This is a genomic window from Streptomyces sp. NPDC008150, from assembly GCF_042956945.1.
GTDB lineage: Bacteria > Actinomycetota > Actinomycetes > Streptomycetales > Streptomycetaceae > Streptomyces.
This window is the reverse complement of the sequence record NZ_JBIBHJ010000014.1, coordinates 226320-283485: the sequence shown is the minus strand read 5'-3', so window position 1 is coordinate 283485 and position 57166 is coordinate 226320. Positions and strand designations below refer to the sequence as shown.

The 57166-nt window shown below is 73.3% G+C and carries 48 protein-coding genes (1 of these 48 running past the window's edge); 30 read left to right on the top strand and 18 right to left on the bottom strand.

What is annotated here, in order from left to right:
* Positions 1-234: 234 nt before the first annotated feature.
* Positions 235-897 carry a hypothetical protein gene (locus ACFZA0_RS30130; protein ID WP_391022752.1) on the top strand — a complete coding sequence of 221 codons (663 nt, stop codon included), beginning with the start codon at positions 235-237 and terminating at the stop codon, positions 895-897.
* Positions 898-1000: 103 nt separating this feature from the next.
* Here ACFZA0_RS30130 and ACFZA0_RS30125 read toward each other — a convergent pair whose 3' ends face one another.
* Genes ACFZA0_RS30125 through ACFZA0_RS30115 form a run of 3 tightly spaced genes read right to left on the bottom strand, consistent with a single transcriptional unit; the run spans position 1001 to position 4111 of the window.
* Positions 1001-2134, bottom strand: coding sequence for a P-loop NTPase (locus ACFZA0_RS30125; protein ID WP_391022751.1), 1134 nt, complete (start codon positions 2132-2134; stop codon positions 1001-1003).
* A gap of 44 nt (positions 2135-2178) precedes the next feature.
* Complete coding sequence (locus ACFZA0_RS30120) at positions 2179-2841, bottom strand: DUF1003 domain-containing protein (protein WP_391022750.1); 663 nt, start codon at positions 2839-2841, stop codon at positions 2179-2181.
* Positions 2831-4111, bottom strand: coding sequence for a magnesium transporter MgtE N-terminal domain-containing protein (locus ACFZA0_RS30115; protein WP_391022749.1), 1281 nt, complete (start codon positions 4109-4111; stop codon positions 2831-2833). Before ACFZA0_RS30115 ends, ACFZA0_RS30120 begins: the two co-directional genes overlap by 11 nt.
* A gap of 272 nt (positions 4112-4383) precedes the next feature.
* Here ACFZA0_RS30115 and ACFZA0_RS30110 point away from each other — a divergent pair, with 272 nt between their 5' ends.
* On the top strand, positions 4384-5133 hold the full coding sequence (locus ACFZA0_RS30110; protein ID WP_391022748.1) for a hypothetical protein: 750 nt from the start codon (positions 4384-4386) through the stop codon (positions 5131-5133).
* A gap of 12 nt (positions 5134-5145) precedes the next feature.
* On the opposite strand, the gene ACFZA0_RS30105 is transcribed toward ACFZA0_RS30110, so the two are convergent.
* The gene (locus ACFZA0_RS30105; RefSeq protein WP_391022746.1) at positions 5146-5673 is read right to left on the bottom strand and encodes a hypothetical protein; all 528 of its coding nucleotides are present in this window, start codon (positions 5671-5673) and stop codon (positions 5146-5148) included.
* Between the two features lie 43 nt (positions 5674-5716).
* Positions 5717-6832 carry a CorA family divalent cation transporter gene (locus ACFZA0_RS30100; RefSeq protein WP_391022744.1) on the bottom strand — a complete coding sequence of 372 codons (1116 nt, stop codon included), beginning with the start codon at positions 6830-6832 and terminating at the stop codon, positions 5717-5719.
* 542 nt (positions 6833-7374) lie between these two features.
* On the opposite strand from ACFZA0_RS30100, the gene ACFZA0_RS30095 reads away from it, so the two are divergent.
* Positions 7375-7980 (top strand): suppressor of fused domain protein, encoded by a 606-nt coding sequence (locus ACFZA0_RS30095; RefSeq protein ID WP_391022743.1) that lies wholly within the window; start codon positions 7375-7377, stop codon positions 7978-7980.
* Positions 7981-8068: 88 nt separating this feature from the next.
* Here ACFZA0_RS30095 and ACFZA0_RS30090 read toward each other — a convergent pair whose 3' ends face one another.
* Positions 8069-9325 carry an MFS transporter gene (locus ACFZA0_RS30090; RefSeq protein WP_391022741.1) on the bottom strand — a complete coding sequence of 419 codons (1257 nt, stop codon included), beginning with the start codon at positions 9323-9325 and terminating at the stop codon, positions 8069-8071.
* 157 nt (positions 9326-9482) lie between these two features.
* On the opposite strand from ACFZA0_RS30090, the gene ACFZA0_RS30085 reads away from it, so the two are divergent.
* From ACFZA0_RS30085 to ACFZA0_RS30075, 3 genes are all read left to right on the top strand, one after another.
* Positions 9483-10124 carry a DUF6758 family protein gene (locus tag ACFZA0_RS30085; protein ID WP_391022739.1) on the top strand — a complete coding sequence of 214 codons (642 nt, stop codon included), beginning with the start codon at positions 9483-9485 and terminating at the stop codon, positions 10122-10124.
* 125 nt (positions 10125-10249) lie between these two features.
* Complete coding sequence (locus tag ACFZA0_RS30080) at positions 10250-11113, top strand: PHP domain-containing protein (protein ID WP_391022737.1); 864 nt, start codon at positions 10250-10252, stop codon at positions 11111-11113.
* A gap of 51 nt (positions 11114-11164) precedes the next feature.
* The gene (locus ACFZA0_RS30075; RefSeq protein ID WP_391022736.1) at positions 11165-11770 is read left to right on the top strand and encodes a MarC family protein; all 606 of its coding nucleotides are present in this window, start codon (positions 11165-11167) and stop codon (positions 11768-11770) included.
* Between the two features lie 117 nt (positions 11771-11887).
* Here the strand turns inward: ACFZA0_RS30075 and ACFZA0_RS30070 are convergent, their stop codons facing one another.
* Positions 11888-12040: a hypothetical protein gene (locus ACFZA0_RS30070; RefSeq protein ID WP_356941744.1), complete on the bottom strand. Its 153-nt coding sequence runs from the start codon at positions 12038-12040 to the stop codon at positions 11888-11890.
* A 222-nt stretch (positions 12041-12262) separates the two neighbouring features.
* On the opposite strand from ACFZA0_RS30070, the gene ACFZA0_RS30065 reads away from it, so the two are divergent.
* Positions 12263-13156, top strand: a complete 894-nt coding sequence (locus ACFZA0_RS30065; protein WP_391022734.1) for an NYN domain-containing protein — start codon at positions 12263-12265, stop codon at positions 13154-13156.
* A gap of 9 nt (positions 13157-13165) precedes the next feature.
* On the opposite strand, the gene ACFZA0_RS30060 is transcribed toward ACFZA0_RS30065, so the two are convergent.
* Both ACFZA0_RS30060 and ACFZA0_RS30055 read right to left on the bottom strand, forming a co-directional pair.
* The gene (locus tag ACFZA0_RS30060; RefSeq protein WP_391022732.1) at positions 13166-14083 is read right to left on the bottom strand and encodes an alpha/beta fold hydrolase; all 918 of its coding nucleotides are present in this window, start codon (positions 14081-14083) and stop codon (positions 13166-13168) included.
* A gap of 133 nt (positions 14084-14216) precedes the next feature.
* Entirely contained in the window at positions 14217-16577 is a 2361-nt protein-coding gene (locus tag ACFZA0_RS30055) for a DEAD/DEAH box helicase (protein WP_391022730.1), read from the bottom strand.
* 472 nt (positions 16578-17049) lie between these two features.
* Between ACFZA0_RS30055 and ACFZA0_RS30050 the strand changes: the two genes are divergently transcribed.
* Complete coding sequence (locus ACFZA0_RS30050; RefSeq protein WP_391022728.1) at positions 17050-17787, top strand: ferritin-like fold-containing protein; 738 nt, start codon at positions 17050-17052, stop codon at positions 17785-17787.
* A 102-nt stretch (positions 17788-17889) separates the two neighbouring features.
* Here ACFZA0_RS30050 and ACFZA0_RS30045 read toward each other — a convergent pair whose 3' ends face one another.
* The 4 genes from ACFZA0_RS30045 to ACFZA0_RS30030 all read right to left on the bottom strand — a co-directional run bounded on the left by ACFZA0_RS30045 (position 17890) and on the right by ACFZA0_RS30030 (position 19933).
* Positions 17890-18159, bottom strand: coding sequence for a hypothetical protein (locus ACFZA0_RS30045; protein ID WP_391022726.1), 270 nt, complete (start codon positions 18157-18159; stop codon positions 17890-17892).
* A 281-nt stretch (positions 18160-18440) separates the two neighbouring features.
* On the bottom strand, positions 18441-18668 hold the full coding sequence (locus tag ACFZA0_RS30040) for a DUF3107 family protein (RefSeq protein WP_391022801.1): 228 nt from the start codon (positions 18666-18668) through the stop codon (positions 18441-18443).
* Positions 18669-18801: 133 nt separating this feature from the next.
* On the bottom strand, positions 18802-19446 hold the full coding sequence (locus ACFZA0_RS30035; protein WP_391022724.1) for a TetR family transcriptional regulator: 645 nt from the start codon (positions 19444-19446) through the stop codon (positions 18802-18804).
* A 274-nt stretch (positions 19447-19720) separates the two neighbouring features.
* Entirely contained in the window at positions 19721-19933 is a 213-nt protein-coding gene (locus ACFZA0_RS30030; RefSeq protein WP_391022722.1) for a hypothetical protein, read from the bottom strand.
* Positions 19934-20233: 300 nt separating this feature from the next.
* Between ACFZA0_RS30030 and ACFZA0_RS30025 the strand changes: the two genes are divergently transcribed.
* The 12 genes from ACFZA0_RS30025 to moeZ all read left to right on the top strand — a co-directional run bounded on the left by ACFZA0_RS30025 (position 20234) and on the right by moeZ (position 35268).
* Positions 20234-21265 carry an alpha/beta fold hydrolase gene (locus ACFZA0_RS30025; protein WP_391022720.1) on the top strand — a complete coding sequence of 344 codons (1032 nt, stop codon included), beginning with the start codon at positions 20234-20236 and terminating at the stop codon, positions 21263-21265.
* A gap of 571 nt (positions 21266-21836) precedes the next feature.
* A complete protein-coding gene (locus tag ACFZA0_RS30020) occupies positions 21837-22787 on the top strand; it encodes a DUF3152 domain-containing protein (protein ID WP_391022718.1) in 951 nt (316 codons plus the stop codon).
* 57 nt (positions 22788-22844) lie between these two features.
* Positions 22845-22937 carry an Ms4533A family Cys-rich leader peptide gene (locus ACFZA0_RS30015; RefSeq protein ID WP_391022716.1) on the top strand — a complete coding sequence of 31 codons (93 nt, stop codon included), beginning with the start codon at positions 22845-22847 and terminating at the stop codon, positions 22935-22937.
* A gap of 171 nt (positions 22938-23108) precedes the next feature.
* Complete coding sequence (locus ACFZA0_RS30010) at positions 23109-24830, top strand: ABC transporter substrate-binding protein (protein ID WP_391022715.1); 1722 nt, start codon at positions 23109-23111, stop codon at positions 24828-24830.
* Positions 24831-24832: 2 nt separating this feature from the next.
* Entirely contained in the window at positions 24833-25984 is a 1152-nt protein-coding gene (locus ACFZA0_RS30005) for an ABC transporter permease subunit (RefSeq protein ID WP_391022713.1), read from the top strand.
* Between the two features lie 50 nt (positions 25985-26034).
* Positions 26035-27042: an ABC transporter permease subunit gene (locus ACFZA0_RS30000; protein WP_391022799.1), complete on the top strand. Its 1008-nt coding sequence runs from the start codon at positions 26035-26037 to the stop codon at positions 27040-27042.
* Positions 27039-28682 (top strand): dipeptide ABC transporter ATP-binding protein, encoded by a 1644-nt coding sequence (locus ACFZA0_RS29995; protein WP_391022712.1) that lies wholly within the window; start codon positions 27039-27041, stop codon positions 28680-28682. Before ACFZA0_RS30000 ends, ACFZA0_RS29995 begins: the two co-directional genes overlap by 4 nt.
* Positions 28683-28880: 198 nt before the next feature.
* Positions 28881-30767, top strand: coding sequence for a DUF3492 domain-containing protein (locus ACFZA0_RS29990; protein WP_391022711.1), 1887 nt, complete (start codon positions 28881-28883; stop codon positions 30765-30767).
* On the top strand, positions 30764-32002 hold the full coding sequence (locus ACFZA0_RS29985; RefSeq protein ID WP_391022710.1) for a hypothetical protein: 1239 nt from the start codon (positions 30764-30766) through the stop codon (positions 32000-32002). Before ACFZA0_RS29990 ends, ACFZA0_RS29985 begins: the two co-directional genes overlap by 4 nt.
* 246 nt (positions 32003-32248) lie before the next feature.
* Complete coding sequence (locus ACFZA0_RS29980; RefSeq protein WP_391022709.1) at positions 32249-33223, top strand: NAD-dependent epimerase/dehydratase family protein; 975 nt, start codon at positions 32249-32251, stop codon at positions 33221-33223.
* Positions 33211-34026 (top strand): phage tail protein, encoded by an 816-nt coding sequence (locus ACFZA0_RS29975; protein WP_391022706.1) that lies wholly within the window; start codon positions 33211-33213, stop codon positions 34024-34026. Before ACFZA0_RS29980 ends, ACFZA0_RS29975 begins: the two co-directional genes overlap by 13 nt.
* Before the next feature lie 63 nt (positions 34027-34089).
* A complete protein-coding gene (gene moeZ / locus ACFZA0_RS29970; protein WP_391022705.1) occupies positions 34090-35268 on the top strand; it encodes an adenylyltransferase/sulfurtransferase MoeZ in 1179 nt (392 codons plus the stop codon).
* A 71-nt stretch (positions 35269-35339) separates the two neighbouring features.
* Here moeZ and ACFZA0_RS29965 read toward each other — a convergent pair whose 3' ends face one another.
* The 3 genes from ACFZA0_RS29965 to ACFZA0_RS29955 form a co-directional block, all read right to left on the bottom strand.
* On the bottom strand, positions 35340-36878 hold the full coding sequence (locus ACFZA0_RS29965) for an alpha/beta fold hydrolase (protein ID WP_391022703.1): 1539 nt from the start codon (positions 36876-36878) through the stop codon (positions 35340-35342).
* 132 nt (positions 36879-37010) lie between these two features.
* A complete protein-coding gene (locus ACFZA0_RS29960; protein ID WP_391022701.1) occupies positions 37011-38555 on the bottom strand; it encodes an alpha/beta fold hydrolase in 1545 nt (514 codons plus the stop codon).
* 109 nt (positions 38556-38664) lie between these two features.
* Positions 38665-41439 carry a lysylphosphatidylglycerol synthase domain-containing protein gene (locus ACFZA0_RS29955; protein WP_391022699.1) on the bottom strand — a complete coding sequence of 925 codons (2775 nt, stop codon included), beginning with the start codon at positions 41437-41439 and terminating at the stop codon, positions 38665-38667.
* 186 nt (positions 41440-41625) lie between these two features.
* Here ACFZA0_RS29955 and ACFZA0_RS29950 point away from each other — a divergent pair, with 186 nt between their 5' ends.
* The 5 genes from ACFZA0_RS29950 (at position 41626) to nudC (ending at position 51934) form a co-directional block, all read left to right on the top strand.
* A complete protein-coding gene (locus ACFZA0_RS29950) occupies positions 41626-42012 on the top strand; it encodes an MGMT family protein (protein WP_391022697.1) in 387 nt (128 codons plus the stop codon).
* 284 nt (positions 42013-42296) lie between these two features.
* Entirely contained in the window at positions 42297-45707 is a 3411-nt protein-coding gene (locus ACFZA0_RS29945) for a UvrD-helicase domain-containing protein (RefSeq protein WP_391022696.1), read from the top strand.
* 169 nt (positions 45708-45876) lie between these two features.
* Entirely contained in the window at positions 45877-49407 is a 3531-nt protein-coding gene (locus ACFZA0_RS29940; RefSeq protein ID WP_391022694.1) for a UvrD-helicase domain-containing protein, read from the top strand.
* 10 nt (positions 49408-49417) lie between these two features.
* Positions 49418-50821, top strand: coding sequence for a dipeptidase (locus ACFZA0_RS29935; protein ID WP_391022692.1), 1404 nt, complete (start codon positions 49418-49420; stop codon positions 50819-50821).
* Between the two features lie 168 nt (positions 50822-50989).
* The gene (gene nudC, locus ACFZA0_RS29930; RefSeq protein WP_391022690.1) at positions 50990-51934 is read left to right on the top strand and encodes an NAD(+) diphosphatase; all 945 of its coding nucleotides are present in this window, start codon (positions 50990-50992) and stop codon (positions 51932-51934) included.
* Positions 51935-52054: 120 nt separating this feature from the next.
* Here the strand turns inward: nudC and ACFZA0_RS29925 are convergent, their stop codons facing one another.
* Positions 52055-52297, bottom strand: coding sequence for a mycoredoxin (locus ACFZA0_RS29925; protein ID WP_037760267.1), 243 nt, complete (start codon positions 52295-52297; stop codon positions 52055-52057).
* Positions 52298-52601: 304 nt separating this feature from the next.
* Here ACFZA0_RS29925 and ACFZA0_RS29920 point away from each other — a divergent pair, with 304 nt between their 5' ends.
* The 5 genes from ACFZA0_RS29920 (at position 52602) to ACFZA0_RS29900 (ending at position 56490) form a co-directional block, all read left to right on the top strand.
* Positions 52602-54803, top strand: a complete 2202-nt coding sequence (locus ACFZA0_RS29920) for a UvrD-helicase domain-containing protein (protein WP_391022688.1) — start codon at positions 52602-52604, stop codon at positions 54801-54803.
* Positions 54804-54965: 162 nt separating this feature from the next.
* Positions 54966-55289 (top strand): hypothetical protein, encoded by a 324-nt coding sequence (locus tag ACFZA0_RS29915; protein WP_391022797.1) that lies wholly within the window; start codon positions 54966-54968, stop codon positions 55287-55289.
* 173 nt (positions 55290-55462) lie between these two features.
* Positions 55463-55831 carry a WhiB family transcriptional regulator gene (locus ACFZA0_RS29910; RefSeq protein ID WP_391022687.1) on the top strand — a complete coding sequence of 123 codons (369 nt, stop codon included), beginning with the start codon at positions 55463-55465 and terminating at the stop codon, positions 55829-55831.
* Positions 55828-56148 (top strand): hypothetical protein, encoded by a 321-nt coding sequence (locus ACFZA0_RS29905; RefSeq protein ID WP_391022685.1) that lies wholly within the window; start codon positions 55828-55830, stop codon positions 56146-56148. The genes ACFZA0_RS29910 and ACFZA0_RS29905 overlap by 4 nt, the downstream gene beginning before the upstream one ends.
* A 129-nt stretch (positions 56149-56277) precedes the next feature.
* Positions 56278-56490 carry a hypothetical protein gene (locus ACFZA0_RS29900; RefSeq protein ID WP_391022683.1) on the top strand — a complete coding sequence of 71 codons (213 nt, stop codon included), beginning with the start codon at positions 56278-56280 and terminating at the stop codon, positions 56488-56490.
* Positions 56491-56509: 19 nt separating this feature from the next.
* Here the strand turns inward: ACFZA0_RS29900 and ACFZA0_RS29895 are convergent, their stop codons facing one another.
* Positions 56510-57166 carry the 3' end of an AarF/UbiB family protein gene (locus tag ACFZA0_RS29895; protein ID WP_391022681.1) on the bottom strand. Its footprint extends 846 nt past the window's final position, so only the last 657 of its 1503 coding nucleotides appear in the window; the start codon falls outside the window, past its right edge — the gene reads right to left on this strand; the stop codon is at positions 56510-56512.

Below are 57166 nucleotides of genomic sequence, written 5' to 3'. Positions count from 1 at the left end.
CCTCCGACGCGAGGGGCGGCGTTCGTCGTACCGCCGTACGTGACGCGTCTCATACTCCGCCCGGCGGTGCGCAACCCCCTGATAGGGGAGGTCCTGACGCCCCACGCGCGAGCGGTTTCCCGGCTGCTCACAGCGGTGTGGCTATGCTGCCGAGTTGTTGTGCGGACCGGACGAGTGCGCCCGAAGGGGGGCGGGCCGCCCCGGTCCGACGAGAACGAGGGAGGCGTCGGGCACATGGAGACGACAAGCGGGGCGGTCGCACAGGCGCCGGCAGCGGACGGAAAGCAGCAGGTTCCGTCCGCACGGCGCACGGTGGACGGCTTCCTGCTGGCGCCCTTCCCGTGGTACGGCCTGGACGAGGCGTTCACGGGACCGCGCTGGCTGATGCAGGTCGGTTCGGCGGCCGACGGGGCCGTCGAGCACGGTTCGATCGGGCACGGCGACGAGCCCTCCGTACTGAACGCGAACGAGGGTACGCAGGACAAGGAGCGCTTCGCGGTGGTCATCACCGTCGCCGCCCACCCGGGGCGGCGCAGCGCGGACGGCACCGGCCATCTGGAGGCCACCTCGGTCTCCTCCGCCGCGTGGCTCGCCGGGGTCGGGCTGCTGTCCTTCACCTGGCCGGGGCAGATCGACCACTCGCTGCGGGACGACTGGCTCGACCAGCAGACGGAGACGGCCTGGGCGCTCGCGGACGACCTGGAGGGCCCCGAGTGGTCCTCGCTGTCGCTGCCCGTGGACGGGGTGCCGACCCCGTTCCACTACCGAGAGTCCGAGTTCGGCTGGGTACTGGCCGGCTCCACCCAGCAGGGCGTCCACGTCGGGGCGTACGGCCGGGGCATGAGCGCCTACGGGCTGGGTTTCGCCGTGATCAAGGACATCGCCTCGTACGCCTGACCCCGCCGCGGCCAGGGGCCGGGCGGGCAAGCAAGGAGGTACGACGACGCCGGGGCGCCCTCCACGACCGGGAGGGCGCCCCGGCGCCGTCGGTGGGACCGGCCTAGAACTTGTTGCGCGGGGTGATCCCCAGCGACAGGCCCGACAGGCCGCGCTGCCGGCCGCCCAGCTTGCCCGCGATCGAGCGCAGGGCCGCGCCCGCCGGGGACTCCGGGTCGGTCAGGACCACCGGGCGGCCCTCGTCGCCGCCCTCGCGCAGCCGGACGTCGATCGGGATGGAGCCGAGCACCGGGACCGTGGCGCCGGTCGTGCGGGTCAGGCCGTCGGCGACCGACTGTCCGCCGCCCGTGCCGAACACGTCGACCATCTCGCCGCAGTGCGGGCAGGGCAGTCCGGCCATGTTCTCGACGACGCCCACGATCTTCTGGTGCGTCTGCACGGCGATGGAGCCCGCCCGCTCGGCGACCTCGGCCGCCGCCTGCTGAGGCGTCGTCACGACGAGGATCTCGGCGTTCGGCACGAGCTGCGCCACCGAGATGGCGATGTCGCCGGTGCCGGGCGGCAGGTCGAGCAGCAGGACGTCCAGGTCGCCCCAGTACACGTCCGCGAGGAACTGCTGGAGCGCGCGGTGCAGCATCGGGCCGCGCCACACGACCGGGGCGTTGCCCGGGGTGAACATGCCGATCGAGATGACCTTCACGCCGTTCGCGGACGGCGGCATGATCATGTTCTCGACCTGGGTGGGCCGTCCGTCGGCGCCGAGCATGCGGGGCACGGAGTGGCCGTAGATGTCGGCGTCGACGACGCCCACCTTCAGACCGTCCGCCGCCATCGCGGCCGCGAGGTTCACCGTCACGGACGACTTGCCGACGCCGCCCTTGCCGGACGCCACCGCGTACACCCGGGTCAGCGAACCGGGCTTGGCGAAGGGCACCTCGCGCTCGGCCTGGCCGCCGCGCAGGGCCGCCGCGAGCTCGCGGCGCTGCTCGTCGCTCATCACGTCGAGCTCGACGTCGACGCGGGTGACGCCCTCGACCCGCCCGACGGCCTCCGTCACGCGCTGGGTGATGGTGTCGCGCATCGGGCACCCGGAGACGGTCAGGTACACCGCGACCGCGACCGTCCCGTCCGCGCCGATCTCCACGGATTTGACCATCCCCAGCTCGGTGATGGGTCGTTGGATCTCGGGGTCGTTCACCGTCGACAGTGCGTCACGCACCGCGTCTTCCGTAGCCATACCGTCGATGGTACGGCGCCGCACAGGGGCGCCGGGAAGCCCTGTCAGCGGTCGTCTGCGTCACGTCCGCGCGGACGTTCGCCCTCCGCAGCCGGGAGCGCCGGGAATGCGCCGTGGCCGCCGGGCTGTCCGCCCGCCCGGCCGCCGCCGTGGCCGCCGCCGTGCCCGTCCTCGTGGGCGCCGGGGTGGCGCTCCTCCAGTTCCTTCACCAGGTCCTGGAGTTCGGAGCGGATCCAGTCGCGGGTGGCCACCTCGCCCAGGCCGATGCGCAGGGACGCGATCTCGCGGGTCAGGTACTCGGTGTCGGCGATCGACCGCTCGTTCTGCTTGCGGTCCTGCTCCAGGTTGACCCGGTCGCGGTCGTCCTGCCTGTTCTGCGCGAGCAGGATCAGCGGGGCCGCGTAGGAGGCCTGGAGCGACAGCATCAGCGTCAGGAAGATGAACGGGTAGTTGTCGAACCGCAGGTCCCGGGGCGCCGCGATGTTCCACACCACCCACAGGATGATGACGACCGTCATCCAGACGATGAACCGCCCTGTCCCCAGGAACCGCGCGATGCGCTCCGACAGCCGGCCGAACGCCTCCGGGTCCCACTCGGGCACGATCCGGCGGCGCGGCGGGCGCGGCTGGTCCAGCCGGGGCCGGGTGCGGCCCGACGGCGTCGCCCCCGCGGGCGTACGGTCGCGTCCCTCGCGCTCAGGAGCCATGGGGCGCCCCCTCGTCGAGGTGGAACTCGGTCTCGCGCCAGTCGTCGGGCAGCATGTGGTCCAGTACGTCGTCGACGGTGACCGCGCCCAGCAGTGCCCCGGCCTCGTCCACGACGGGTGCGGCGACCATGTCGTACGTGGCGAAGAAGCCGGCCACCACGGGCAGCGGTGCCTTGGGGGAGAGCGGCTGGAGGCCGTCGTCCAGGATCGAGCCGACGAGCGTGTACGGCGGGTCGCGCAGCAGCCGCTGGAAGTGCACCGTGCCGAGGTACTTGCCGGTCGGCGTCTCGTCGGGCGGGCGGCACACGTAGACCTGGGCGGCGAGGGCGGGGGACAGGTCGGCGTTGCGTACGCGCGCGAGGGCGTCGGCGACCGTCGCGTCGGGCCGCAGCACGATCGGCTCGGTCGTCATCAGGCCGCCCGCCGTGTGCTCCTCGTACGCCATCAGGCGCCGCATGTCCTCGGCGTCCGAGGGGCTCATCAGGCTGAGCAGCCGCTCCTTGTCGTCCTCGGGCAGCTCGGACAGCAGGTCGGCCGCGTCGTCCGGGTCCATGGCCTCCAGGACGTCGGCGGCGCGCTCCTCCTTGAGCTTGCCGAGGATCTCGATCTGGTCGTCCTCCGGCAGCTCCTCCAGGACGTCGGCGAGCCGGTCGTCGTCGAGGGCCGCGGCGACCTCCGCGCGCCGCTTCGGCGAGAGGTGGTGCAGCACGTTGGCGAGGTCGGCGGGGCGCAGCTGTTCGAACGTGGCGAGCAGGTTCTCGGCGCCCTGCCCCTGCTCGTCGACGGTCAGGCCGCTGACGGCGGACCACTCGACGGTGAGCGTCTCGCCCTTCGCGCGCCGGAAGGCACCGCCGCGCCCGCCCTTGCGCACGAAGACACGGTCGACCTCCCAGTCCCGGCGGGCGGGCAGCTGCTGCACGGAGAGGTCGAGCACGGTGACCTCCTCGCCGGTCTCGCCGAGGGTGACCCGGCGGTCGAGGAGTTCGCCGAAGACGAGGCGTTCGGTGGGCCGCTGCTCGAAGCGCCGCACGTTGAGCACACCGGTCGTGATGACCTGGCCGGACTCGACACCGGTCACCCGGGTCATCGGCAGGAAGATGCGGCGCCGGGTGGACAGCTCGACGACCAGGCCGAGCACGCGCGGCGGCCTGCGGCCGACGCGGAGCACGACGACCAGGTCGCGCACGCGCCCCACGGCGTCGCCGTTCGGGTCGAAGACGGCGACTCCGGCGAGGTGCGAGACGAAGATCCGGGGGGCGCCCCCTGCCATGGCCGCGGCTCCTTTCCGTTCCGTACGGCGCTGTGCCGCCGGTGCTCGTGCTGTCGCGGACGTCCGCCGGGCGGTACTTCCGGTTCCTGCCGCTTCCGGCCACCGGCCTGTGCCGCTTGTCCCCCTTGCCCGCTCCGGTCGGCTTCAGGCTAGCCCGTCCCCATCGAATACGCCCTGGTGAGCGGTGCGGACGGACTGGCTCCACCCCTCGCGCGCGACACCGGTACGCTGCCGTCCGTCGTTGAGGAACCCGTCAGAGAGGCAGCCCACCTGTGACTGCGATTGCCCTGGGCCCCGTCCGCCGTTCCGGGTTCGCGGGCGCGGTGTGCGCCCTCGTGGTGGCAGCGGTGACGGGACTCGCGGGATGCGGCGGCGACGACCCGGACGCGGGCACCAACGGCGTGGGCAGGCTGTCCGCCGCGAAGATCCAGGCGCGCGCGCAGAACGCCGCGCGCACCGCCGACGCGGTCCGGCTGTCCGGCACCGTGGTCAGCGACGGGCGCACCTACACGCTGGACATGGGCCTCACCTCCGGCGGCGGCAGCGGTTCGGTGACCTCCAAGGGCGTCACCTTCCATCTGCTGCGGGTGGACGAGGAGCTGTACCTGAAGGCCGACGCCGACTTCTGGACGCAGGCCGACGGCAGGTCCGCGGACGGCGGCACGGCGGACAAGCTGGGCGGCAAGTACGTGAAGGTGCCGAGCAGCGACGCCACGTACAAGCGGTTCAGCGGTTTCACCGACAAGGACGTCCTCCTCGGCGGGCTGCTGACCCTGCACGGCACGCTCGCCAAGGACGGCCACCACGAGCAGGGGGGCACCCGCACGGTCCGCATCACCGGCGACAAGGGCTCCGGCGGCACCCTCGACGTCTCGCTGCGGGGCAGGCCCTACCCGCTGCGGCTGGAGCGGGCCGGCGGTGCGGGCACGCTCAGCTTCTCCGGCTGGGGCAAGCACATCGCCCTCGACCAGCCGCCCGCCTCCGACACCGTCGACCTGGGGCAGCAGCTTCCGGCGTCCTGACCGCGGCCGCCGTCAGCCGCGCCGCCGTTTCCGCTTCAGCAGCAGCCGGGGCAGACCGGCCGGGGCCGGCCGGCGGGTCGTGGCCGGGGTCGGCAGCGGGGGCTCGGCCAACTGGCCGTCGGGCAGCGGCAGCGAGGCCCCGGTGGGCTCCAGGCGCAGCACGCGGCACTCACGGGCCCAGCGGTCCGTCATGGTCTGCGCGTCGGGTGCGTTGAGCCGCTTGCCCTTCAGCTCCGCCACCGCAGACTCCCAGCCCGCCGAGCCGGGCGGCAGTTCGGCGACGGTGGCCGTCCAGGTCACCAGCCGGCCGCCCTTGTCCTTGCTGCGGACGGTCACCTCGGCCGCCGCCCCGTGCGCGAGACCGGGCAGCGGCTGCTCCCCGGGGCCGTCGCCGACGAGGCAGGCGGCGCCCTCGTGCCAGACGTGCCACAGCGCGCGGGACGGCCCGCCGGGCCCCCGGACCCAGACGAGACCGGACTTCTTGGTGGCCTCCTCGACGAGGGCCTGGCCGAGCAGCTCGTGGGACGTGGGGTTGGTCATGGGCAGAAGGGTAGGGCCCCCGGACCCGCCGCGGGCCCGGCGGTCACAGCCAGCCGTTGCGCTTGAGGGTGCGGTGGATGCCCAGGCAGATGACGATCGTGACCGACACGGTCACGGGATAGCCGTAGCGCCAGTGCAGTTCGGGCATGTACTTGAAGTTCATCCCGTACACCCCGCAGACCATCGTCGGCACGGCGATGATCGCGGCCCACGAGGTGATCTTGCGCATGTCCTCGTTCTGCGCGACGGACGCCTGCGCCAGGTTGGCCTGGAGGATCGAGTTGAGCAACTCGTCGAAGGCCAGCACCTGTTCCTGGACGCGCGCGAGGTGGTCGGCGACGTCGCGGAAGTACTTCTGGATGTCGGGGTCGATCAGCCGCATCGGCCGCTCGCTCAGGAGCTGCATCGGACGCAGCAGCGGCGTCACCGCGCGCTTGAACTCCAGTACCTCGCGCTTGAGTTGGTAGATCCGCCCGGCGTCGGTGCCGCGCGGGGTGCCCTTGCGGCCCGGCGAGAACACCTCCGTCTCGACCTCGTCGATGTCGTCCTGCACGGCGTCGGCGACCGCGATGTAGCCGTCGACGACGTGGTCGGCGATGGAGTGCAGCACCGCGGAGGGGCCCTTGGCGAGCAGTTCCGGGTCGTCCTGGAGCCGGTGGCGCAGCGCGCGCAGCGAACCCTGGCCGCCGTGCCGGACGGTGATGAAGAAGTCCGGGCCGGTGAAGCACATCACCTCGCCGGTCTCGACGACCTCGCTGGTGGCGGTGAGCAGGTCGTGCTCGACGTAGTGGATGGTCTTGAAGACGGTGAAGAGGCTGTCGTCGTAGCGCTCCAGCTTGGGCCGCTGGTGGGCCTGGACGGCGTCCTCCACGGCGAGCGGGTGCAGCCCGAACTCCGAGGCGATGCCGGCGAATTCGGCCTCCGTCGGCTCGTGCAGACCCATCCAGACGAAGCCGCCGTCCCGTCGCACCAGCCGCATCGCCTCGTGCGGCGCGAGCGGCTGCGGGGTCTCGACGCGGGCGCCGTCGCGGTACACGGCGCAGTCGACGACGGCCGAGGGGGTCGCGGGGTCGCGGGTGGTGTCGTACGTACCGCTGTCCTTGCGGATCGCGGGACGCGACGGACGGACCACGGCTCGCAGGTCGCGGATCATCGACATGGCAGGCTCCTTCGCGACGAGCAACGAAAGGCACCTGCGACGGTTGGAACCGACCGGAATGAGGACGTATCGCATGCGGGATGTTTGGCACGTCCACAAAGCGGGGAGCACCGCACCGTCGCGGTGGCGAGCTTCGCTACTGCTTCTACTGCTTCAGATCAGGCAGTCAGACAGATCAGGCAAAACGAAACGAAGCGCTCTTCCGTGGTGAACCGTCGTCCGGGCGGAATTCCGGACCGGTCACGGTGCGAGTGCGAGAGGCGGCAGCGAAGAGGAGAACGGCGGCTGCGTCAGCGGTCGGAAGAGCGGGTGGTACTGCACGGTCGACTTCGGTCCATGCCAGCCCACCTCCTCCGGCCGGTCCCCCGTGAGGGACGATCAAATCCCCCGCGGGAAAGCCCGCGCGGGAGAGCCTCGTCAGTGTCGGGAGCTCGATCGCGACGCTTCTGCGTGCTGCCCCGAAACCACCGGCCAAGAGTAACAGCAGCGCCTTGTGTCAAGGCGCCGCTTTGCCTTGAGCTGACGAGTTCTATGCTCGCCGGATGGTTGAAGTTCTCCCCCTGGTGGAAGCAAGGCTGCGCACCGCGCTGGGCGAACCGGACGCGCGCGCGGCGGTCACCTTCCTCGGCACGGACCGCGTCGAGGTGCTCCGGTTCGGCGCGGCGGACCCGGCGGGGGAGGGCGGCCCGGTCGTCCGCTACGCCACGCTCGGCATGTCCGCGCTGCCCATGACCGACCCGACCGCGGTGCTCGCCGACCCCGTCCAGGGCCCGCGCGCCGAGCTGCTCCTGTCCGTGCGCGCGGGTCTCGCCGACACCGACAAGGTGCTCCGCCCGCTCGCCGTGCTCGCCGCGTCGCCGCAGGTCGAGGGGCTGGTGGTGGCACCGGGCGCGTCGCTGGACGTGGGGGAGCCGCTGTGGCCGGGGGCGCCGTTCACCTCGGTGCTCGTCGGCGAGCCGGGCGGTCTGGTCGAGGACCTGGAGCTGGACGCGCCGATGGACCCGGTGCGCTTCCTGCCGCTGCTGCCGATGACGCCGAACGAGGCCGCGTGGAAGCGCGTGCAGGGCGCGCAGGCACTTCAGGAGCGGTGGCTGGCACACGGAACGGACCTGCGGGATCCCTCCCGCAGGTCCGTTCCGCTGGACTAGCCACCGGCCCGCTCCGGCGTGACGCACCTCACCGTGCGCCGCCCGCCTCCGCCGCCTGCCCAACCCGCAGGTGGCGGGGGTGGGTTGCTCAGTTCCCGGCGAAGACGGTGACCGAGTCCTCCGTCGCGTGCCGGGTCTCCAGCTCCTCCGCGTCGTGCGTCAGCGCCCGGCGCCGGACCACGACCACGAGGGCGCCGGCCAGCGCGGTGCAGCCCGCCACCACGAACGGGACGTGGATGTTGCTCCAGCCCTCGATCTTCGGCGCGAGGAACGGGGCCGCGGCGGCGGCGAACCAGCGCACGAAGTTGTAGCCGGCGCTCGCCACCGGGCGCGGCGCGTCGGACACGCCGAGCGCGAGCTCGGTGTAGACGGTGTTGTTCACGCCGATGAAGGCGCCGGACAGGATCGTGCAGACGACGGCGGTGGTGTGGTCGCCGTACCCGAGGACGACCACGTCGGCCGCGAGCAGCACGAGGGAGCCGCCGAGCACCTTCAGCGAGCCGAACCGCGCCTGAAGGCGCGGCGCGACGAGCACCGAGAACACCGCGAGCAGCAGACCCCAGCCGAAGAACACCGCGCCCGACCTGTACGGGGTCATGTCCAGCACGAACGGCGTGAAGGCCAGCACCGTGAAGAACGTGTAGTTGTAGAAGAACGAGGAAACGGCGGCGGAGGCGAGACCGCCGTGGCCCAGCGCCCTGATCGGGTCCAGCAGCCCCGTCTTCGTGGCGGGCCTCGGCTGCTCCTTGAGGAACGCCGTGATGCACAGGAAGCCGATCGCCATCAGCACGGCGGTGCCGAAGAACGGGTAGCGCCAGCTCGCGTTGCCGAGCAGCGCGCCGACCAGCGGGCCGCAGGCCATGCCGAGGCCGAGCGCCGACTCGTACAGCAGGATCGCCGCGGCGCTGCCGCCGGCCGCCGCGCCGACGATCACGGCGAGGGCGGTCGACACGAACAGCGCGTTGCCCAGGCCCCAGCCGGCCCGGTAGCCGACGAGCTGCGCGACCGAGTCCGAGGTGCCCGCGAGCCCCGCGAAGACCACCACGAGCGCGAGTCCGGCCAGCAGGGTCTTCTTGCCGCCGATGCGGCTGGAGACGAAGCCGGTCACGAGCATCGCGACCGCGGTGATGAGGAAGTACGACGTGAAGAGCAGCGACACCTGGCCGGCGGTGGCGTCGAGGCCCGACGCGATGGACGGCAGGATCGGGTCGACGAGCCCGATGCCCATGAATGCGACGACGGAGGCGCCCGCCGTCGCCCACACCGCCTTCGGCTGACGCAGCAGACCGCCCGCGCCCGCGTCGAACGGGTCGCCCGCGGCGTAACCTCCCGAACCTGTTTGCATGCCGTGCTCCGTTTCCCGCAAGGATCGTTGTCGTTTACACACAATAAGTTAGATGGGCTAAAGAGTGCAAGCTACATCTAGTTTCCGCCGGTGAGGGCCCTGGGTGGTGCCGTGATCGTCCTTGACGGGACGGAGCGCGGGGAGGACCGTGGCTGTCATGAGGGGCGAACCCAGTTGCCCGAGGTGCGGTGGCCGGGTCACGGCTCCCGGTCTCTTCGCCGAGTCCTGGCAGTGCGCCGCCCACGGCGCCGTACACCCCCTGCAGCCTGTGATCCCGCCCAGCGTGGAAGCCCTCGGAGTCGTCGTGCACCGCACGCAGGTACCCGTGTGGATGCCCTGGCCCCTGCCGGTCGGCTGGCTGTTCACCGGTGTGGCCTGCGCGGGCGACGACCGCAGCGGCGGCCGGGCCACCGCCGTCGCCTGCACCGGCCCCGGACCGCTCGGCGGAGTCGGTGAACTGATCCTGGTCGCCGAGGAACTGGGCGTCGGCCTAGGCCCCCGGTACGCGGGCATCAGCGGCCTCGACCCCGGCCCGTACCTGGACGTGGAGAAGCCGCCCCAGGCCAAGGTCCTCGCCGCGGGCCGCCCGACCCCGCTGTGGCACGTCGCCGGCGCCCCCGCCGACCGTGCCGTCTTCGCGGGGGAGGCGCTCGGGCTGTGGCTGTGGGCGGTGGTCTGGCCCGAGCAGTCCGGCCTGCTGATGTACGACGAACTCGTGCTCACCGACCTGCGCGACGCCGGTGCCGAGGTCGACCTCGTGCCGTGCGGGGCGCTGTCGCCGCGACTGCTGGAGACCTGACCGGAGGCGTGCCCCGGCCCGCGCTGTAGGGGGCTCCGGGGCCCAGGGGGTGTGACAGGTCCCGTGCGTCCCTCCCGTTACACTGAACCGTCCCCCGCTGTCCCGCTCGTCTGGAGTCCCGCGTCGTGCGCATCGACCTGCACACCCACTCCACCGCCTCCGACGGGACGGACACGCCGGCCGAGCTGGTGCGCAACGCCGCCGCGGCCGGTCTGGACGTCGTCGCGCTCACCGACCACGACACCACGCGCGGCCACGCCGAGGCGGTCGCCGCCCTCGCCGAGGGGCTCACCCTGGTCACCGGCGCGGAGCTGTCCTGCCGCGTCGACGGCGTCAGCATGCACATGCTGGCCTACCTGTTCGACCCCGAGGAGCCCGCGCTGCTCGCCGAACGGGAACTGGTCCGCGACGACCGGGTGCCGCGCGCCCGGGGCATGATCGCCCGGCTGAACGAACTCGGCGTCCCCGTCACCTGGGAGCAGGTCGCGCGCATCGCCGGGGACGGTTCCGTCGGCCGCCCGCACGTCGCGACCGCGCTCGTCGAGCTCGGCGTGGTCCCCACGGTGAGCGACGCCTTCACCGGCCAGTGGCTCGCCGACGGCGGCCGGGCCTACGTGGGCAAGCACGAGACCGACCCGTTCGACGTGATCCGCCTGGTCAAGGACGCGGGCGGGGTCTGCGTCTTCGCCCACCCCGGTGCCGCCAAGCGCGGCAGCACCGTGCCCGAGGAGACCATCCTCCGCATGGCGGCGGCCGGCCTCGACGGCATCGAGGTGGACCACATGGACCACGACGGGCCGACCCGCGAGCGGCTGCGCGCCCTCGCGAAGGAGACCGGCCTGCTCACCACCGGGTCCAGCGACTACCACGGCAGCCGCAAGACCGTCGGCCTCGGCGAGTACACCACCGACCCCGACATCTACGCCGAGATCACCCGGCGGGCCACCGGCGCGTTCCCGGTGCCCGGCGCGGGCGGAACGCGCGTCTGACGTTCCCGCCCGCCCGCTCGCCCTTCTTCACCCGCAAGGCCTCTCTCACCGATGTTCGACGTCGCCGTCTTCGGCTCGCTCTTCCTGACCCTCTTCGTCATCATGGATCCCCCCGGGATCACCCCGATCTTCCTCGCGCTGACCGCGGGGCGGCCCGCCAAGGTGCAGCGCCGGATGGCCTTCCAGGCCGTGTGCGTGGCCGGCGGCGTGATCACCGTCTTCGGGCTCCTCGGCCACCAGATCCTGGACTACCTGCACGTCTCCGTGCCCGCGCTGATGATCGCGGGCGGGCTGCTGCTCCTGCTGATCGCCCTCGACCTGCTCACGGGCAAGACCGACGAGCCGAAGCAGACCAAGGACGTCAACGTCGCGCTGGTGCCGCTCGGCATGCCGCTGCTCGCGGGCCCCGGCGCGATCGTGTCCGTCATCCTCGCGGTGCAGAAGGCGGGCAGCGTGGCCACGCAGGTCTCGGTGTGGACGGCGATCCTCGCCATCCACGTCGTGCTGTGGTTCGTGATGCGCTACTCGCTGCTGATCATCCGTGTCATCAAGGACGGCGGCGTGGTCCTGGTGACCCGCCTCGCCGGCATGATGCTCTCCGCCATCGCCGTGCAGCAGATCATCAACGGCGTCACGCAGGTGATCCAGAACAGCTAGGGCCCGCCCCCGGGGCGCGGCCGGCGGGCGCCGAAGTGTGCCGCTTTCGTATACGTCGAAGCCCCCGTCCGGCAGCGGTGCCGGGCGGGGGCTTCGAAAAGTCGGAGGCGGATCCTGTTATGAGGCCGAGGTGTCGGCCGGGCGGATCCAGAGCCGCTGCCCTATGGCGGCAGCCTGCTGAACGATCCGGTTGACGGAGGCGGCATCCACGACGGTGCTGTCCACGGTGGTGCCGTCGACCTCGTCGAGACGCATGATTTCGAAGCGCATGGCTTCTCCCTTCGTCTGGTCATCCTCCTGAGGAGAACTACTGGTGATGGCGCAGAGGACGTCGGTGCCCCTGTTCCTGACTCATTCAACGGTCCGCGTGTTACGAACATTCCCTACGCTAAGGAAATTTTTCGGTTGGCTAATTAACAACCGTTCGTGCACCGGCCGTGACGGAACGGGACCGGTTGTGCCCCCGGTACGGCCCCCTGGACAATGAGGGGGATGAACGACGACCCCACGGCGCTGACGGCCCGCCTCGACCGCATGACGGATCTCCTGGAGCGGGTGCTCGCCGAGGTCGCCAAGACTCCCAGTACCCATGCGATCTTCGTCGATGCCGGATACCTGTACGCCGCCGCGGGCCGGCTGGTCGCCGGGACCGAGGACCGGCGCGCCTTCGAGCTCGACACCGAGGGCCTGATCGAGGCCCTCATCGACCGCGCCCGCTCGATCTTCGCCGACAGCAGGCTGCTGCGCGTCTACTGGTACGACGGCGCCCGGCGCCGCATCCACACCGCCGAGCAGCAGTCCATCGCGGAACTGCCCGACGTCAAGGTGCGCCTGGGCAACCTCAATGCCAACAACCAGCAGAAGGGCGTCGACTCGCTGATCCGCTCCGACCTGGAGTCGCTCGCCCGCCACCGCGCCATCAGCGACGCGGCACTCCTCGGCGGCGACGAGGACCTCGTGTCGGCGGTCGAGGCCGCGCAGGGGTACGGCGCCCGGGTCCACCTCTGGGGCGTCGAGGCGCCCGAGGGCCGCAACCAGGCCGACCCGCTGCTGTGGGAGGTCGACAGCCAGCGCACCCTCGACCTCGACTTCTTCAAGCCGTACGTGACCCGGCGCACCACCGCGGGCTTCGAGGCGACGGCGACCCGGCCGGGCCGCGACGACGTCCGGTTCGTGGGCGCGCAGATCGCCGCGAAGTGGCTCTCCGAGCGGGGGCTCGACGCACTGGCCGAACTGATGCCCGGACACCCGTACCTGCCGGGCTCGGTCGACCAGGATCTGCTGGTGGAGGCGGAGGGGCTGCTCCAGTACTCGCTGCGCGGCCAGTCCGACCTGCGGCGCGTCCTGCGCGACGGGTTCTGGGACCACCTGCGCACCCAGTTCTGAGGCCGCGGCTCAGCCGCGCACACCGTCCCAGAAGTCGGCGAGGGCCCCGGCCGTGGCCTCGGGCCGGTCGGTGTTCGGGGAGTGCTCGGCGCCCTCGACGACCGTGCGGTGCGCCCCGAGGCGCAGCGCCATGTCGTCCAGGAGCGGCACGGGCCAGGTGTCGTCGCGCGCGCCCGACAGCACGTGGCAGGGCGTCCCCGTCGCGGCCAGCTCGGCGACGCGGTCCGGTTCGGTGCACAACTGGCCGCCGGTGGCGAGGAGTTGCGCGGGCCGGGTGGTCAGCCAGCGGCGCCGCAGGTCGCCCCCGTGGCCGTCGTCGCCGTCGGTGCCGGTGTCGAGCGCGACCACGCCGCCGACCGTGGGCGCCGCGGTCCCGCCGGGCGGGACCGCCGTCGCCTCCATGGCCTGCATGACGTCCCAGACCTCCGCCATGCTCATCACCGAGAGCGCGTCCCGCAGCAGCTTCACGCGCTCCTGCTGGGAGGCGGAGATCTGCGCGGGCCCCGACGACATCAGGGTGAGCGAGCGGAACGGCGCGGTGTCCAGGAGCAGGGCGGCGCGGGCCATCTGGCCGCCCAGGGAGTGCCCCAGCAGATGCAGCGGGGCGCCCACCGCCGCAGCCTGCGCGAGCACGTCCCGCGCCAACTCGGCCTGCGCGTAAGCGGATTCGTCGTCCTCCGGGCCGTCCGACTCGAACTGTCCGCGACCGTCCACGGCGACCGTGCGGTAGCCGCGCGCGGCGAGCGGGGGATGCAGCGGGTGGAAGTCCTCCTTGCTGCCGGTGAACCCCGGCAGCAGCAGCACGACCCCCTTCGGGGCGACACCCTCGGCGGCGGGGGACTCGACGGCGGCGAACGTCCCGCGCGGCGTGCGCAGCGGGAGCGCGCGGCAGCCGGGCGGAAGGGCGAAGGTGGGCGGCCTGCTCATGGGCCGAGGCTATCGGGCGCCGGACACCGCGCCCGCCCGACCCGAAGGCCCGGCGCGAACGCCGACGGCCCGGTCCGCACGAGGCGGGCCGGGCCGTCGGGAGATCCGGTGCCGGTCACGGACCGGCGCCGTGTCAGGTGTTCTCGGACTCCGGCGCCGCCGCGGCCTTGCGGGTGCGGCGGGCGGGCTTCTTCGGCTCGGCCGCCTCCGCCTCGGGCTGCGCCGCCTCGGGGGCGACGGCGGCCTTGCGGGTGCGGCGGCGCGGCTTGGCCTCCGCGGCGTCGGCGGTGCCCTCGGCCGTCTCGACGGCGGCCTCGGCGGCCGGTGCCGCGGTCTTGCGGGCGCGGCGCGGCCGGGTGGCGGCCGGAGCCGCCTCCGCGACCTCGGCCTCGGCCTCCGGTGCGGCGGCGGTCTTGCGGGCGCGGCGCGGCCTGGTCACCGCGGCAGCGGCCTCGGTGCCCTCCGCCGTGTCCACGGCGGCCTCGGCCGGAGCCGCGGTCTTCCGTGCCCGGCGGGGCTTGGCGACCGGTGCCTCGGCGACGTCCGTGCCGGCCTCGGCCTGCGGGGCCTCGACGGCGACGGCGGCCTTGCGGGTGCGGCGGCGCGGCGTGGCCTCCGCGGCGTCGGGGGTGCCCTCGGCCGTCTCGACGGCGGTCTCCGCGGTGGTGGCCGTCTGCGCCGGGATACCGGCGGTGGCGGCCTTGCGGGTGCGGCGCGGCCGGGTGACGGGGGTGGCCTCGACGGCCTCCGCCGTGTCCACCGCGCTCTCGGCCGGCTCGGCGGCGACGGCTGCCTTGCGGGTGCGGCGGCGCGGTGCCGTCACCGGGGCGACGGCCTCGGCGGCCGGCTCGGCGACGGCGACCTCGGCCTCGACGACCGCGACGGTCTCGGCGGGCGCGCTCGCGGCGGCCTTCCGGGTCCGGCGGCGGCGCGGGGCCGGCTCGGCGGTCTCGGCGGCGTCCGCGACGATGCCCTCGGCAGCGGCGACGGCGGCCTGTGCGGCCTCCGGCACCACGGCGTCCACGGCCTCGGCGGCGGGCGCCTGCGTCACGGCCTGCTGCGGGGCGCCGTTGCGGGTGCGGCGACGGCGGCGCGGCGTACGCGGCCCCGCGGTCTCCTCCACGCCGTCCGCGGCGGGAGCGCCACGGGTCTCGGCGGGCGCGGTGCCGGTGACGGCGGCGTCGCCGTTGTCACCGCCGCGGGTGCGGCGGCGACGGCGCGGGGTGCGCGGCTCCGCCGGACGCTCCTGCTCCTCGGCGCGGGGTCCGCCCCGACGGCCGCCGCGCGGTCCGCCGCGGCCACCGGTCTCGCCCAGGTCCTCGACCTCCTCCGCCGCGAGCCCGGCGCGGGTGCGCTCGGAACGCGGCAGGACACCCTTGGTGCCCGCGGGGATCTTGAGGTCCTCGAAGAAGTGCGGGGACGTGGAGTACGTCTCCGGCGGGTCGTTGAAGTCCAGCTCCAGCGCCTTGTTGATCAGCTGCCAGCGCGGGATGTCGTCCCAGTCGACGAGGGTGACGGCCGTACCCGAGGCGCCCGCGCGGCCGGTGCGGCCGATGCGGTGCAGGTACGTCTTCTCCTCTTCCGGCGACTGGTAGTTGATGACGTGGGTCACGCCCTCGACGTCGATGCCGCGGGCGGCGACGTCGGTGCAGACGAGGACGTCGACCTTGCCGTTGCGGAAGGCGCGCAGCGCCTGCTCGCGGGCGCCCTGGCCGAGGTCGCCGTGGACGGCGCCGGAGGCGAAGCCGCGCTTCTGGAGCTGCTCGGCGATGTCGGCGGCCGTGCGCTTGGTGCGGCAGAAGACCATCACCAGGCCGCGGCCCTCGGCCTGGAGGATGCGCGCGACCATCTCCGGCTTGTCCATGGAGTGCGCGCGGTACACGAACTGCTTCGTGTTCGCGACGGTCCTGCCCGCGTCGTCCGGCGACGTCGCGCTGATGTGCGTGGGCTGCGACATGTAGCGGCGGGCCAGGCTGATGACGGCGCCCGGCATGGTGGCCGAGAACAGCATCGTCTGGCGCTTGGCCGGAAGCATGTTGACGATGCGCTCGACGTCGGGCAGGAAGCCCAGGTCGAGCATCTCGTCGGCCTCGTCGAGGACGAGCGACTTGATGTGCTTGAGGTTGAGCTTCTTCTGGCCGGCCAGGTCCAGCAGGCGGCCCGGGGTGCCGACGACCACGTCGACGCCCTTCTTCAGGGCCTCGACCTGGGGCTCGTAGGCACGGCCGCCGTAGATCGCGAGGACGCGGACGTTGCGCACCTTGCCGGCGGTCAGCAGGTCGTTGGTGACCTGCTGGCACAGCTCGCGGGTGGGAACGACGACCAGCGCCTGGGGTGCCTCGGTGAGGGCGTCGGCGCTCGCGCGGCCGGCCTCGACGTCGGCGGGAACGGTCACCCGCTCCAGGAGGGGGAGGCCGAAGCCGAGCGTCTTGCCCGTGCCGGTCTTCGCCTGTCCGATGACGTCCGAGCCCGCGAGGGCGACGGGGAGGGTCATCTCCTGGATGGGGAAGGGGTTGACGATGCCGACGGCTTCCAGGGCCTCGGCGGTCTCGGGAAGGATTCCGAGTTCACGAAACGTCGTAGTCAGGGTGCTGCCTCTTCTGTGAGTGCGGTGCGAGGCGAACGCGGGGGTCGTGTCGTCAGACCGTGCCGGGGACGTCGGACGCCCCTGCGGGCGGTCCGAGTGGCACGGGACCACAGCCGACGCTCTAGCGCTCGTACCGCTGAGGGATCCCTCCGGTCGTCGTACGCGTGGTGCCGTACGGCGTGGGAGGGCTGTCGGGTCGGAGCCGATCGGGCCACCGACCGGGCATCCTCATGCATGCGGCCCGACGAATATTCGGCAGGCGCATTACCACCATACCCCGGAATCGCGCACATGCGACGGCCGAACAGGTCACGTAGCCGTCGTCACACTGACTGAGCAGGGACTTCCGCGTTGCGCCGGGCGGGCTATTGTGCGCTTCATGACGACCCCTGACAACGCTCCCGACGTCCCGCCCGCGGCCACCGGGATCGCCGCCCAGGACTGGGCCACGGCCGCCGTCGATCCCCACTACCGCGCCGCGGTCGTGGACCTGCTGGGCGCGCTCGCGTACGGCGAGATGGCGGCGTTCGAACGCCTCGCGGAGGACGCGAAGCTCGCGCCGACCCTGGGGGACAAGGCGGAACTCGCGAAGATGGCGTCCGCCGAGTTCCACCACTTCGAGCGGCTGCGCGGCCGGCTCGCCGAGATGGGCGAGGAGGCGGAGGCGGCCATGGAGCCGTTCGTCGCCGCCCTGGACGGCTTCCACCGGCAGACGGCGCCCTCCGACTGGCTGGAGGGCCTCGTCAAGGCGTACGTCGGCGACGCGATCGCCAGCGACTTCTACCGCGAGGTCGCCGCCCGCCTCGACTCGGACACCCGCGCGCTCGTGCTGGCCGTCCTCGACGACACCGGGCACGCCAGCTTCGCCGTGGAGAAGGTGCGCGCGGCCATCGAGGCGGACCCGAGGGTGGGCGGCCGGCTCGCGCTGTGGGCCCGCCGGCTGATGGGCGAGGCGCTGTCGCAGTCGCAGCGCGTGGTCGCGGACCGCGACGCCCTGTCGACGATGCTCGTCGGCGGTGTCGCGGACGGCTTCGACCTCGCCGAGGTGGGCCGGATGTTCTCCCGCATCACCGAGGCGCACACCAAGCGGATGGCGGCGCTGGGCCTCGCGGCCTGAGGCCACGCCTCCCGTCTCCCCGGACATCCCCCGAACACGCCCGCGCGGGGCCCGAGTTGAGGGCCCCGCGCGGGCGGTGCGGTACGAGTGGGCGTGCTGCCGTCAGGCCGTCACGGAACGCCTGCGCAGCCGCCCGGCGGGGCGCAGCAGCAGCGACAGTGAGGCGGCGCCGACCACGGCGGCGCCGACCAGGCTCAGCAGGAAGCTCCCCGGGCCGAACACGCTGTGCGTGACGAACGAGCCGAAGAGCGCGCCGGCGACACCGGTCGACAGCACCAGTGAACGGGCCGGCAGCCGGTGCGAAAGCCGGCGTGACGCCGCCCAGGCCAGGACGAGGCCGAGGACGGCGGAGCTGAGCGCTTCCAAGATCATGAAGGGTTCCCTCCCACACGGCGGTCCTGCACATCACGGACGTAGCCCGTCATACCCGGGGGTCGCGGAACGCAACCCTCCTCTGTGCGCGTCGTGTGCTCCATCTGTGCACGGAACGGGGCGGGGCGCGGGCCCCGCGAGCCGCCCGCGAGGGCCGTTCGAGGAGGCCTCAGGGGAGGGGCTCGGGGAGGGGTTCGGGACGGGTGCCGGGAACGCGGAGGAGGGGGTCCGCGGCCTCGTCGGCCGCGGACCCCCTCCTCGTGCGTCTGTCGTGCCGGCGGCTAGAGCGCGCCGAAGCCCACCTTGCGGGGGGCCGCCTCGCCGAGCTCGACGTAGGCGAGCCGGTCGGCCGGGACGAGGACCTTGCGGCCGTGGTCGTCGACCAGGCTCAGGAGCTGCGCCTTGCCGGCCAGCGCGTCGGACACCGCCTTCTCGACTTCCTCGGCACTCTGACCGCTCTCAAGAACGATCTCGCGGGGCGCGTGCTGCACGCCGATCTTGACCTCCACGGCCATGTCCCTCCGACGGTCCTCAGTGCGCGGCCTGCCGCGCCGTACCCAGCACACATTAGCCCGGTGAGGGGACGTACACGCTCCGCCGGGGAACGCCAGGAGCGAACACCGGGGGAGCGGGAGGCGTGGGTCAGTGGTGCTGCTCGCTGCCGTGCAGCGGGAAGCCGGCGATGCCCCGCCAGGCCAGGGAGGCGAGGAGCTGGACGGCCTGGTCGCGCGGCACGCTGCGGTCGCTGTGCAGCCAGGAGCGGGCCACCACCTGCGCGAGTCCGCCGAGGCCCGAGGCCAGCAGCATCGACTCCGCGCGCGAGAGGCCGGTGTCCTCCGCGATGACCTCGCAGATCGCCTCGGCGCACTCGTTCGACACCTTGTCGACGCGCTCGCGCACCGCGGGCTCGTTCGTCAGGTCCGACTCGAACACCAGACGGAAGGCGCCGCCGTCGTCCTCGACGTACGCGAAGTACGCGTCCATGGTGGCCATCACGCGCTGCTTGTTGTCGGTCGTCGACGCGAGCGCGGTGCGCACGGAGGCGATCAGTGACTCGCAGTGCTGGTCGAGGAGGGCCAGGTACAGGTCGAGCTTGCCGGGGAAGTGCTGGTAGAGCACCGGCTTGCTGACGCCCGCCCGCTCCGCGATGTCGTCCATGGCGGCGGCGTGGTAGCCGTGCGCGACGAAGACTTCCTGGGCGGCTCCCAGCAGCTGGTTCCGGCGGGCACGGCGCGGCAGCCGCGTACCCCGCGGGCGTGCCGCCTCTGTCTGCTCGATGGCTGTCACGCCGCCTCCCAAGATTGTCCTCATGCGGTGTGCGCCGCGCCGCCATCGTACTTTTCGGTAACCCCGGCGTGGGCGGTGCGAGCGGAGAATTTCACGGACCGGACGGCATCGAAAACGGCATGAAACGCCGTGAACGTGACGCGGTGGACACCGCCCGGACCGTCCGGCGGAGTGCGCCCCGGCGGACCGTCCGGGCCGGCGTCACCGCGCGGGCGGTACGCGCGGACGGCCGGTGCGGTGTCCTCGGCGCGGCCTCACCGTCCTCGCCGGGCCGTCACCGGTAGTCGTCCTCGTCGTGCGCGACGACCCGGGACTGCTCCACGACGTCGGCCTCGTCCGCCTCGACCGGGTCCGTCGCCGGTTCCTCGTCGCCCGTCGGGGCCAGGTCCGTGTTCTGCTCGGCCGCGTCGGCGGCGGGCGCCTCGACGTCGAGTCCGGTGGTGTCCTCGTCCGGATAGGTCCCGGGCTCGGTGGGGTCGGCGGTCATGCGTGGGCTCCCTTCGTACGGATGTCCCTGAACCAGCAGGGGTCACTGCCGGGTGCCCTCATTACGAGCGTAGGAGACACCCGTTCCGCACGCCATGCGGTCCGCGTCGGGCGGTACGCGCGCGGGAGGGCGGCGGTCGGGGCGCGGCGGACGTCGCCGGTCCGGGTGACGTCCGCGGGGGCCCGCGGGGAGGGCGGCGGCCCGCCGACGTCCGAGACCCCCGGAATGCCCGGGAATGTCGTCCGGTCTGTGACACCGAACACACGATCCGCAGGCGTGATCGTCTCGTAACATTGCGGCATGTCCTCGACCGAGCCGTCCGTACCGGCCTCCAACGTGCTCCCGAAGGTGTCGCCCGTCAGGGTCGAAGAGGGAGAGCGGCTGCGCTCGGTGGGCCTGCCGGGCATCACGCTCACCGTGCGATCGAGGCCCCCCGAGGAGGAGGGCGCGCCGCCCGCGCTGTACGTGCACGGGCTCGGCGGCTCCTCGCAGAACTGGTCCGCGCTGATGTCGCGCCTCGCCGGCGACCTCGACAGCGAGGCGCTCGACCTGCCCGGCTTCGGCGACTCGCCGCCCCCGGACGACGGCGACTACTCGGTCACCGGGCACGCGCGTGCCGTCATCCGCTACCTCGACGCGGCGGGCCGCGGCCCCGTGCACCTCTTCGGCAACTCGCTCGGCGGCGCGATCACCACCCGCGTCGCCGCCGTCCGCCCCGACCTGGTGCGCACCCTCACGCTCGTCTCGCCCGCGCTGCCGGAGATCCGCGTCCAGCGCTCCGCGGTGCCCACGGGGCTGCTGGCGGTGCCCGGTGTCGCCGCCCTGTTCACCCGGATCACCCGGGGCTGGACGGCGGAGCAGCGGGTGCGCGGCGTCACGGAGCTCTGCTACGGCGACCCCGCGCAGGTCACGCCGGACGGGTTCCGCGCCGCCGTAGAGGAGATGGAGCGCCGGCTCCGACTGCCGTACTTCTGGGACGCGATGACGCGTTCCGCGCGCGGCATCGTCAACGCGTACACGCTGGGCGGCCAGCACGGGCTGTGGCGTCAGGCGGAGCGTGTCCTCGCGCCCACGCTGCTCGTCTACGGCGGCCGTGACCAGCTCGTCTCGTACCGCATGGCGGCCAGGGCGGACCGCGCCTTCCGCGACTCCAGGCTGCTGACGCTGCCCGACGCGGGTCACGTCGCGATGATGGAGTACCCGGACACGGTGGCCGGCGCGTTCCGCGAACTCCTCGCCGACGTGCGGGAACGCGAGACCGCGGGCGACGTCGTGCCGTCCGCCGCCCCCCACGCCGACGACCGCGTGTCCGCCTCGGGTTCGGGGGGCTGAGGGGCGGGTGGGACGCCACAGCCGGCGCGGGAAGGACACGGTCGAGGGCGGCGGCCCGGTGGTTCCCGATGCCGCCGAACGGGGCGCGCCGCCACCGGCGTTCCCCGGTCAGCGGACCGTTTCGGGCCGCCCCGGGCCGAAGCAACCGCCGCCTAACCAACCAGGGTTCGGAACACCGCCGTTGGGCGTCCCGAGGCTGCAACAGGACACACCCGCAAGGGGGTTGCCGAGGGCCGGGAGTGCGGGGCCCGTGCCGGGCCGTCCCGCGGCGGGTCCGCCGGACCCGGGTGCGGGCGGACGGGGGCGGGTGGCCGGCGGGCCCGGGACCGGTGGTGTACCCCGGGTCAGGGGCGGGCACCCGGAGCAGCGTGAACAAGGCGGCGCCTGGGGCGCGTTCGAGGTCGGGCCGGGTGAGGTGCGCGGCGGTCGGTCCGCGCGTCCCGGCGCACGTGCGGGTGCCGGGATAGCCGGCGGTCCCGTCGGAGCGGTTCCGCGGCGGCGCCCGAGCGGCGCCCGCGGCCCCCGGCAGGACTACCTCGACGCCTTCGACGCCCTCGACGAGGAAGACGACGTGTTCGCACCCCGGTCCGGCGCCCCCGCGCGCGCCACCGCACCCCACGACCCGGCCACCGGCCCCTACGACGACGACCTGCCCCCCGGCGCCCTGATGACCGACGCGGCCGACGACGGCCCGCCTCCCGCGAGGGCGCCGGGCACCGGCCGCGGCGGCAGGGGCCGCGCGTTCACCGGCATCGCCGCCGCCGCGGTGGTCACGGTGCTCGCCGTGATCGTCGCCGGGCAGGTCGCCGACGGCCGCGACGGCGACACCGCCGCGTCCCGGAGCGCCGCCGGGCAGGGCGGCGCGCCGCCCGCCACGAGCGCCGCGCCCTCACCGTCGCCCACGCCGCTCACCGCCGAGCAGACGTACGCCCTGGAGATGGCCGTCACCTATCCGCTGAGCCCCACGCTCGCGGGATCGGGGAAGTTCGACGCGGTCCCCGGCAGCGACAGGGCGCCCGGCACCGGGGAGAAGTACACCTACCGGGTCGACGTCGAGCGCGGACTCGGTCTGGACGGGGAGCTGTTCGCCGAGGCGGTGCAGAAAACCCTGAACGACGACCGGAGTTGGGCGCACAACGGGGAGCGCACCTTCGCCCGCGTCTCCACCGGCGACCCCGACTTCGTGATCACTCTCGCCAGCCCCGGCACCACCGCCGTCTGGTGCGAGAAGTCCGGGCTCGACACCACCGTGGACAACGTCTCCTGCGACTCCGCCCTCACCGAGCGCGTCATGATCAACGCGTACCGCTGGGCGCAGGGCTCGACGACGTACGGGGACGCCGCGATCCACGCCTACCGGCAGATGCTGATCAACCACGAGGTGGGCCACCGCCTCGGACACCACCACGTGAGCTGCGAGGAGGACGGCGAACTCGCCCCCGTCATGCAGCAGCAGACCAAGTTCCTCGACCACGACGGCATCCACTGCCTCGCCAACCCCTGGCCCTACCCCACGAGTTGACAAATTGTCCCCTATGTCCCTTTGACATCGGGGAAAAGTTCATTCATATTCCTGCTCATGTCGTCCGTACACGCCTCCCGGAGCGCCGCCATCGAGCTGGCGCTGTTCGGCGTGACCGCGCTCTGCGTGGCCGACATCGACTGTCGCTGACGTCCGCCTCCGGCGTTCTCGTCACGACCCCCACCCCGTCGCTCCCGCGCGCATCCGGCGCGCCGCGACGCGCTGCACGGCCCACGGTGACCGAACGCCGGGGCGGACGTCTGTGCCCGTCCGTCTCACATTCCGTCGTTTCGTCTCGCCCTTCGAGAGGTCGTCACTCCGATGCGTCAACCGTCCGTCATAGCGCGCCGCCTGGCAGCAGCGGCATCCGTCACCCTGGTCGTGGCAGCGGGCGCCGCCGCCTGCGGCCCCGAGGACAGCGGTGCCGAGGGCGCCGGCGGTGACTCCACCCCCCACAAGGGCGGCACGCTGACCGTCCTGAACTCCAACCCGCAGCAGGACTTCGACCCCGCGCGGCTCTACACCTCCGGCGGCGGCAACGTCCCCTCGCTCGTCTTCCGCACGCTGACCACCCGCAACCGGGAGAACGGCGCGGCCGGTTCGAAGGTCGTCCCCGACCTCGCCACCGACACGGGCACGCCGAGCGAGAACGCGACCGTGTGGACGTACCACCTGAAGAAGGGCCTCAAGTACGAGGACGGCACCGCGATCACCGCGCAGGACGTCAAGTACGGCATCGAGCGCTCCTTCGCCTCCGAACTCTCCGGCGGAGCGCCCTACTTGCGCGACTGGCTGGTCGGCGCCGCCGACTACCAGGGCCCGTACAAGGACAAGGGCGGCCTCGACGCGATCGAGACGCCGGACAGCACCACCCTCGTCTTCCACCTCAACAAGCCCGAGGGCGACTTCCCCTACCTGGCCACGCAGACGCAGTTCGCGCCCGTGCCCCAGAGCAAGGACACCGGCACCAAGTACGAGGAACACCCCGTCTCCTCGGGCCCGTACAAGGTCGTCGAGAACCAGAACGACGGCGAGCGCATCATCCTGGAGCGCAACACGTACTGGTCCGCCTCGACGGACGCCGAGCGCAAGGCCTACCCGGACAAGATCGACGTCCGCTCGGGTCTCGACTCGTCCGTGATCAACCAGCGGCTGTCCGCCTCGCAGGGCACCGACGCCGCCGCCGTCACCACGGACACCAACCTCGGCCCGGCCGAGCTGGCCAAGACCAGCAGCGACAAGGAACTCTCCGCGCGCGTCGGCACCGGCAAGTTCGGCTACACCCAGTACCTCGCGTTCAACCCGACGGTGAAGCCCTTCGACAACGCCAAGGTGCGCCAGGCGATCTCGTACGCGCTGGACCGCTCCTCGGTCGTCAACGCGGCCGGCGGCTCCTCGCTCGCCGACCCCGCCACCACCTTCCTGCCCGACCAGCCGTCGTTCGGCTACAACGCCTACGACCTCTACCCGGCGGGCAAGACCGGCAACGCGGCCAAGGCCGAGGAACTGCTGAAGGAGGCCGGTTACGCGAACGGCCTGACCATCACCCTCACGCACTCCAACGAGTCCACCACGCAGTCCGGATCCGAGATCGCCACCGCCGTCCAGGACGCCCTGAAGAAGGCCGGAATCACGGTCAAGCTCAAGGGACTCGAAGCGAACGACTACTCCGAGCAGACCCAGAGCGGCACCTCGGAGCCCGGCTTCTTCATCACCGGCTGGGGCGCCGACTGGCCGACCGGCGGTCCGTTCCTCGCCCCGATCTTCGACGGCCGCCAGATCGTCAAGGACGGTGCCAACTTCAACACCGGCCTGCTGAACGACAAGTCGGTCAACGCCGAGATCGACGCCATCAACAAGCTGACCGACCCGGCGGCCGCCGCCGAGCGCTGGGGCGCCCTCGACAAGAAGATCGCCGAGAAGGCCCTCGTCGTGCCGCTGTTCCACCCCGTCTACAAGCGCCTGTACGGCAAGGACATCAAGAACGTCGTGATCAGCGACTGGACCGGCGTCCTCGACATCTCGCAGGTCGCGGTCAAGTAACCATGACCGAGGCCCTCCTGGCCCCCCACGCCGCCGGGACGGACAGCACCGTCCCGGCGGCCTCGGGAGCCCGACAGTTCTGGTGGCGGCTGCGCGCCCAGCGCCCCGCCCTCGTCGCGGCGGCCGTCGTCGCCCTCCTCGTCCTGGTCGCCCTCCTCGCGCCGGTGCTCACCGCGCTGGAGGGCCAGGACCCCACGACCTACCACCCCTCGCTCGTCGACTCGGCCCGCGGCGGCGTCCCGGTCGGGACGCTCGGCGGCATCGACGGCTCCCACTGGCTCGGCGTCGAACCGCAGACCGGACGCGACCTGTTCGCCCGGCTCGTGTACGGCGCCCGGGTCTCCCTCGGCGTCGCCCTCTCGGCGACCGTGATCGAGGTCGTCATCGGTGTCACGGTCGGCCTCGCCGCCGCCCTCGGCGGACGCTGGATCGACCAACTCCTCAGCCGTCTCACCGAGATCACCATCGCCATGCCGTTGATGATCATGGCGCTCGCGCTGCTCGCGGTCGTCCCCGACGGTGTTCCCCGGCCCGTCCTGGTCACCTTCGTCATCGGCCTGATCGCCTGGGGCTTCATCGCCAAGCTGGTGCGCGCCCACACGCTCACCCTGCGCGAACTCGACCACGTCGCCGCCGCCCGGCTCAGCGGCTGGGGCTCCTGGCGGATCGCCCGCCGCGAACTCCTGCCCGGCCTCGCCGCGCCCGTGATCACCTACGCCGCCCTGCTGGTGCCGGGCAACATCGGCGTCGAGGCGGCGCTGTCGTTCCTCGGCGTCGGCGTGAAGCCCCCGACCCCGTCCTGGGGCCAGATGCTCACCGCCGCCGACGTCTGGTACGAGGCGGCGCCGCAGTACCTGCTGCTGCCCGCCGGCGCGCTGTTCGTCACCGTCCTCGCGCTGACCGTCCTCGGTGACGGTGTACGCGTCGCCCTCGACCCGCGTGCGGCCTCGCGGCTGCGGATCGGGACGGGGCGGAAGGGCGAGGCGAAGGCGGAGGGTGCGGAGACACCCGACTCGGCTGACAGGGATGGGCGTTCGGCCGGGGTGCCGAGGTCCGCAGCGGCACCCGGCTCGCCCGCGGCACCCGCGGGCGGTGCCGCGGCGCCGGCCGCCGGCCCGTCCGCGGCCGACTCGCGGAAGGAGGAGGGCGCGTGAGCACTACCGGCACCGCCGGCCGCCTCGGCGGCCTCTTCCGGTTCGACGGTCTGCGGGGACTCGGCGGCTTCGGCGGGTTCGCGCTGCGGCGCCTCGTCGGCGCGGTCGTCACCCTGCTCGCCATCTCGGTGATCATCTACGTCGTCTTCTACGTCACCCCCGCCAACGTCGCGCAGATCACCTGCGGTCTGCGCTGCTCGCCCGCGCAGGTCCACCAGGTCTCCGAGCAACTCCACCTCGACGACCCGCTGTACGTGCGCTACTGGCACTTCCTCCAGGGCATCCTCGTCGGTCAGGACTACTCCACCGGCACCGCGGTCGGCCACTGCTCGGCGCCCTGCCTCGGCTTCTCGTACCAGAGCGACCAGCAGGTCACCCAGCTGATCCTGACCAAACTGCCGGTCAGCCTCTCCCTGGTGGCCGGCGCGATGGTGCTGTGGCTCGTGCTCGGCGTCGGCACCGGTGTGCTCTCCGCCTGGCGGCGCGGCCGGTTCAGCGAACGCGCCCTGACCGCCCTCACCCTCGCCGGCACGGCCACCCCGGTCTTCGTCGTCGGCCTGGTGCTGATGATCGTGGTGTGCGGCCAGCTGCACCTGCTGCCGTTCCCGCAGTACGTCAACCTCGCGGACGACCCCGAACAGTGGGCGTGGAACCTGGTGCTGCCCTGGTTCTCGCTCGCCCTGATCGAGTCCGCCACGTTCGCCCGGCTGACCAGGGCGACCATGCTGGAGACCCTCGCCGAGGACCACATCCGCACCTTCCGCGCGTACGGCGTCGGCGAGCGTTCGATCATCGGACGGCACGCGCTGCGCGGCGCGACGGCGTCCCTCATCGCGCTCAACGCCAACACGGTCGGCTCGGCCGTCGGCGGCGCGGTGCTCACCGAGACGCTCTTCGGACTGCCCGGCGTGGGACAGGAGTTGGTGCACGCCGTCGCCGTCGTCGACCTCCCGGTCGTCGTCGGGATGGTCCTGGTCGTCGGATTCTTCGTGGTTGTCGCCAACGCCGTCGCGGATGTGCTCTTCGCGGTGGCCGACCGACGGGTGGTACTGGCATGAGCGGCGTGAACGGCCCTACCGGAAAGGCCCTCGGGGAACAGGCGGACGGCGTCGTGGACGCACCGCTCGTCGACGTCCGCGACCTCACCGTCCGGTTCGGCGCCCTGCGCGCCGTCGACGGGCTGTCCTTCCGGCTCGCCAAGGGGGCCGCGCTCGGCCTCGTCGGCGAGTCCGGATCGGGCAAGTCGACCGTTGCGTCAGCCCTGTTGGGGCTGCACCGGGGAACCGGCGCCACCGTCCACGGCACCGTCCGCGTGGCCGGCACCGACATCGCGTCGTGCACGGACGAGGAACTGCGGCGCGTGCGCGGCGCCCGCGCGGCCATGGTCTTCCAGGACCCGCTGTCCTCCCTCGACCCGTACTACGCGGTCGGCGACCAGATCGCCGAGGTGTACCGGCTGCACACGAAGGCGCCGCGCCGGGCCGCCCGCGCGCGGGCGGTCGAGGTGCTGGACCGCGTCGGCATCCCCGACGCCGCACGGCGGTCCCGGTCCAGGCCGCACGAGTTCAGCGGCGGCATGCGCCAACGCGCCCTCATCGCGATGGCGTTGGCCTGCGAACCCGAGCTGCTGATCGCCGACGAACCGACCACCGCGCTCGACGTCACCGTCCAGGCCCAGATCCTCGACCTCCTGCACACCCTGCGCGAGGAGACCGGCATGGGGCTGCTGCTCGTCACCCACGACGTGGGCGTGGCCGCCGGCAGCGTGGACGACGTCCTGGTCATGCGGCACGGCCGCGCCGTCGAACACGGCTCCGTCCGCACGGTTCTGAGCGCCCCCGCCCAGCCGTACACCCGGGAACTGCTCGGCGCCGTCCCGCGCGTGGACGCGCCGCGCGCCCCCTCCGGGCCCGTCGGCGAGGCCGTCCTGAGCGCCACCGGCCTCGGCAAGGTCTTCGGGCGCGGCCGCAACGCCGTCGCCGCCGTCGACGGCGTCTCCCTCACCGTCCACCGCGGCGAGACCCTCGGTGTCGTCGGCGAGAGCGGCAGCGGCAAGACCACCCTGGGGCGCATGCTCGTCGGCCTGCTGGAGCCGAGCGCCGGCCGGATCACCCCCGGCGGGGGAGTCCGGCCCGACGTGCAGATGGTCTTCCAGGACCCGGTCTCCTCCCTCAACGCCCGCCGCAGCGTGGGCGAGTCGATCGCCGACCCGCTGCGCGCCCGCGGCGAACGGGACGAGTCGCGCATCCGCGAGCGCGTCGGGGAACTCCTCGAACGCGTCGGCCTCGACCGGGCCCACTACGGGCGCTACCCGCACGAGTTCAGCGGCGGGCAGCGTCAACGCGTGGGCATCGCACGGGCGTTGGCGGCCGAACCGACCGTCGTCGTGTGCGACGAGCCGGTCTCCGCGCTCGACGTCACGACACAGGCCCAGGTCGTCGCGCTGCTCGGCGAACTCCAGCGCGAACTCGGGCTCGCCCTGGTCTTCATCGCCCACGACCTCGCCGTCGTGCGGCAGGTGAGCGACCGGGTCGCGGTGATGCGCGGCGGCCGCGTCGTCGAAGAGGGACCCGCCGACAGTGTGTACGAGAACCCCCGCGACGCGTACACCCGTCAGCTTCTCGCCGCCGTACCGGCCCTCGACCCGGAGGTGGCCGCCGAACGGCGGGCCCGCCGACGGGCCCTGTCGGCGGCGTGACAGCACGCCGGGGGCGGCTCCCGTGACCGCCTAGCCTCGCGAAACGCAACCCGCGCGGGAAAGTTACGACCGTTCACCCCTTCTGGTGGCGCGACGGACAACCGTCCGTCGCGCCACCACTGTGTCCGCATACGTTCGTCCCGCTGCGAGCCGCCGGGCCAACGGCGGCTCCCCACAAGGGAGATCGGGGGTGCACTCGTGCGCATAGGACTGCTTACGGAGGGTGGCTATCCGTACGTGAGCGGTGATGCCGGACTCTGGTGCGACCGGCTCGTGCGCGGGCTCGCGCAGCACGAGTTCGACATCTACGCCCTCAGCCGCACCGAGCGGCAGGAGGACGCGGGCTGGGTCGACCTGCCGTCGGGCACCGGGCACGTACGCACCGCGCCGCTGTGGCACGCCGAGCCCGACGGGATCGTCCACGGCCGGCGCGCCCGCCGACGCTTCGCGACCCACTACGGCGACCTCGCGACCGCGCTGTGCGCGGCGGGGCCGGTACTCGGGTTCGCGCCGGACGCCCCGGGCAACGCGAACACCACCGGTGCCGACGCCGCGGGGGCCGGCCGGAACCGTGGTCGCACGGGCGGACGGGTCTACTCGGCGGAGGGCGCCGCGGAACTGGCGGACCGTTTCGCCGGTGGGCTCTACGGCCTCGCCGAACTCGCCCGCGACGAGGGCGGACTGGTCGCCGCCCTGCGCTCCGAGTCCGCCGTGCGCATCCTCGAACGCGCCTGCCGCGCCCCCGGCGCCCGCCAGGCGGTGCGCACGGCACGCGTGTCCGACCTCCTCACCGTCGCGGCCCACCTGGAACGCGTCCTGCGCCCCCTCTCCCTCGACTGGTACGAGGACGACGGTCTCGGCGCGGCCGATCTCTGCCACGCGACGGCCGGCGGTGTCGCGGCCCTGCCCGGACTGCTGACCCATCACTTCTTCGGCGTACCGCTGCTGGTCACCGAGTACGGCGTCCGGCTGCGCAGCCACTACCTGGCCTCCACCGCCACCGACGCGCCGCCCGCCGTGCGGTCCCTGGTCGCCGCCTTCCACAGCCGCCTCGCCACCGAGGTCTACCGGCGCGCCGCCGTCATCACGCCGGGCAACACCCACGCCCGTCGCTGGCAGGAACGCTGCGGCGCCGACCGCGCGAAGCTGCGCACCGTCCACCCCGGCATCGACGCGGCCCCGTTCACCGGGGTCGGCGAGGCGTCCGGCGCGGCGGCCGACCCGGACACCCTCGTCTGGGTCGGGCCGGTCGAACCCGCCAAGGACCTCGTCTCCCTCCTGCACGCCTTCGTCGAGGTCCGCCGGGCGGTGCCCGACGCGCGTCTGCGCATCGTCGGCACGCCCGCGGGCCCCGAGGGCGCCGCGTACCTGGAGCACTGCAAGGTGCTGGCCGCCCAGCTCTTTCCCGCCGGCCGGAACGGGCGCGGCGCGTCCGTCCGTCCCGCGGACCCGTCCGCCGGCCCGTCGCGTCCATCGTCGCCCTTGCGTGCCTCGTCTCCCTCGGGTCCCTCGTCTCCCTCGGGTCCCTCGCGTCCTTCGCGTCCTCTCGACCTCGTCCGCGCCGGCAGCCCCGTCGTCTTCGACGAGATCGGCGGATGGGAGGCGCCGACCCGGCCCGACGCCTACGCGCTCGGCGCGGTCGTCGTCCTCTCCAGCGTCGTGGAGGGGTTCCCCGCGGGCCTCGTCGAGGCCATGCTCTGCGCCCGTGCCACGGTGTCCACCGACGTCGGCGCCGTCGTCGAGGTCGTCGGCGGCACCGGCCTCGTGGTGCCGGCCCGCAACCCCCGCGCCCTCGCCGAGGCGTGCGTCGACCTCCTGCGCGACCCGGAACGCCGGGCCCGCCTCGGCGCCGCCGCGCGCGCCCGCGCCCTCGAACTGTTCACCATCGAGCAGAACCTCACGGCATTTCACGGCATTTACCTCGACGTCGTCTCGCACAGCCCCCGGCGCCCGCCCCTCGTCGACGACGCCGACGGGCCGCACCCGTTCGCCGTACCGGCGGAGGCCCGGGTGCCCGGCGGCTGGCCGGGCCCCCGCGCGTCCCTCGCCGCCCGCGGCGCCATGACACCGGAGGTGGCCCGATGAGCGGCCGCGGTGGACCCGACCGGCCTTCGTCGTCCGTGCCGTTCCCGTCCGGTGAGGCCGGGGACGGCACCGCCCGGGGCGCCGACGGCCTCGACGGGGCACGGCGCGGCCCGGCCGCCGCGGCCCGCACGGCACTCGCCGACCCGTTGGCGGGACGCGGCGGAGCCGACCCCGTCAAGGCGCTGATGCACCGTCACCGGGAACTGTGCGAGAAGGCCGTCGACCCCCTGGAGATCGCGGCGGGACTGGAGGCCCACGGCGTCACCGACCGCACGGCCGCCCGCTTCCGGCACCGCGACGTCTTCTCCCTCGCCGAGGAGATGTACGCCCGCGTCACCCGCCCCGAGTCCCCCGCCCCAGCCACCCGCCCCGACACCCCCGCGCCCGCCCGGCTCGGCTGGACCGTCCGCACGCTGCTGCCGGGCCTGTTGTGCGCGGCGGCCGTCACCGGTCTGCGCCTCACCCACGGCCGCCCCTGCCTGATGGCGACCGCCGCCGGCATCCTCGCGGTCGCCCTCGGGGTGCGGGCCGCCCTGCGGCGCGGCCCCCTCGGCGCCCCGGCCACCCCGCCCGGGACGACCACCTGGACCTGCTGGCTCGTCGGCTACGCGCTGCTCGGCGACGGGCTGCTGTCCGCCGCCGTGCGCGGCGGTCCCGACGGGCTGCCCGACGGGACCCCGGGCACTCCCTGGACGCTCACCCCCGCACCGGTGCTCGCCCTCGCGTTCGCCTTCGTCCCGGCGGCCTGGTGCGCCCACCTCTTCGCCGTCCACGCCCGCCGCAGGCTGACCGCCAGCCACGGTCTGCGGGACTTCACCGCCTCCGTGCGCCCGTTGCTGTTCGGCACGTTGGCCCTGTTCCTGTGCTCCCTCGTCCTCCTGCTCGCCGCGAGCGGGGCGGTGCTCGGCACCCCCGCCTACTACGCCCAGGGCATCGCCCTCGGGTCCCTTCTCCTGCTGGCCCGCCTGCTCACCGTGCACGGCGCCCCGCACACCCCGACCGCCGTCCTCACCGCCACCGGCGCGGTCCAACTCGTCGCGCTCTCGACGGTCTTCGCCGGCCGCCTCCCGGGCTGCGCCTTCCTCGCCGTCCCGGTGCGGTCCGTCGTCGATGCCTGGGGCCCCGGCGGCGTACCGGCCCTGACCTGCGGTGCGGCGGCCCTGGTCCTCCTGACCCACGCGGACCGCACCCTCACCAGGGCCTCGTCCCACGCGCGAACGCCCGCGGGGCGATGAGGCTCGCCGACGCGCACGCCGAAGGCGCGGATGCCGGTACCGGTACCGGTCTCGCCGGTGCCGACGGGGGTGCCGGTGCCGGTGGTTCCGCCTGTGCCGCCGGTGCCGAGTGCCCGGGGCGGGCGGTGCCGTGCCTTGCCGTCCGTCCCTTTCCGTCCGTCTCTTCCACCCCCTCTCCATCACCCCCGAAGGAGCACCTCAGATGATCACCTCCCGACCCGGAGACTCGGTCCCGGGAGCCGCCCGATGAGGGTTCTGCTGATCGGAGCCAACGGCTACCTCGGCCGCTTCGTCGCCGACCGCCTGCTCGCCGACCCCGCCGTCCAGCTCACGGCCCTCGGCCGCGGCGACGACGCGGACGTCCGCTTCGACCTCGCGTCCGGCAGCCCCGGCGCACTCACCCGCTTCCTCGACGCCGTCCATCCCGGCGTCGTCATCAACTGCGCGGGCGCCACCCGGGGCGGTGCCCGGGAACTCACCCGGCACAACACCGTCGCCGTCGCCACCGTCTGCGAGGCCCTGCGCCGCAGCGGCTGCGGGGCCCGGCTCGTGCAGATCGGGTGCAGTGCCGAGTACGGACCCAGCCAGCCCGGCTCCTCCACAGCGGAGGACGCGGTCCCGCGCCCCGGCGGCCCGTACGGCGTCAGCAAGCTCGCCGCCACGGAACTCGTCCTCGGCTCCGGCCTCGACGCCGTCGTCCTTCGCGTCTTCTCGCCCGCCGGGCCCGGCACCCCCGCCGGGTCGCCGCTGGGCCGCCTCGCCGAAGGCATGCGCCGCGCCATGCAGTCCGGGGACGGCGACCTCAAGCTCGGCGGACTGGGCGTCCAACGGGACTTCGTGGACGTCCGCGACGTCGCCCGTGCCGTGCACGCCGCCTCCCTCTCTGCCGCGCAGGGCGTCATCAACATCGGCTCGGGCCGGGCCGTCCGGCTCCGCGACGCCGCCGGGGTCCTCGCCCGCGTCGCGGGTTACACCGGCTCCCTGCACGAACTCGACGGACCGCCCGGCCCCGGCGGCCCCCTGCGCGCCACCATCGGCCACCCCCGTTCCGGCGAGCCCGACCACCACAACCTGCCCGTCGCCTACCCGTACCCGGACGGCTGCGGAAGCTGGCAGCAGGCCGACGTACGGACCGCGCGCGACCGGCTCGGCTGGCGGCCGCGCATCAATCTGGAGGAGTCGCTCGCCGACATCTGGATGGAGGCGGCGTGCCGCATCTGACCCGCACCCCGGTGACGGCCTCCCCGGCGAGCCCTGTCCACACGCCAACTCCCCTGGCGGACAAGGCAGTCGGACTCGGCGTCCCGGGGTGCGGGGCCCCCTTCCACGCACCCGGCGAGTGGGCCGCGCTCACCCGGCCGGGTGCCCCGGTGCACTGGGTGGCGCTCGACCTCGCCGACGGCCCCGGAGCGACTCCGGACGATCCCGGCCCCGGCGCGGCCGGGAGTCTGCGCGCGGCCGGCGTCCGTGTCCTCGGACGCCTGGACGCGGCGCGCGGTGCGGACGGCGACCTCGTCCTCCGGGCCCACCGGCAGCTCGACCGGTACGGGGTCGACGGCTTCCTCCTCGACCGCTGCCCGGCCGGGCGCGACGGCCTGCCCGGGATCCGCCGCGTCGTCACCACGCTGCGCGCGCTGCGGGACGACGCCCACATCGTCCTCGGGCACGGCACCCACCCGTGCCCCGGCTACGCGGAGAACTGCGACCAGATGGTCACCTTCGACGGGTCGTGGGCGGACTACCGGTGGTCCCAGGCCGCCGAGTGGACCGCCGACTACCCGCCCGAGCGGTTCTGCCACTGGGTGCACGGCATGCCGCGCGGCCATCTCGACGAGGGGCTGCGCATCGCGCGCTGGCAGGGGGCGTCGACGCTCTGGTTCACGGACCGGCGCGGGCATCCCGTGACCGGCGGCGTGTCCGCCCGCGGCGACGGCCGGTACGACGCCGACGGCGGTCCTCGGGCGGCCCTGCCCGGCCACTGGGACGACCTCGTCTCGCGGATCGGAACGGGTGTCTCGGAATGAAGAAGGGCGTGGCAGTGTTACAGGCAGAACAACTGTAGTGATTGACCGACCAACGGAGTCCCCGTGTCGCTGCCACCCCTGGTCGAGCCGGCTGCCGAGCTCACCGTAGACGAGGTCCGCAGGTACTCCCGCCACCTGATCATCCCCGACGTGGGCATGGACGGGCAGAAGCGGCTGAAGAACGCCAAGGTGCTCTGTGTGGGCGCCGGCGGCCTGGGCTCGCCGGCGCTGATGTACCTGGCCGCGGCGGGCGTCGGCACGCTCGGCATCGTGGAGTTCGACGAGGTCGACGAGTCGAACCTGCAACGCCAGATCATTCACAGCCAGGCCGACATCGGCCGGTCCAAGGCGGAGTCCGCGCGCGACAGCGTGCAGGGCATCAACCCGTACGTGAACGTGATCCTTCACGAGGAGCGGCTCGAGGCCGACAACGTGATGGACATCTTCAGCCAGTACGACCTGATCGTCGACGGCACGGACAACTTCGCGACCCGCTACCTGGTGAACGACGCCTGCGTGCTGCTGAACAAGCCGTACGTGTGGGGCTCGATCTACCGCTTCGACGGCCAGGCCTCGGTCTTCTGGTCCGAGCACGGCCCCTGCTACCGCTGCCTCTACCCGGAGCCCCCGCCCCCCGGCATGGTCCCCTCGTGCGCCGAGGGCGGCGTCCTGGGCGTGCTCTGCGCGTCCATCGGCTCGATCCAGGTCACCGAGGCGATCAAGGTCCTGACCGGCGTCGGCGAGCCCCTCGTCGGGCGTCTGATGATCTACGACGCGCTGGAGATGCAGTACCGCCAGGTCAAGGTCCGCAAGGACCCCGACTGCGCGGTCTGCGGCCCGAACGCGACCGTCACCGAACTCATCGACTACGAGGCCTTCTGCGGCGTCGTGTCCGAGGAGGCGCAGGAGGCGGCCGCCGGCTCGACGATCACTCCCAAGCAGCTCAAGGAGTGGATCGACGACGACGAGAACATCGAGATCATCGACGTCCGCGAGCCGAACGAGTACGAGATCGTCTCGATCCCGGGCGCCAAGCTGATCCCGAAGAACGAGTTCCTCATGGGCACCGCCCTCGGCTCGCTGCCGCAGGACAAGCGGATCGTCCTGCACTGCAAGACGGGTGTCCGCAGTGCCGAGGTCCTCGCGGTCCTGAAGTCGGCCGGCTTCGCCGACGCCGTGCACGTGGGCGGCGGCGTGATCGGCTGGGTCAACCAGATCGAGCCCGACAAGCCGGTCTACTGACAGACCGTCCGCTTCGCCTTCGGGCCGGCGGGGGTCCGTGACACCACGGGTGTCACGGACCCCCGCCGCCGTCATGAGCAGACCTTGCCGTCCTTCGGCACCGTGCCGTCCAGCAGGTAGGCGTCGACGGTGGAGTCGACGCAGTCGCTGCCGCTCCCGTACGAGCCGTGGCCCTCGCCCTTCCAGGTGAGCTCCACCCCCACGCCCCTGCCCAGCTCGGCGGCCATCTTCGCCGCCCCCTCGTAGGGTGTCGCCGGGTCCCCGGTGTTGCCGACCACCAGCACCGGAGCCGCGCCGGGCGCGCTCACCTCGGGGGTGTCGTACTCCCCGGCCACCGGCCAGTCGTGGCACCAGCCGGCCGTGTCCCAGCCCATGAAGTCGCCGAACACGGGGGATACCTTCTCGAACTCCGGCAGCAGCTTCTCCGCCTGCGCGGGCGTCGGCCGCTCCTTGTCGTCCAGGCACGATATGAGCCGTTGGGAGTGGGTGGTCGTGGCGTAGTGCCCCGACGCGTCACGCTCGTTGTAGCCGTCGGCGAGGGTGAGCAGCCCGGAGCCGTCCCCGCTCTCCGCCTTGTCCAGCGCGCTGGTCAGGCTCGGCCAGCTCGCCTGGCTGTACAGCGGCAGGACGATGCCGGTGACGGCGAGCGTCTGCGTCAGCTTCCGGCCGGACGAGGTCGCCAGCGGCTTCGCGTCCAGCCGCTCCAGGAGCGCGGCGATCTTCCGCGAACCCTGGTCGGGGTCCTGCCCGGTCGACTTGAGGTAGTCGTCCAGCGCGCGCTGGAAGCCGCGGGTCTGGTTCAGGGACTGGCCCACCGAGTCGGCGGACGGGTCGACGACCGCGTCGAGGATCATCCGCCCGACGTTCTTCGGGAACAGGTGCGCGTACACGCCGCCGAGTTCCGTGCCGTAGGAGATGCCGAAGTAGTGCATCTTCGTGTCGCCGAGGACCAGCCGCACGAGGTCCATGTCGCGCGCGGAGTCGGTCGTGGAGACGTGCGCCATGAGCGAACCGGCGGCCTTCTGACAGCCCTTGCCGAAGTCGGCCGCGTCCGCGAGGTAGGCCTTCTCCTCGGCCGGTGTGTCCGGCGTCGCGTCCACCGACTCGGCCGCCTGGATGGCCTTGTCACTGCGACAGCGCACCCCCTCGCTCCGGCCCACCCCGCGCGGGTCCCAGCTCACCAGGTCGTACCGCTTGTGCAGGGCGGCGACCGTGGGGGCGTAGGCCGGCATCGTGGAGACGCCGGAGCCCCCGGGGCCGCCGAAGTTGAACAGGAGCGAGCCGATGCGGTCGTTCCCCTCGGCCTTGGACCGGATCAGGGCGAGGTCGATCGTCCTGCCCGCGGGTTTGCTCCAGTCCAGCGGCGCCTTCAGCGTCGCGCACTGCCAACTGCGGTCGGGCGCGGGGGAGTCGGAGGTCCCCTTGCAGTGCCCCCAGTGCAGCTGCTGCCCGGTGAGCGAGGCGGGCAGGTCCGAGGACGTGCCCGACGCGGCCGGTGTGCTCGGCGCCGCGGTGTCGTCCCCGTCCCCGCCGCCCGACGATCCGCCCCCGCAGCCGGCCAGCAGCAGCATCGCGGCGACCGCCGCCGGCCAGCGCACGAAACGCGACATGATCCCCCCACTCGTCAGCGCCTCGTACGGAATCGGCGAAGCGCGGTCCCGCCATCGTAGGCGGATCAAGGCCGCCGCGTACCTCCCTGTGGATAACGTTCTGACCTGCTCTTTTACCGGTTTCGGGGAGAGTCAGGAGCAGACCGTGCCGGCGGCCGGGACCTTGCCGTTCAGCAGGTAGCCGTTCACCGCGCTCTGGACGCAGGCGTTCTTGCTGTCGTAGGCGCCGTGCCCCTGGCCCTTGTAGGTCAGCTCCACCCCGACGCCCTTGCCGAGCGCCTGCACCATCTTGCCCGCGCCCTCGTAGGGCGTCGCCGGATCGCCGGTGTTGCCCACGACCAGGATCGGGGCCGCGCCCGCCGCGCTGACGTCGGGGTGCTCGGCGGCTCCGGGCACCGCCCAGTCGGTGCAACTGACCATGGACCAGGCCAGGTAGTCGCCGAACAGCGGCGAGGCCTTCCGGAAGGCGGGCAGCTTCGCCTCCACGTCGTCCGCCGTGTAACGGGGCTTGTCGTCGGCGCAGTTGATGGACACGTTCGCCGCGGTGATGTTGCTGTACTCGCCGTTCTCGCCGCGTCCGTTCATCGAGTCCGACAGCAGCATCAGGATCTTGCCGTCCCCCTCGTAGGCCTGCTCCAGACCTTCCGTCAGGTACTCCCAGAAGTCCTTGGAGTACAGGGCCTGCGCGATCCCGTTGGTGGCCGCGGTCTGGGTGAGCACGCGGGGCGCGATGCCCGGCAGCGGCTTGCCGTCGAGGCTCTTGAGCAGTTTCGCGATGCGGTTCTTGACGTCGGCGGCGGTGTCGCCGACCGGGCAGTCCTCGACCTGGGAGGTGCAGTCCTCGGCGTAGTTGTCGAGGGCGAGCTGGAAGCCCTCGGCCTGTCCGAGGGTCGCCTGTTCCGAGTTCTGCGTCGGGTCGACGACCGCGTCGAAGACCGCGCGGCCCACCCTCTTGGGGAACAAGTGGGCGTACACGCCGCCGAGTTCGGTGCCGTACGAGATGCCGAAGTAGGAGAGCTTGTCGTCGCCGAGGACCTGGCGCATCAGGTCCATGTCCCGGGCCGCGTCGGTGGTGGCCACGTGCGGCAGCATCACCCCGGAGTTCTTCTCGCACGCCGCGTTGAAGCCGCGGGTGTTCTTGAGCAGGGTCGCCCGCTCGGCGTCGGTGTCGGGCGTCGCGTCCTGCTGGAAGTACGCGTCGAGCTGGGCGTCGTTCTCGCAGACCACGCCCGCGCTGCGGCCCACTCCGCGCGGGTCGAAGCTCACCAGGTCGTAACGGGTGCGCAGTTTTGCGTAGTCGGAACCGAAGGCGGGCAGCGTCGTGACGCCGGAACCGCCGGGGCCGCCGAAGTTGAACACGAGCGAGCCGATGCGCCGGTCGGCGCTGCCGCTCGCGCGTGCCCGGATCAGCGCGATGCCGATGGTGTCGCCCTTCGGGTCGTCCCAGTCCCGCGGCGCCCTCATGGTGGCGCACTGCCAGGTGCCGCCGTTCGGCAGCGGCGAGGGGGAGGTGCCGCCGCCCTCCGACGCGGACGGGGCGGGGCAGTCCTTCCAGCTCAGTTTCTGCGCCGCCGGGTCGGTGCTCCCGGTGTCGTCCCCGCAGCCGGCGAGTGCGCCGGTCAGCAGGACGGCGGTGGTGGTCAGGGCAGCGGCGCGCAGGAGGGAGGGGTTCGGCATGATCCCATCCTGGGGCCGCGTGCGGCGGCCCGCGCGGGTCGCGGTCCGTACGAGGTACGGGCGCCCGCGGGCACCCGTACCGCGCGGCGGCGCCGGGCGGGGCGCGTGCCTACAGGGAGCCCTTGCGGGAGAGGTGGTTGAAGGCGAGCCACCCGGGCAGCACCGGCAGCCACAGGGTGAGCAGCCGGAACAGCAGCACCGACGGCGCCGCGACCTCCTTCGGCAGCCCCACCGCGATGAGACCGACGGTGAGCGTCGCCTCGACCGCTCCGACGCCGCCGGGGGTCGGCGCGGCCGAGCCCAGCGCGTTGCCGGCGAGGAAGACGACGGCGACGCTGGCGATGCTCAGCGACGTGGTCTGGTCGCCGAACGCGCGGATGGAGGCGTCCAGGCACATCACGAAGCACGCGGTCAGCAGCAGCATTCCGCCGATGCCGGTGACGAGCTTCTGCGGGCGCTGGAGCACGTCGAGCATGCGCGGCACCACGCCGGCGAACAGCGACCGTACGCGCGTGAGGACGAACTTGCGCAGGAACGGCACCGAGGTCACCACGAGCACCAGCACGGCGACCGTCAGCAGGCCCGCGATCACCGTCCGGGACGGTGACAGGGACGGTGTCTTCTCGATGCCCGTCAGATATCCGAACGACAGCAGCATCAGGATGTGGCAGCCGAGCCCGAACAGCTGCGACGCGCCGACACTGGCCACCGCGAGTCCCGGCCGGACACCCGCCCGTTGCAGGAAGCGCGTGTTGAGGGCGACACCGCCGACCGCGGCGGGCGCCACGATCTTCACGAACGACCCGGCGACCTGCGCGCCCACCGCGCGCGGGAACGGCACCCGCTCGGGCACGAACCCGAGCAGCGCCATCGCGGCCGCGACGTAGCTCAGCGCCGAGAACGCCACCGCCGCCGCGACCCAGCCCCACTGCGCGTTGGCGACCAGCGGGCCGAACTCGATGTGCGTGAGCTGGGTGAGCAGGAAGTACGCGCCGATGGCACCCGCGATGAAACTGATCAGCGTGCGCGGACGCACGCGCTCCAGACGGGCCGGCTCGACCGGCGCCTGCGGACGGATCAGCAGCACCTGGTGCCGGATCTGGGTGAGCAGGTCCTCCTCGCGCGCCTCCTCCAGCGCGTCGTCGAGGGCCCGCTTCTCGGCCCGCTGTTCGGCCCGTACGGCCTTCTTGTCCGGCTGCGGCTCGTGCGGGTGCGCGTGCTCGGCCTTGGCGGCCCTGTCCTGCCGGGACGCCTCCAGCACCGCCTCGCGCTCCCGCTGCGCCCGTGCGCGCGCGAGCCTGCGCAGCGTCGCGCGCGTGGAGCGCGTCAGCGCGATCGGCTGGAGCATCGGCAGGCAGTTGGCGACGGCGTCCGGGCCGAGGACGCCGACGGCGGAGGCCACCGAGCGCTCGGCGCCGACGCGCAGGCCGAGGGTCGTCACGAGCTGCGCGACGTCCATGCGCAGCAGCAGGTCGCCCGCCGCGATCTCGCCGCCGCGCAGGTCCGTGAGGATCACCTTGCCGGAACGATCCACCAGAAGGGCGTCGCCCGCCAGCCTGCGATGCGCGATGCGCCGCGACTGGAGCGAGCGCACCTGGTGCCAGGTGTCGCGCAGCAGCTGGTCGGTGATCTCCTCGTCCGCGAGCGAGTCGAGGGTGCGTCCGCCGGTGTGCTCGTAGACCAGCATCACGGCGTCCGGGCCGAGCTCGGAGGTCGCGATGAGCTTGGGGGCGTTGGCGCCGGCCGCGATGGCGGCGTACGCGAGCAGCGCCTCCTGCTCCAGCGCCTGGCGCAGCGACTGGAGACTGCTGCGGGTGGAGAAGCGCAGCGTGAGGTTGCGCCAGGCCCGGTAGAAGAACCCCTGGGCCTGCTGTTCGCGGTCGACGACGGTGACGTCCAGGGGTGGGCCGTCCTCCAGGGTGACGAAGTACCGCCGGCCCCGGTCGCCCGTCTCCGAGGAGTCCGGCACCTCCTCGCGCGAGGCGCTGACGGGGTGGAAGCCCACGGTGCGCAGCCCCGTCATGAGCGTCCGCCCGGTGGGCCGCACGTTCGGCGAGCCGACCGCGTAGAGGGTGCCGTAGGCGACGGTCCAGCCGATCAGCACCGTCAGGATGATCGAGAACGGTGTCGTGTAGCCGGTGACCAGCATCGAGAAGGCGTCGAGCAGCAGCACGATCCACAGCACCGAACGCCAGCGCGGTCTGCGGGACATGCCGACGGCGGTCATGTACGCGATGACCGGGGCGAGGTACCCGTGCACCGGGTCGGTGAGCGCGTGGATGTCGCCGGGGGAGGGCTGGGTGAGGGCCTCCTGGATCGAGTGCGGTGCCCCCCTGGCGACCCACAGGTCGGTGGCGAGGGTCACCCCGTGCGCGAGGACCGCCGCGAGCACGCCGTCGGCGATGCGCAGCCCGTCGCGTTTGACCAGGCGCTCGATGGCGAAGGCGACCGGCACCAGGAGGATCGCGATGCTGGACGCGAGGCCGGCGATCTTGATCAGGAGGTCGGGCGCCTGTCCCGTGCCCTTGTTGATGTCCTGTTCGAGGCCCGAGGTGGTGCCGTGCGCGAACGCGGCGATCGCCAGCAGGACGGCCACGGCGAGCACTCCGACGAGCAGCCGCATGAGGTCGGAGGGCCGGTGCACGCGTGCGGGCAGCAGCGGTTCGTCGCCCTCGACCTCGTCGATGTGGGCCTCGTCCGCGGGCTCGGGTTCGGGCTCGGACCTCCGGCGGAAGAGCCCGGACAGCCCGGGAGCGGCCCTGCGGTCCCCGGAGGCCGGGGCGTCGGACGGCGCGGCCCCGCCTTCCGGGCCGTCCGTGTCGGGACGCGTGGAGCCCCCAGAGGTGCCCTCCGCGTCATCGGGGTGCACACCCTGCTTCTTCATCGTCTCTTCTTGATCTCGTATCACCGGTCACCGCCCGCACGATGGTGGCATGCCGTTCCGACACACGGGGGCATCAGGGTGCAAATGCGGGGGCGGACAGTCTGCCCGAAGGGCCGCTCCGGGGCGAGGCGTACGCAGGGTTGCGGGCCCGTCACATTGTCGGTGGGGTACGGCAGGATGGGGCCGATGAGCGAAGAGAGCCTGCCGTACGACGCCCGCCCGGAGTACGCCGACGCCCTGCCGGAGTACGCCGAGCGGGTTCTCGACGTCGCCGAGCGGATCCCGCCGGGCCGCGTCATGACGTACGGCGACGTGGCCGAGTGGCTGGAGGAGGGCGGCCCGCGCCAGGTCGGCCGCGTGCTGGCCCTCTACGGCAGCGCCGTCCCCTGGTGGCGTGTGGTGCGCGCGGACGGCACCCTCCTGCCGGGCCACGAACTCGACGCCCTCGGCCACTACCGCACCGAGGAGACCCCGCTGCGCGAGGCGGCCCGCGCCGCCCAGGGACACCTGCCGCGCCTGGACATGGGGCGGGCCCGCTGGGACGGCGTCGAACGAGGGGAAGGTCACGCCTGACGGCCCGCCCCGCCGTGCCGCACCGGGCGGTACCCGTCCCCCGTACGAGGGAGTGGGGGCACCCCCGGGACATGCCGTACGTTCGAGGGAAGAGGGGCACACGTGACGCACGGGCCGTGAGCGGCCCTCGCGTCGTGAGCGAACAAGGGGAAGCCCTGCTTCCGCAGTGCTCGTCGGCGTAGCGTCGCCCGCACGCGTCCCCCTCCACCCGTTCACCCCGCGGCCCCCGTCCGCGCCGAACGGCAGCCCGACCACCAGCAGACCCACCAGGACCGGCGAATCACGTGAGCTCCCCCTCCAGCAGGCACCTGCCGCACCTCCGGGTGCGGCAGGGGGACCGTGGTGCTTACCGGCTGGTCCGTACTCCGCCGGCCCGCACCGCCCCCCTCCCTCTGGACGCCGCGCAGCGTGCGGTGGTTGACCACACCGAGGGACCGCTGCTCGTCCTCGCCGGACCCGGTACCGGCAAGACGACGACCCTGGTCGAGTCGGTGGCCGCACGCGTCGCCCGCGGCCAGGATCCCGAACGCCTCCTGGTGCTCACGTTCAGCCGCAAGGCCGCCGTCGAACTGCGCGACCGCATGGCGCTGCGGGTCGGCGAGGCGCGCGCTCCCCGCGCGACCACTTTCCACTCCTTCTGCTACGCCCTGGTCCGTGCCCAGCAGGACGGCGACCGGTTCGCCGAGCCGCTGCGGCTGCTGTCCGGTCCCGAGCAGGACGTCACCGTCCGCGAACTGCTCGCCGGCCAGGTCGACCTGGAGGCGCTCGGCCTCGCGCACGTGCGCTGGCCCGACGAGCTGCGCGCGTGCCTGACCACCCGCGGCTTCGCCGACGAGGTCCGCGCGGTCCTCGCCCGCAGCCGCGAACTCGGTCTGGCGCCGGGGGCCCTGGACGCGTTCGCCCGCCGCATCGGCCGCCCCGACTGGCGGGCCGCCGCCGCGTTCCTCGCCGAGTACCTCGACGTCCTCGACCTCCAGGGCACGATCGACTACGCGGAACTCGTCCAGCGCGCGGTGCTCCTCGCCGGCCGTCCGGGGACCGCCGAGAAGCTGGCCGCGCAGTACGACGCCGTGTACGTCGACGAGTACCAGGACACCGATCCGGCCCAGGTGCGGCTGCTCGACGCCCTCGCCGGCGGAGGGCGCACCCTGGTGGCCTTCGGCGATCCGGACCAGTCGATCTACGCGTTCCGCGGCGCCGACGTCAACGGCATCCTGGACTTCCCCGACGCCTTCCCGCGCGTGGACGGCGGCCCCGCGCGCGTGGAGGTCCTCGGCACCTCCCGCCGCTCCGGCGCCGAACTGCTGGCTGCCACCCGGCTGCTGACCCGCCGCATGCCCCTGACCCGCCTGCCCGCGGACAAGGTGCGGGCCCACCGCGACCTGACCGCCGTCCGGGACGGCGGCCAGGTCGACGTCTTCACCTGCCCGACGTCGGGCGCGGAACTGGACAACATCGCGGACGTGCTGCGCAGGGCCCACCTGGAGGACGGCGTCCCGTGGAGCGAGATGGCGGTCCTGGTGCGCGCCGGCGCCCGCTCCATCCCGACGGTCCGCCGCGCCCTGACCTCCGCGGGCGTCCCCCTCGACATCGACGGCGACGACCTGCCCCTGCGCCACGAACCGGCGGTGGCACCGCTGCTGACGGCACTGAAGGCGGTGGCGCTGGCGGAGGCGGGGGAACCGGCGGAGTACGCGCGCACGGGGCTCGTGGCGTCCGAGGACGCCGAGGAGGCCGAAGAGGCGGAGAGCACCGAGGACACCCGGGCAGGCGCCTCCGCCGCGCCCACCCCGCCCGCCGCGCCCGTCGTCTCCTGGCTCGACACCGAGACCGCCCTCACGCTGCTCGTGTCCCCCCTGGGCGGCATGGACGCCGCCGACCTGCGCCGGCTCGGCCGCGCCCTGCGCGACGAGGAGCGTGCCGGGGGCAACGCGCTGCCGCCCCCCTCCGACGACCTGCTGGCGCGTGCGCTCGCCGAGCCCGAACGGCTCTCCGTACACGACCCCGCGTACGCGCGCGGGGCGCAGCGTCTCGGCGGGCTGCTCGCCCGCGCGCGCGAGCGCCTCGCGGGCGGCGGCACCACCGAGGAGGCGCTGTGGGACCTGTGGAACGGCACCCCCTGGCCCGCCCGGCTCCAGCGCTCCGCGCGGCGCGGCGGTGCCGCGGGGCGCAACGCGGACCGTGACCTCGACGCCGTGTGCGCCCTGTTCGCGACGGCCGCACGCGCGGAGGACCGCACCGGGGGACGCGGCGCCCTGAACTTCCTGGAGCAGATCGAGGCCGAGGACATCGCCGCCGACACCCTCACCCGCCGAGCGGTGCGCCCGGACGCCGTACGCCTGATGACCGCCCACCGCGCGAAGGGGCTCCAGTGGCGGCTCGTCGTCGTGGCCGGTGTGCAGGAAGGGCTCTGGCCCGACCTGCGGCGGCGCGGCTCGCTCCTGGAGGCCGACCGCATCGGGCGCGACGGACTCGCCGAACCCCTCACCCCGGGCGCGCTGCTGGCCGAGGAGCGGCGCCTCTTCTACGTCGCCGCCACGCGCGCGCGTGAGCGCCTCGTCGTCACCGCGGTGAAGGCGCCCGCCGAGGACGGCGACCAGCCCTCCCGGTTCCTCTCCGAACTCGGCGTCGAGCCGAGGGACGTCACCGGCCGCCCGCGCCGTCCGCTGTCGGTCGCCGCCCTCGTCGCCGAACTGCGCGCCACGACCGTCGACCCGCGTGTGTCCGACGGTCTGCGCGAGGCCGCCGCGCGCAGGCTGGCCCGGCTCGCCGCGCTGACCGACGACGACGGCCGCCCCCTCGTCCCCTCCGCGCACCCGTACCGCTGGTGGGGCATGTTCGACCCGACCGAGAGCAAGGTGCCGCTGCGCGACCGGGACCGTCCGGTGACGCTGTCCGGCAGCGCCCTCGACCAGCTCGCCAACACCTGCTCGTTGCAGTGGTTCCTGAGCCGCGAGGTGAAGGCCGACGCGCCGGCGACCGCCGCGCAGGGCTTCGGCAACGTGGTCCACGTGCTCGCCGACGAGGTCGCCTCCGGGCGCAGTCCCGCCGACCTCGCCGTCCTGATGGAACGTCTGGACTCCGTGTGGAACGCCCTCGCCTTCGACGCGCCCTGGAAGTCCGCGCAGGAGAAGGACAACGCGCGCGTCGCGCTCGAACGCTTCCTGAAGTGGCACGTCGAGTCCCAGGGCGCCGGCGCCGGACGCTCGGTCGTGACCGGGGAGCACGACTTCGACGTGACCCTGGAGGCCGGCGACTACGAGGTCCGGGTGCGCGGGTCCATGGACCGCGTCGAGCGGGACGGCGAGGGGCGCGCGTACGTCGTCGACTTCAAGACCGGCAAGCAGGCGCCCACCGCCGCCGAGGTGGAGCGTCACCCGCAGCTCGCCGTCTACCAGCTCGCGGTGCGCGCGGGAGCCGTCGACACGGCCTTCGACGGGGTGCGCCCGGAGCCGGGCGGCGCCGAACTGGTCCAGCTCCGGCAGGGCGCCGCCCGGCGGGACGGCGGGGAGACACTGCCCAAGGTGCAGGCCCAGCAGCCGCTGGAGGGCGAGTGGGCGGGCGAACTGCTGGCGACGGCCGCGGGCAAGGTGCTCGACGAACGGTTCACGCCGACCGCCGGCCAGCACTGCACGCACTGCGCGTTCCGGGCCTCGTGCAGTGCCCGTCCCGAGGGACGCCAGGTCGTCGACTGACGCGTGCTCCTGCGCCCCGGGATGGGTGGGACGGGCGCGTACCCGTGGGGCCCGAGTGACCGCGCACCGGCCGCGTGACGTATCGCACCACCCCTGTTGACCTGCGCCTCCTTCGTACCGGCGGCCAATCCGTCCTCCGCTGTCGGTCCCCGCCGCTAGCCTCTGTCAGGTGCCCGCCCGCATCACTGATCCCGAACAGCTCAAGGAGCTCCTCGGTATCCCGTTCACCCCCGAACAGCTGGCCTGTGTCACGGCGCCTCCCGCGCCCCAGGTGATCGTGGCGGGTGCCGGATCGGGCAAGACGACGGTGATGGCGGCACGCGTGGTGTGGCTGGTCGGCACCGGCCGGGTCGCCCCCGAACAGGTGCTCGGCCTCACCTTCACCAACAAGGCGGCCGGTGAACTGGCCGAACGCGTCCGCAAGGCACTGGTACGCGCGGGTGTCACCGACCCGGACACCATCGACCCGGACAACCCTCCCGGCGAGCCCGTCATCTCCACGTACCACTCCTTCGCGGGCCGCCTGCTGACCGACCACGGCCTGCGGATAGGACTCGAACCCACCGCCCGGCTGCTCGCCGACGCCACCCGCTACCAGCTCGCCGCGCGCGTCCTCGGCAAGGCCCCCGGCCCGTACCCCGCGCTCACCCGGTCCTTCCCGGACCTGGTCACCGACCTGCTCGCCCTCGACGCGGAACTCGCCGAGCACCTCGTGAGCCCCGACCGGCTGCGCGCGTACGACACGGCCCTGCTGCGCACCCTGGAGGGCGTCAAGCTCGGCAACGCCGACCTGCGCAAGGTCCCCGAGGCCGCCGCCGCCCGCCGCGAACTCACCGAGCTGGTCGGCCGTTACCGGGCCGTCAAGCGCGAACGCGACCTCCTCGACTTCGGCGACCAGATCGCCCTGTCGGCGACCCTCGCGCGTACCCGGCCCGAGGTCGGCGAGATCCTCCGCGACGAGTTCCGGGTGGTCCTGCTCGACGAGTACCAGGACACCTCGGTCGCCCAGCGCATCCTGCTCGCCGGCCTGTTCGGCGCCGGCACCGGGCATCCGGTGACCGCGGTCGGCGACCCCTGCCAGGCGATCTACGGCTGGCGCGGCGCCTCCGTCGCCAACCTCGACGACTTCCCCGAGCACTTCGCCCGTGCCGACGGACGGCCCGCCGTGCGCCAGTCGCTCAGCGAGAACCGCCGCAGCGGCGGCCGCCTCCTCGCCCTCGCCAACGGGCTCGCCGCACCGCTGCGCGCGATGCACGCGGGCGTGGAGGCGCTGCGCGCCGCGCCCGGCGCCGAGCGCGACGGCCTGGTGCGCTGCGCCCTGCTGCCCACCCACGCCGAGGAGATCGACTGGATCGCCGACGGCATCGCCCACCTCGTCCGCACCGGCACGCCGCCCGGCGAGGTCGCCGTGCTGTGCCGCACGGCCACCGACTTCGCGGAGATCCAGGGCGCGCTGGTCGCCCGGGACGTGCCCGTCGAGGTGGTCGGCCTCTCCGGGCTGCTGCACCTGCCCGAGGTCGCCGACCTCGTCGCCGTCTGCGAGGTGCTCCAGGACCCCGGCGCCAACGCCTCCCTGGTCCGCCTGCTCACCGGCCCGCGCTGGCGCATCGGCCCCCGCGACCTCGCCCTGCTCGGCCGGCGCGCCCGCCTGCTCGTCTCCACCGCGCGCGTGGCGGGCGACGACGACCCGGACCGGCGGCTCGCGGCGGCCGTCGAGGGCGTCGACCCGGCCGAGGTGGTGTCCCTCGCGGACGCCCTGGACACCTTCCTGGAGACGCCGCTGGACGGGCGCGGGGACGACGACGGTCTGCCGTTCTCCCCGGACGCGCGCGTACGCTTCGCCCGCCTCGCCACCGAACTGCGCGACCTGCGGCGGTCGTTGGCCGACCCGCTGATGGACGTCCTGCACCGCGTCCTCGCCGTCACCGGCCTGGAGGTGGAACTGTCGGCGTCCCCGCACGCCCTCGCCGCGCGCCGCCGCGAGACGCTCTCCAACTTCCTCGACGTCGCGGCCTCCTTCGCCGCGGGCGACGGCGAGGCGACGCTGCTCGCCTTCCTCGGCTTCCTGCGCACCGCCGCCCAGTACGAGAAGGGCCTCGACAACGCGCTGCCCGGCGGCGAGAACACCGTCAAGGTGCTCACCGCCCACCGCTCCAAGGGCCTGGAGTGGGACGTCGTCGCGGTGCCCGGCCTGGTCAACGGCACCTTTCCCAGCAGCCAGGGCCGCGAGAAGTGGACCTCGCAGGGCAAGGTCGTCCCGCACGCGCTGCGCGGCGACGCCGAGACGCTGCCGGACGTCGGGGCCTGGGACTCCCGCGGCATGAAGGCCTTCCACGAGGCCATGAAGGACCACCAGCACACCGAGGAACTCCGCCTCGGCTACGTCACCTTCACCCGCCCCCGCAGCCTGCTCCTCGGCTCGGGCCACTGGTGGGGACCCACCCAGAAGAAGCCGCGCGGCCCGTCCGACTTCCTGCGCGCCCTGTACGACCACTGCGCCGCCGGACACGGCGAGATCGAGGCGTGGGCGGACGAGCCCCCCGAGGACGCGGAGAACCCCGCGCTCGCCCTCCGGGACGCCGACCGGGCGTGGCCGCTGCCCCTCGACGAGGCGGCCATGGCGCTGCGCCGCACCGCCGCCCGCACGGTTCTGGAGCACCTGGACGCCCTCGCCGCCGACGGCACGGCCGCCCTCGTCACCGTCCACGACCGGGCGCCCGAGGACCCCGACTGGCCGCCGCCGCCCGAGGACGACGAGCCCGGACCCGGCCCGGCGCCCGACGACCCCGCCGACTGGGACGCGTACGCGCTCCAGCGCCCGGCCGTCCCGCACCAGGCGGCCCCGCCGCGCACCGCGTGCGCCGCGGCGCCGCCCGAGGATCCCCGCCCGCACCCCGGGGACGAGCTCCCGGACGCGTTCCCGGCGGCCGGGCTCAGCCCGGAGGAGGCCCGTACCGTCGCGTCCTGGGACCGCGACCTCGACGCCCTCACGAGTGAACTCCTGCTCGCCAGGGCCGCCGTCACGGACGTGCCCCTGCCCGCCTCGCTCACCGCCTCGCAGCTCGTGGACCTGGCCGCCGACCCGGACGCGTTCGCGGCGGAGTTGGCCCGGCCCATGCCGCGCCCGCCGCAGCCCGCCGCCCGCCGCGGCACCCGCTTCCACGCCTGGGTGGAGACCCGGTTCGAGGAACTGCGCCTGCCGCTGCTCGAACCCGACGAACTGCCGGGTGCCGACGCCGAGATCGACGACGAGCAGGACCTGGAGGACCTCAAGGACGCCTTCGACCGCACCCCGTACGCCCGCCGCACCCCCCACCGCGTCGAGGCGCCCTTCCAGATCGCCCTCGCCGGCCGCGTCGTGCGGGGCCGCATCGACGCCGTCTACAAGAACGACGGCGCCGAGGGCGGTGCGGACGGCACGGGGACGACGTACGAGATCGTCGACTGGAAGACCCACCGCGACCACACCGCCGATCCCCTCCAGCTCGCCGTCTACCGCGTCGCGTGGGCGGAGCAGCAGGGCGTGCCCCTGGAGTCCGTCGACGCCGCGTTCCTGTACGTCCGTACCGGCGAACTCGTACGCCCCGGGAACCTGCCCGACCGCGCGGCCCTGGAGCGCCTGCTGCGGCCCCGGCCGGCGGGTGGCGGGGAGGGTGCCGCCGGGGATGCGCCGGACGAGCTTGCCGACGCGGGCGGTTAGGCTCGTGAGCATGAGCCCCACCTCGGACAGCGCCGTCCGCGCGTACATCGAGCAGCACCGCGCCGCCTTCCTCGGCGAGCTCGCGGAGTGGCTGCGCATACCCTCCGTTTCGGCGCAGCCCGAGCACACCCCCGACGTCCGCCGCTCCGCCCGCTGGCTCGCCGCCGCACTGGGCGCCACAGGCTTCCCCACCTGCGAAGTCTGGGAGACGGCGGGTGCCCCGGCCGTCTTCGCCGAGTGGCCGAGCGGAGACCCCGGCGCCCCCACCGTCCTCGTCTACGGACACCACGACGTGCAGCCCGCCGCCCGCGAGGACGGCTGGGACAGCGACCCCTTCGAACCCGTCGTCCGCGGCGACCGCATGTACGCGCGCGGTGCCGCCGACGACAAGGGGCAGGTGTTCTTCCACACACTCGGCGTGCGCGCGCACCTCGCCGCCACCGGCCGCACGGCCCCCGCCGTCAACCTCAAACTGCTCGTCGAGGGCGAGGAGGAATCCGGCTCGCCGCACTTCCTCGACCTGATCCGCGCGCGGGCGGACCGGCTCGCCGCGGACGTCGTGATCGTCTCCGACACCGGCATGTGGTCCGAGGACACCCCGACCGTCTGCACCGGCATGCGCGGCCTCGCCGACTGCGAGATCCGGCTCCACGGACCCGACCAGGACATCCACTCCGGCTCCTTCGGCGGTGCCGTGCCCAACCCGGCCACCGCCGTCGCCCGCCTGGTCGCGGCCCTGCACGACGAGCACGGGCGGGTGGCCGTACCGGGCTTCTACGAGGGCGTCACCGAACTCACCGACCGCGAACGGGAGCTCTTCGCCGAGCTGCCCTTCGACGAGGAACAGTGGCTGCGGACCGCCAAGTCGCACGCGTCACACGGTGAGGCGGGACACACCACCCTGGAGCGCATCTGGGCCCGGCCGACCGCGGAGGTCAACGGCATCGGCGGCGGCTACCAGGGCCCCGGCAGCAAGACGATCGTCCCGTCCACGGCCATGGTGAAGCTCTCCTTCCGCCTCGTCGCCGGACAGGACCCCGACCACGTCGAGAAGGCCGTCCGCGCCTGGGCCGCCGAGCAGGTGCCCGCCGGTGTCCGCCACGAGATCACCTTCGGCGGCGCCACCCGCCCGTGCCTGACCCCGCTGGACCACCCGGCGCTCCAGTCCGTCGTCCGGGCCATGGGCCGCGCCTTCGGCAAACCCGTCCGGTACACCCGCGAGGGCGGCTCGGGACCGGCCGCCGACCTCCAGGAGGTGCTCGGGGCCCCCGTGCTCTTCCTGGGCATCTCCGTGCCGTCCGACGGCTGGCACGCGCCCAACGAGAAGGTCGAACTCGGCCTCCTCCTCAAGGGCGTGGAGACCATCGCCCACCTCTGGGGCGACCTCGCGGAGAACTGGCCCGATGCGTCCTGACGAACCGCGGGCGGCCGCCCCGCAGCACCGCGCGGGGCGGCGCGGAAGGGCCGCCCCGCCCACCGACCCGCACAACCACGCCCCGCCGGACCCGGTCGCCTCCCGCCGTACGTCCCGCAGGACCGCCCGCCGAAATCAACCGTTGCACCGGGGGAGTTGGAAGCACTCGTGACCACCTGGACCGACCACACCGCAGACCACCCCATCTCACTCACCGCGCCGAGCGGCGTCGACCGGGCCGCGCACCACCGGCTCGACGAGGCCTGGCTCGCCGCGGCGTGGAGCCACCCCTCGACCCGCTGTTTCGTGGTCTCCGGCGGTCAGGCCCTCATCGACGAGACGCCCGACGGGCGCACCGAACTCGTCATGACCCCCTCCTTCGAGGCCCCCCTCACCGAGGCGCACCGCTACTTCCTGGGCACCGACGAGGACGGCGTCAACTACTTCGCCCTCCAGAAGGACTCGCTGCCCGGCCGCATGGACCAGTCCGCACGCGCCGCCGGCCTGCGCGAGGCGGGGCTGCTCCTGTCGCCGCGCGACGCCGGCCTCCTGGTGCACGCCGTCGCCCTGGAGAACTGGCAGCGGCTGCACCGCTTCTGCTCCCGCTGCGGCGAACGCACCGTGATCGCCGCAGCCGGCCACATCCGCCGCTGCCCGGCCTGCGGTGCCGAGCACTACCCGCGTACCGACCCGGCGGTCATCATGGCCGTCACCGACGACGAGGACCGCATCCTGCTCGGCCGCCAGGTCCACTGGCCCGAGGGCCGCTTCTCGACCCTCGCCGGTTTCGTCGAGCCCGGCGAGTCCATCGAGGCGGCCGTGCGCCGCGAGGTCCTGGAGGAGGCCGGCATCGTCGTCGGCGACGTCGAGTACGTCGCCAGCCAGCCCTGGCCGTTCCCGTCCAGCCTGATGCTCGGCTTCATGGCCCGCGCCACCTCCACCGACATCACCGTCGACGGCGACGAGATCCACGAGGCCCGCTGGTTCTCCCGCGACGAACTGCACGCCGCGTTCGAGTCGGGCCAGGTCCTGCCCCCGTACGGCATCTCGATCGCCGCCCGCCTCATCGCCCTCTGGTACGGCAAGCCGCTGCCCACCCGCAGCGCCGCCTGACCGCGGAGCGGCGGCAGGAGCAGGACATGCGGAAGGGGCCGCACCCAGCCGGGTGCGGCCCCTTCCGCATGTCCTGCCGCGACGTACGCGCGTGCCGCGTGCGCGCCGCGAGGGACGCCGTTACGCGCCGATCTTCTGCTTGACCTGGGCCAGCGACGGGTTCGTCAGCGTGGAACCGTCGGGGAACAGCACGGTCGGCACGGTCTGGTTGCCGCCGTTCGCCTTCTCCACGAAGGCCGCCGACTCGGGGTCCTGCTCGATGTTGACCTCGGTGTACGCGATGCCCTCGCGGTCCATCTGGCCCTTGAGCCGACGGCAGTAGCCGCACCACGTGGTGCTGTACATCGTCACAGTGCCCGACATGTCTCGCGCTCCTCAAACGGCTCGGTAAAGCGGTTCGGCGAATGTGCCTCACGGCGGAAACGTCCGGAGGGGTGCCGTCATTCCCGCGCGGCCCCCGCGAACGCGTCCCGCGCGCGTGACTTCCGCCGCATCCACCGCGGCCCGCGGGAGCGCCGCCCGCCCGGTGCGCGGCGACACCCCGGCGCACCGGCACGCGGATCGCGCCGCGTTGGACCCGTCCTCACCTCCCGCATTAGTACGACTGCCGACGTCTCCCTGTGGACAACCTGCTCACCCGCCCCGTACGACCTGGCAGCATGGCGGGGTGACAGCAGCAACGCACTCCACCCTCTTCCCGCAGGTCCCGGATTCGGCCGACGCGGTGCTCGAAGGGCTCGATCCCGAGCAGCGCGAGGTCGCGACGGCCCTGCGCGGCCCGGTGTGCGTGCTCGCGGGCGCGGGGACGGGCAAGACCCGGGCGATCACCCACCGCATCGCCTACGGGGTGCGCTCCGGCATCCTCCAGCCGTCCACCGTGCTCGCCGTCACCTTCACCAACCGGGCCGCGGGCGAGATGCGCGGCCGGTTGCGCCAGCTCGGGGCCACCGGCGTGCAGGCCCGCACCTTCCACTCGGCGGCGCTGCGCCAGCTCCAGTACTTCTGGCCCAAGGCGGTCGGCGGCAGTCTGCCCCGGCTCGTCGACCGCAAGATCCAGATCGTCGCGGACGCCGCGGCGGCCTGCCGCATCCGCCTCGACCGCAACGAACTGCGGGACGCCACCGCGGAGATCGAGTGGTCCAAGGTCACCCAGACCGTGCCCGCCGACTACGCGCTCGCCGCCGCGAAGGCCGGCCGGGACACCCCGCGCGACCCGGCCGAGATCGCCCAGCTCTACGCCGCCTACGAGCAGTTGAAGCGGGAGCGCGGGGTCATCGACTTCGAGGACGTCCTGCTGCTCACCGTCGCCGTCCTCCAGGACCGGCACGACATCACGGAGCAGGTCCGCTCCCAGTACCAGCACTTCGTGGTGGACGAGTACCAGGACGTCAGCCCCCTCCAGCAGCGCCTGCTGGAACTGTGGCTGGGCGACCGGGACGACCTGTGCGTCGTGGGGGACGCGAGCCAGACGATCTACTCGTTCACGGGTGCGACGCCCGACCACCTCCTGGACTTCCGCACCCGGCACCCCGGCGCCACGGTCGTCAAGCTCGTCCGCGACTACCGCTCCACCCCCCAGGTGGTCCAGCTCGCCAACGGGCTGCTGGCCCAGGCCAGCGGGAGGGCTGCCGACCATCGCCTGGAGCTGGTCTCGCAGCGCGACACGGGCCCCGAGCCGGGCTACGCGGAGTACGCGGACGAACCCACGGAGGCCGAGGGCGCCGCCCGTCGCATCCGCGAACTCATGGCGCAGGGTGTGCCCGCCGGCGAGATCGCCGTGCTGTTCCGCACCAACTCCCAGTCCGAGACCTACGAGCAGGCGCTCGCCGACGCCGGGATCCCGTACCAACTCCGCGGCGCCGAGCGGTTCTTCGACCGGCCCGAGGTGCGCAAGGCCGGTGTCGCCCTGCGCGGCGCCGCCCGCTTCGGCGGCAACGACTCGCTCCTCGACGACGCCGTAGACCTGCCCTCGCAGGTGCGCGCGGTGCTGTCCGGCGAGGGCTGGACCACCGAGCCGCCGGCCGGGTCGGGCGCCGTGCGCGAGCGCTGGGAGTCGCTGGCCGCGCTGGTCAACCTCGCGCAGGACTTCGCCGCCGCCCGGCCCGCGGCCACCCTCGGCGATCTCGTCGCTGAGCTCGACGAGCGGGCCAACGCCCAGCACGCGCCGACCGTCCAGGGCGTCACCCTCGCCTCCCTGCACTCGGCGAAGGGCCTGGAGTGGGACGCCGTGTTCCTGGTCGGCGTCGCCGAGGGCATGATGCCGATCTCCTACGCGAAGACCGACGAGCAGGTCGAGGAGGAGCGCAGGCTGCTCTACGTGGGAGTGACCCGTGCGCGGGAGCGGCTGTTCGTCTCCTGGGCGCTGGCCCGCACACCGGGAGGCCGGGCGAACAGGAGACCCAGCCGGTTCCTCGACGGTCTGCGTCCCGGTTCGGGCGTCACCGCATCCCGCGCGGCGGCGGGCGGTGCGGGCGGCATCGAGCGCGGCTTCGGCGGCGCCTCCGCGGCCCGGTCCGTGCCCCGCCGCAGGGACCGCACGCCGGCCCGCTGCCGGGTCTGCGGGCGCACCCTCACCGACGCGGGCGAGATGAAGCTGATGCGCTGCGAGGACTGTCCGACGGACATGGACGAGGGCCTGTACGAGCGGCTGCGCGACTGGCGCGCGGTGCAGGCGGAGACCATCGGGCAGCCCGCGTACTGCGTCTTCACCGACAAGACCCTCATGGCCATCGCGGAGGCCGCGCCCGAGGAGGAGCGCGAACTGGTGCGCATCCCGGGGGTCGGCCTGCGCAAGCTGAACCGTTTCGGAGCCGATGTTCTGGCCATCTGCGCAGGTCGCGACGGTGCGGAGACAGAAGATCAGGACTGACGGAAACTCGTCGGGAAAATAGTTTGCGCATGCCCTGGGAATCCCCATAGGTTCTTGGAGCACGGGGAAAGCGGCCTTCTCGGAGGCCCTGATTCCGTGTTGTACTTGTACACCAGCGCCGGACCGGTTTCACCCGGTCCCCCTAGACGCCGAGAGGAGGCGATTGCAGTGATCAACATCATCAGCGGCTCGACCCTGAAAGTGACCGATCCCTCGGTCGTCTCTGTCTGCTCGCTCGGCGTCTCCCTGGTCGGCACCGGTCTGTCCGGCATTCGTGCCGTGCGTCCGGCGTCCGCCGTCTCCCTGTCGGGTCTTCCTGTCAGTGAGCGCAATGAGCGACCGATGAAGGCACGGGAAGCGGTAGCGGCACAGGCACAGGCCTATGCCTTTACGGCGACCGGTGCCGGATCCCTCAAGCAGACGACGCAGCACCACCACCTGATGTGGGCCTTCCGTGGGCCTGAACCCTGGAGTGATCCAGCCTGATCCTCGATCAGGCCGGCGCCTCAGGGCCGCGGAACCCCATCAGGGATCCGCGGCCCTTCTGTTTTCCCCGAACGGGGACGACGGAGCGAGGGGCCTCGGGGACAGACGACGATCCGGGCATCAAAGCAGCCCCCGGCCCGACCGGCCGGACCGACAGACGAGGAAGACGATCCGTGCAACTCGAAACGCACGCCACGTCCGCACCGCCTTCCGAAACGATCCCCCCGCCCGGCCTCACGGAGGACTCCACCTTGATCCCGCTCACCGCGCTCACCGCGCTCGACGACGCCATCGAGAACCTCGGCGTACCCGTTCCCTGTCGGGCCTACGACCCCGAGGTCTTCTTCGCCGAGTCGCCGGCCGACGTCGAGTACGCCAAGTCGCTCTGCCGCACCTGCCCGCTGGTCGAGGCCTGCCTCGCCGGGGCGAAGGAGCGGCGTGAGCCCTGGGGCGTCTGGGGTGGCGAACTGTTCGTCCAGGGTGTCGTCGTGGCCCGCAAGCGGCCGCGTGGCCGTCCGCGCAAGAACCCGGTCACGGCATGAACATCCTGGGAACCATCGACCGCCCCCACACGCACGATCCCGAGAAGCAGGCCCCGATGAAGCCGTCCACGAGCGAGCCCGTCGGCTCCGCGATCTACGAAGCCACCACCGGTGCGAACGACTCGCGCCAGAACAGGACCCGCGAGATGCAACTCATCCCAGAAGCCATGGCTCGTGCGCATATGCACGAGCGCATGCACGACGCCGACCGTGAGCGCCGGGCCGCGAGCCTGGTGTCCGCGCGGCGTCTGCAGCGCAAGGCCGAGCGCGCCTCGCTGCGCGCCCGTCGTGCGCTCGCCATCGCGGTCATGCAGTGACCGCGGACGGGCGACCGACGACAGGGCTCCCGTAGGGGCCCGCATCACCCGCGGGGCCGGTCCGTTCACGGGCCGGCCCCGCTCCGTGCGCGGTCTGCGCCACGGTGGCGACGGCGTTATCGTCGCCCCATGACGAGTCACTCCCAGGTCGGTGAACAGGCCGCCGGTACCGCCCCCGCCTCCGCGACCCGCGTGTGCGCCCGGTGCGGGGCGGTGGCATCCGGTGCCGCCGCCACCTGGACCTGCTCCGTGGAGCACGGGGTCCGCCGCTACTTCTGCGGCACCTGCGCCCGCGAGAACCTCCGGGCCATCGAGGGGCGCCTGGACTCCGACTCCTGGTGAGCCGCCCGTACGCCGCGCGCTACGGGGTGCCGTCCCGCGGCACGACCGCTTCGAGGACCTCGCCCTCCGCGGGCACCTCGCTTCCCTCGGGCGTCTCGCCCTCCGCGGGCGCTTCGCCCTCCGCGAGGACCTCTTCCGCCACGGGGGGCTCTTCCTCCCCGTGGACCTCGCCCTCCTCGGCGGCGAAGCCCGGGAGCCAGTCCTCCAGTTCCTCCCGCATCCGGACCGTCGCGCCGAGCTGGCACAGCACCCCGATCGTGCTCAGCGTGACCCGGTGGATCAGCAGGTACGACGGCGGCAGGTTGAGCTGCTTGCCCAACTGGTGCGCGGGAGACCGCGGATCGGCGATACGGGCCGCCTGACTGCGCATCCACGACCGGGTGAAGGTGAACTCGTCCGCCTGGGCCGGCTCGATGATCGGCAGGAGGTAGTCGAGGACGGCGTCCGGGTCCAGCTCTATCGTCTCCTTGACGAACCCTTCCGCGCGCAGCAGTTCGTAGACCCCCTCCGCGTCCCCGTCGATGGTCATCCGCAGTGCGTCGCCGATGAGGGGCGGCAGACCGCCGGGCAGCCGGTCGACCGTGCCGAAGTCCAGGACCCCCAGCCGCCACGCGCCCTCGGAGCCCCCGTCACCGTCGCCCTTGCCGGCGGGCAGCAGCCGGAAGTTTCCGGGGTG

Bases quoted from the DNA above. Each gene is read 5' to 3' on its own strand.
- ACFZA0_RS30130 (WP_391022752.1), top strand. From the start codon at position 235: ATGGAGACGACAAGCGGGGCGGTCGCACAGGCGCCGGCAGCGGACGGA.
- ACFZA0_RS30125 (WP_391022751.1), bottom strand. From the start codon at position 2,134: ATGGCTACGGAAGACGCGGTGCGTGACGCACTGTCGACGGTGAACGAC.
- ACFZA0_RS30120 (WP_391022750.1), bottom strand. From the start codon at position 2,841: ATGGCTCCTGAGCGCGAGGGACGCGACCGTACGCCCGCGGGGGCGACG.
- ACFZA0_RS30115 (WP_391022749.1), bottom strand. From the start codon at position 4,111: ATGGCAGGGGGCGCCCCCCGGATCTTCGTCTCGCACCTCGCCGGAGTC.
- ACFZA0_RS30105 (WP_391022746.1), bottom strand. From the start codon at position 5,673: ATGACCAACCCCACGTCCCACGAGCTGCTCGGCCAGGCCCTCGTCGAG.
- ACFZA0_RS30100 (WP_391022744.1), bottom strand. From the start codon at position 6,832: ATGTCGATGATCCGCGACCTGCGAGCCGTGGTCCGTCCGTCGCGTCCC.
- ACFZA0_RS30095 (WP_391022743.1), top strand. From the start codon at position 7,375: ATGGTTGAAGTTCTCCCCCTGGTGGAAGCAAGGCTGCGCACCGCGCTG.
- ACFZA0_RS30090 (WP_391022741.1), bottom strand. From the start codon at position 9,325: ATGCAAACAGGTTCGGGAGGTTACGCCGCGGGCGACCCGTTCGACGCG.
- ACFZA0_RS30085 (WP_391022739.1), top strand. From the start codon at position 9,483: ATGAGGGGCGAACCCAGTTGCCCGAGGTGCGGTGGCCGGGTCACGGCT.
- ACFZA0_RS30075 (WP_391022736.1), top strand. From the start codon at position 11,165: ATGTTCGACGTCGCCGTCTTCGGCTCGCTCTTCCTGACCCTCTTCGTC.
- ACFZA0_RS30070 (WP_356941744.1), bottom strand. From the start codon at position 12,040: ATGCGCTTCGAAATCATGCGTCTCGACGAGGTCGACGGCACCACCGTG.
- ACFZA0_RS30065 (WP_391022734.1), top strand. From the start codon at position 12,263: ATGAACGACGACCCCACGGCGCTGACGGCCCGCCTCGACCGCATGACG.
- ACFZA0_RS30060 (WP_391022732.1), bottom strand. From the start codon at position 14,083: ATGAGCAGGCCGCCCACCTTCGCCCTTCCGCCCGGCTGCCGCGCGCTC.
- ACFZA0_RS30055 (WP_391022730.1), bottom strand. From the start codon at position 16,577: ATGACCCTCCCCGTCGCCCTCGCGGGCTCGGACGTCATCGGACAGGCG.
- ACFZA0_RS30050 (WP_391022728.1), top strand. From the start codon at position 17,050: ATGACGACCCCTGACAACGCTCCCGACGTCCCGCCCGCGGCCACCGGG.
- ACFZA0_RS30045 (WP_391022726.1), bottom strand. From the start codon at position 18,159: ATGATCTTGGAAGCGCTCAGCTCCGCCGTCCTCGGCCTCGTCCTGGCC.
- ACFZA0_RS30030 (WP_391022722.1), bottom strand. From the start codon at position 19,933: ATGACCGCCGACCCCACCGAGCCCGGGACCTATCCGGACGAGGACACC.
- ACFZA0_RS30025 (WP_391022720.1), top strand. From the start codon at position 20,234: ATGTCCTCGACCGAGCCGTCCGTACCGGCCTCCAACGTGCTCCCGAAG.
- ACFZA0_RS30015 (WP_391022716.1), top strand. From the start codon at position 22,845: ATGTCGTCCGTACACGCCTCCCGGAGCGCCGCCATCGAGCTGGCGCTG.
- ACFZA0_RS30010 (WP_391022715.1), top strand. From the start codon at position 23,109: ATGCGTCAACCGTCCGTCATAGCGCGCCGCCTGGCAGCAGCGGCATCC.
- ACFZA0_RS30005 (WP_391022713.1), top strand. From the start codon at position 24,833: ATGACCGAGGCCCTCCTGGCCCCCCACGCCGCCGGGACGGACAGCACC.
- ACFZA0_RS29995 (WP_391022712.1), top strand. From the start codon at position 27,039: ATGAGCGGCGTGAACGGCCCTACCGGAAAGGCCCTCGGGGAACAGGCG.
- ACFZA0_RS29985 (WP_391022710.1), top strand. From the start codon at position 30,764: ATGAGCGGCCGCGGTGGACCCGACCGGCCTTCGTCGTCCGTGCCGTTC.
- ACFZA0_RS29980 (WP_391022709.1), top strand. From the start codon at position 32,249: ATGAGGGTTCTGCTGATCGGAGCCAACGGCTACCTCGGCCGCTTCGTC.
- ACFZA0_RS29965 (WP_391022703.1), bottom strand. From the start codon at position 36,878: ATGTCGCGTTTCGTGCGCTGGCCGGCGGCGGTCGCCGCGATGCTGCTG.
- ACFZA0_RS29960 (WP_391022701.1), bottom strand. From the start codon at position 38,555: ATGCCGAACCCCTCCCTCCTGCGCGCCGCTGCCCTGACCACCACCGCC.
- ACFZA0_RS29955 (WP_391022699.1), bottom strand. From the start codon at position 41,439: ATGAAGAAGCAGGGTGTGCACCCCGATGACGCGGAGGGCACCTCTGGG.
- ACFZA0_RS29950 (WP_391022697.1), top strand. From the start codon at position 41,626: ATGAGCGAAGAGAGCCTGCCGTACGACGCCCGCCCGGAGTACGCCGAC.
- ACFZA0_RS29935 (WP_391022692.1), top strand. From the start codon at position 49,418: ATGAGCCCCACCTCGGACAGCGCCGTCCGCGCGTACATCGAGCAGCAC.
- ACFZA0_RS29925 (WP_037760267.1), bottom strand. From the start codon at position 52,297: ATGTCGGGCACTGTGACGATGTACAGCACCACGTGGTGCGGCTACTGC.
- ACFZA0_RS29905 (WP_391022685.1), top strand. From the start codon at position 55,828: ATGAACATCCTGGGAACCATCGACCGCCCCCACACGCACGATCCCGAG.
- ACFZA0_RS29900 (WP_391022683.1), top strand. From the start codon at position 56,278: ATGACGAGTCACTCCCAGGTCGGTGAACAGGCCGCCGGTACCGCCCCC.